The 56,109-nt window shown below is 40.5% G+C and carries 61 protein-coding genes (1 of these 61 only partly in view); 33 read left to right on the top strand and 28 right to left on the bottom strand.

Annotated elements, in window-relative coordinates:
• From G6W42_RS04620 to sstT, 7 genes are all read right to left on the bottom strand, one after another.
• Positions 1-354 carry the 5' end (the start) of a 4-(cytidine 5'-diphospho)-2-C-methyl-D-erythritol kinase gene (locus G6W42_RS04620; protein WP_194173134.1) on the bottom strand. 390 nt of this gene lie to the left of the window's left edge, so 354 of the gene's 744 nt are visible here — the first part of the coding sequence; it begins with the start codon at positions 352-354; the stop codon falls past the left edge of the window.
• Positions 351-581, bottom strand: a complete 231-nt coding sequence (gene csrA, locus G6W42_RS04615; RefSeq protein ID WP_002941828.1) for a carbon storage regulator CsrA — start codon at positions 579-581, stop codon at positions 351-353. Before csrA ends, G6W42_RS04620 begins: the two co-directional genes overlap by 4 nt.
• Positions 575-1,396 (bottom strand): tRNA pseudouridine(55) synthase TruB, encoded by an 822-nt coding sequence (gene truB / locus G6W42_RS04610; protein WP_194173133.1) that lies wholly within the window; start codon positions 1,394-1,396, stop codon positions 575-577. The genes csrA and truB overlap by 7 nt, the downstream gene beginning before the upstream one ends.
• The gene (locus tag G6W42_RS04605; RefSeq protein ID WP_194173132.1) at positions 1,393-3,462 is read right to left on the bottom strand and encodes an ATP-dependent helicase; all 2,070 of its coding nucleotides are present in this window, start codon (positions 3,460-3,462) and stop codon (positions 1,393-1,395) included. Before G6W42_RS04605 ends, truB begins: the two co-directional genes overlap by 4 nt.
• A gap of 51 nt (positions 3,463-3,513) precedes the next feature.
• On the bottom strand, positions 3,514-3,963 hold the full coding sequence (locus G6W42_RS04600) for a hypothetical protein (protein WP_194173131.1): 450 nt from the start codon (positions 3,961-3,963) through the stop codon (positions 3,514-3,516).
• Positions 3,957-5,687: a M3 family oligoendopeptidase gene (locus tag G6W42_RS04595; protein WP_194173130.1), complete on the bottom strand. Its 1,731-nt coding sequence runs from the start codon at positions 5,685-5,687 to the stop codon at positions 3,957-3,959. The genes G6W42_RS04600 and G6W42_RS04595 overlap by 7 nt, the downstream gene beginning before the upstream one ends.
• Before the next feature lie 88 nt (positions 5,688-5,775).
• A complete protein-coding gene (sstT, locus tag G6W42_RS04590) occupies positions 5,776-7,143 on the bottom strand; it encodes a serine/threonine transporter SstT (protein ID WP_430640598.1) in 1,368 nt (455 codons plus the stop codon).
• A gap of 138 nt (positions 7,144-7,281) precedes the next feature.
• Between sstT and metK the strand changes: the two genes are divergently transcribed.
• Positions 7,282-8,487: a methionine adenosyltransferase gene (gene metK / locus G6W42_RS04585; protein WP_194173129.1), complete on the top strand. Its 1,206-nt coding sequence runs from the start codon at positions 7,282-7,284 to the stop codon at positions 8,485-8,487.
• A 43-nt stretch (positions 8,488-8,530) separates the two neighbouring features.
• Here the strand turns inward: metK and G6W42_RS04580 are convergent, their stop codons facing one another.
• Positions 8,531-9,823 carry an apolipoprotein N-acyltransferase gene (locus G6W42_RS04580; RefSeq protein ID WP_194173128.1) on the bottom strand — a complete coding sequence of 431 codons (1,293 nt, stop codon included), beginning with the start codon at positions 9,821-9,823 and terminating at the stop codon, positions 8,531-8,533.
• Here G6W42_RS04580 and yajC point away from each other — a divergent pair.
• The 14 genes from yajC (at position 9,799) to G6W42_RS04510 (ending at position 25,471) form a co-directional block, all read left to right on the top strand.
• Positions 9,799-10,071: a preprotein translocase subunit YajC gene (yajC, locus tag G6W42_RS04575; RefSeq protein WP_002941849.1), complete on the top strand. Its 273-nt coding sequence runs from the start codon at positions 9,799-9,801 to the stop codon at positions 10,069-10,071. The two genes, G6W42_RS04580 and yajC, sit on opposite strands and share 25 nt — an antisense overlap.
• Entirely contained in the window at positions 10,071-11,651 is a 1,581-nt protein-coding gene (gene secD / locus G6W42_RS04570; protein WP_194173127.1) for a protein translocase subunit SecD, read from the top strand. The genes yajC and secD overlap by 1 nt, the downstream gene beginning before the upstream one ends.
• A 2-nt stretch (positions 11,652-11,653) precedes the next feature.
• A complete protein-coding gene (gene secF / locus G6W42_RS04565) occupies positions 11,654-12,625 on the top strand; it encodes a protein translocase subunit SecF (protein ID WP_194173126.1) in 972 nt (323 codons plus the stop codon).
• Positions 12,626-12,634: 9 nt separating this feature from the next.
• Positions 12,635-12,973, top strand: coding sequence for a DUF6394 family protein (locus G6W42_RS04560; protein WP_002942000.1), 339 nt, complete (start codon positions 12,635-12,637; stop codon positions 12,971-12,973).
• A gap of 8 nt (positions 12,974-12,981) precedes the next feature.
• The gene (gene leuS / locus G6W42_RS04555; protein WP_194173125.1) at positions 12,982-15,447 is read left to right on the top strand and encodes a leucine--tRNA ligase; all 2,466 of its coding nucleotides are present in this window, start codon (positions 12,982-12,984) and stop codon (positions 15,445-15,447) included.
• 3 nt (positions 15,448-15,450) lie between these two features.
• Positions 15,451-15,990, top strand: coding sequence for an LPS assembly lipoprotein LptE (gene lptE, locus G6W42_RS04550; RefSeq protein WP_194173124.1), 540 nt, complete (start codon positions 15,451-15,453; stop codon positions 15,988-15,990).
• A complete protein-coding gene (locus tag G6W42_RS04545; protein ID WP_194173123.1) occupies positions 15,971-17,545 on the top strand; it encodes a GGDEF domain-containing protein in 1,575 nt (524 codons plus the stop codon). The genes lptE and G6W42_RS04545 overlap by 20 nt, the downstream gene beginning before the upstream one ends.
• Positions 17,542-18,744, top strand: coding sequence for a Mur ligase family protein (locus G6W42_RS04540; RefSeq protein ID WP_194173122.1), 1,203 nt, complete (start codon positions 17,542-17,544; stop codon positions 18,742-18,744). The genes G6W42_RS04545 and G6W42_RS04540 overlap by 4 nt, the downstream gene beginning before the upstream one ends.
• On the top strand, positions 18,725-21,670 hold the full coding sequence (mfd, locus tag G6W42_RS04535; RefSeq protein ID WP_194173121.1) for a transcription-repair coupling factor: 2,946 nt from the start codon (positions 18,725-18,727) through the stop codon (positions 21,668-21,670). Before G6W42_RS04540 ends, mfd begins: the two co-directional genes overlap by 20 nt.
• Positions 21,667-22,431, top strand: a complete 765-nt coding sequence (locus G6W42_RS04530) for an ATP-binding protein (RefSeq protein WP_194173120.1) — start codon at positions 21,667-21,669, stop codon at positions 22,429-22,431. The genes mfd and G6W42_RS04530 overlap by 4 nt, the downstream gene beginning before the upstream one ends.
• The gene (locus tag G6W42_RS04525; RefSeq protein WP_194173119.1) at positions 22,428-23,096 is read left to right on the top strand and encodes an endonuclease III domain-containing protein; all 669 of its coding nucleotides are present in this window, start codon (positions 22,428-22,430) and stop codon (positions 23,094-23,096) included. Before G6W42_RS04530 ends, G6W42_RS04525 begins: the two co-directional genes overlap by 4 nt.
• 91 nt (positions 23,097-23,187) lie before the next feature.
• Complete coding sequence (gene cysK, locus G6W42_RS04520; protein ID WP_194173118.1) at positions 23,188-24,093, top strand: cysteine synthase A; 906 nt, start codon at positions 23,188-23,190, stop codon at positions 24,091-24,093.
• A gap of 3 nt (positions 24,094-24,096) precedes the next feature.
• A complete protein-coding gene (gene epsC, locus G6W42_RS04515) occupies positions 24,097-24,648 on the top strand; it encodes a serine O-acetyltransferase EpsC (protein WP_194173117.1) in 552 nt (183 codons plus the stop codon).
• Positions 24,649-24,679: 31 nt separating this feature from the next.
• On the top strand, positions 24,680-25,471 hold the full coding sequence (locus G6W42_RS04510; RefSeq protein ID WP_242042695.1) for a hypothetical protein: 792 nt from the start codon (positions 24,680-24,682) through the stop codon (positions 25,469-25,471).
• 22 nt (positions 25,472-25,493) lie between these two features.
• On the opposite strand, the gene G6W42_RS04505 is transcribed toward G6W42_RS04510, so the two are convergent.
• Complete coding sequence (locus G6W42_RS04505) at positions 25,494-25,796, bottom strand: c-type cytochrome (protein WP_087580869.1); 303 nt, start codon at positions 25,794-25,796, stop codon at positions 25,494-25,496.
• 35 nt (positions 25,797-25,831) lie between these two features.
• Here G6W42_RS04505 and gmhB point away from each other — a divergent pair, with 35 nt between their 5' ends.
• From gmhB to G6W42_RS04480, 5 genes are read left to right on the top strand one after another with little or no spacing between them, the layout of a single operon-like run.
• On the top strand, positions 25,832-26,404 hold the full coding sequence (gene gmhB, locus G6W42_RS04500) for a D-glycero-beta-D-manno-heptose 1,7-bisphosphate 7-phosphatase (protein WP_346010463.1): 573 nt from the start codon (positions 25,832-25,834) through the stop codon (positions 26,402-26,404).
• Positions 26,401-27,390, top strand: coding sequence for an ADP-glyceromanno-heptose 6-epimerase (gene rfaD / locus G6W42_RS04495; RefSeq protein WP_194173115.1), 990 nt, complete (start codon positions 26,401-26,403; stop codon positions 27,388-27,390). The genes gmhB and rfaD overlap by 4 nt, the downstream gene beginning before the upstream one ends.
• Positions 27,383-28,801 carry a D-glycero-beta-D-manno-heptose-7-phosphate kinase gene (rfaE1, locus tag G6W42_RS04490; RefSeq protein WP_194173114.1) on the top strand — a complete coding sequence of 473 codons (1,419 nt, stop codon included), beginning with the start codon at positions 27,383-27,385 and terminating at the stop codon, positions 28,799-28,801. Before rfaD ends, rfaE1 begins: the two co-directional genes overlap by 8 nt.
• Positions 28,776-29,345: a D-sedoheptulose 7-phosphate isomerase gene (gene gmhA / locus G6W42_RS04485; protein WP_194173113.1), complete on the top strand. Its 570-nt coding sequence runs from the start codon at positions 28,776-28,778 to the stop codon at positions 29,343-29,345. The genes rfaE1 and gmhA overlap by 26 nt, the downstream gene beginning before the upstream one ends.
• Position 29,346: 1 nt before the next feature.
• On the top strand, positions 29,347-29,742 hold the full coding sequence (locus G6W42_RS04480) for an SseB family protein (protein ID WP_194173112.1): 396 nt from the start codon (positions 29,347-29,349) through the stop codon (positions 29,740-29,742).
• Between the two features lie 80 nt (positions 29,743-29,822).
• Here G6W42_RS04480 and G6W42_RS10645 read toward each other — a convergent pair whose 3' ends face one another.
• The 4 genes from G6W42_RS10645 to panC all read right to left on the bottom strand — a co-directional run bounded on the left by G6W42_RS10645 (position 29,823) and on the right by panC (position 33,583).
• Positions 29,823-29,954, bottom strand: a complete 132-nt coding sequence (locus G6W42_RS10645) for a hypothetical protein (protein ID WP_275944651.1) — start codon at positions 29,952-29,954, stop codon at positions 29,823-29,825.
• A 505-nt stretch (positions 29,955-30,459) separates the two neighbouring features.
• Positions 30,460-31,452 carry a tRNA lysidine(34) synthetase TilS gene (tilS, locus tag G6W42_RS04475; protein ID WP_194173111.1) on the bottom strand — a complete coding sequence of 331 codons (993 nt, stop codon included), beginning with the start codon at positions 31,450-31,452 and terminating at the stop codon, positions 30,460-30,462.
• Positions 31,449-32,759 carry a 30S ribosomal protein S12 methylthiotransferase RimO gene (gene rimO, locus G6W42_RS04470; protein ID WP_194173110.1) on the bottom strand — a complete coding sequence of 437 codons (1,311 nt, stop codon included), beginning with the start codon at positions 32,757-32,759 and terminating at the stop codon, positions 31,449-31,451. Before rimO ends, tilS begins: the two co-directional genes overlap by 4 nt.
• 2 nt (positions 32,760-32,761) lie before the next feature.
• Positions 32,762-33,583 carry a pantoate--beta-alanine ligase gene (gene panC, locus G6W42_RS04465; RefSeq protein ID WP_194173109.1) on the bottom strand — a complete coding sequence of 274 codons (822 nt, stop codon included), beginning with the start codon at positions 33,581-33,583 and terminating at the stop codon, positions 32,762-32,764.
• Between the two features lie 119 nt (positions 33,584-33,702).
• On the opposite strand from panC, the gene prfB reads away from it, so the two are divergent.
• Both prfB and G6W42_RS04455 read left to right on the top strand, forming a co-directional pair.
• A complete protein-coding gene (gene prfB / locus G6W42_RS04460) occupies positions 33,703-34,803 on the top strand; it encodes a peptide chain release factor 2 (RefSeq protein ID WP_194173108.1) in 1,101 nt (366 codons plus the stop codon).
• Positions 34,804-34,875: 72 nt separating this feature from the next.
• Complete coding sequence (locus tag G6W42_RS04455; protein ID WP_103570008.1) at positions 34,876-35,112, top strand: hypothetical protein; 237 nt, start codon at positions 34,876-34,878, stop codon at positions 35,110-35,112.
• A 96-nt stretch (positions 35,113-35,208) separates the two neighbouring features.
• On the opposite strand, the gene G6W42_RS04450 is transcribed toward G6W42_RS04455, so the two are convergent.
• On the bottom strand, positions 35,209-35,760 hold the full coding sequence (locus G6W42_RS04450; protein ID WP_021087954.1) for a tetratricopeptide repeat protein: 552 nt from the start codon (positions 35,758-35,760) through the stop codon (positions 35,209-35,211).
• Between the two features lie 78 nt (positions 35,761-35,838).
• On the opposite strand from G6W42_RS04450, the gene G6W42_RS04445 reads away from it, so the two are divergent.
• Genes G6W42_RS04445 through G6W42_RS04430 form a run of 4 tightly spaced genes read left to right on the top strand, consistent with a single transcriptional unit; the run spans position 35,839 to position 38,799 of the window.
• Entirely contained in the window at positions 35,839-36,156 is a 318-nt protein-coding gene (locus tag G6W42_RS04445; RefSeq protein WP_012139947.1) for a hypothetical protein, read from the top strand.
• A complete protein-coding gene (locus tag G6W42_RS04440) occupies positions 36,153-37,493 on the top strand; it encodes a dihydrolipoyl dehydrogenase family protein (protein ID WP_194173107.1) in 1,341 nt (446 codons plus the stop codon). Before G6W42_RS04445 ends, G6W42_RS04440 begins: the two co-directional genes overlap by 4 nt.
• A 10-nt stretch (positions 37,494-37,503) precedes the next feature.
• The gene (locus G6W42_RS04435) at positions 37,504-38,163 is read left to right on the top strand and encodes a tetratricopeptide repeat protein (RefSeq protein WP_002941997.1); all 660 of its coding nucleotides are present in this window, start codon (positions 37,504-37,506) and stop codon (positions 38,161-38,163) included.
• Positions 38,164-38,175: 12 nt separating this feature from the next.
• On the top strand, positions 38,176-38,799 hold the full coding sequence (locus G6W42_RS04430) for an SEL1-like repeat protein (protein WP_194173106.1): 624 nt from the start codon (positions 38,176-38,178) through the stop codon (positions 38,797-38,799).
• A gap of 44 nt (positions 38,800-38,843) precedes the next feature.
• Here the strand turns inward: G6W42_RS04430 and G6W42_RS10500 are convergent, their stop codons facing one another.
• From G6W42_RS10500 to G6W42_RS04390, 9 genes are all read right to left on the bottom strand, one after another.
• The gene (locus G6W42_RS10500; protein ID WP_346010462.1) at positions 38,844-39,020 is read right to left on the bottom strand and encodes a helix-turn-helix domain-containing protein; all 177 of its coding nucleotides are present in this window, start codon (positions 39,018-39,020) and stop codon (positions 38,844-38,846) included.
• Positions 39,017-39,157 carry a hypothetical protein gene (locus G6W42_RS10495; RefSeq protein WP_242042693.1) on the bottom strand — a complete coding sequence of 47 codons (141 nt, stop codon included), beginning with the start codon at positions 39,155-39,157 and terminating at the stop codon, positions 39,017-39,019. Before G6W42_RS10495 ends, G6W42_RS10500 begins: the two co-directional genes overlap by 4 nt.
• 180 nt (positions 39,158-39,337) lie before the next feature.
• The gene (locus tag G6W42_RS04420; protein WP_194173105.1) at positions 39,338-39,874 is read right to left on the bottom strand and encodes a hypothetical protein; all 537 of its coding nucleotides are present in this window, start codon (positions 39,872-39,874) and stop codon (positions 39,338-39,340) included.
• Positions 39,867-40,388, bottom strand: a complete 522-nt coding sequence (locus G6W42_RS04415; RefSeq protein ID WP_002941847.1) for a membrane protein — start codon at positions 40,386-40,388, stop codon at positions 39,867-39,869. The genes G6W42_RS04420 and G6W42_RS04415 overlap by 8 nt, the downstream gene beginning before the upstream one ends.
• Positions 40,385-41,389 carry a hypothetical protein gene (locus G6W42_RS04410; protein WP_194173104.1) on the bottom strand — a complete coding sequence of 335 codons (1,005 nt, stop codon included), beginning with the start codon at positions 41,387-41,389 and terminating at the stop codon, positions 40,385-40,387. The genes G6W42_RS04415 and G6W42_RS04410 overlap by 4 nt, the downstream gene beginning before the upstream one ends.
• Positions 41,390-41,450: 61 nt before the next feature.
• Positions 41,451-41,897 (bottom strand): hypothetical protein, encoded by a 447-nt coding sequence (locus G6W42_RS04405; protein ID WP_194173103.1) that lies wholly within the window; start codon positions 41,895-41,897, stop codon positions 41,451-41,453.
• On the bottom strand, positions 41,887-42,666 hold the full coding sequence (locus tag G6W42_RS04400; RefSeq protein WP_194173102.1) for a lysophospholipid acyltransferase family protein: 780 nt from the start codon (positions 42,664-42,666) through the stop codon (positions 41,887-41,889). The genes G6W42_RS04405 and G6W42_RS04400 overlap by 11 nt, the downstream gene beginning before the upstream one ends.
• Positions 42,647-43,948, bottom strand: coding sequence for a tRNA (N6-isopentenyl adenosine(37)-C2)-methylthiotransferase MiaB (gene miaB, locus G6W42_RS04395; RefSeq protein WP_194173101.1), 1,302 nt, complete (start codon positions 43,946-43,948; stop codon positions 42,647-42,649). The genes G6W42_RS04400 and miaB overlap by 20 nt, the downstream gene beginning before the upstream one ends.
• Entirely contained in the window at positions 43,948-44,190 is a 243-nt protein-coding gene (locus tag G6W42_RS04390) for an HP0268 family nuclease (protein ID WP_103620655.1), read from the bottom strand. The genes miaB and G6W42_RS04390 overlap by 1 nt, the downstream gene beginning before the upstream one ends.
• A 172-nt stretch (positions 44,191-44,362) precedes the next feature.
• Here G6W42_RS04390 and nusA point away from each other — a divergent pair, with 172 nt between their 5' ends.
• Together nusA and G6W42_RS04380 are read left to right on the top strand one after the other, a co-directional pair.
• Positions 44,363-45,466, top strand: coding sequence for a transcription termination factor NusA (gene nusA, locus G6W42_RS04385; RefSeq protein WP_194173100.1), 1,104 nt, complete (start codon positions 44,363-44,365; stop codon positions 45,464-45,466).
• Positions 45,466-45,945 (top strand): GNAT family N-acetyltransferase, encoded by a 480-nt coding sequence (locus G6W42_RS04380; RefSeq protein ID WP_194173099.1) that lies wholly within the window; start codon positions 45,466-45,468, stop codon positions 45,943-45,945. Before nusA ends, G6W42_RS04380 begins: the two co-directional genes overlap by 1 nt.
• 48 nt (positions 45,946-45,993) lie before the next feature.
• Here the strand turns inward: G6W42_RS04380 and G6W42_RS04375 are convergent, their stop codons facing one another.
• Entirely contained in the window at positions 45,994-46,593 is a 600-nt protein-coding gene (locus G6W42_RS04375) for an outer membrane beta-barrel protein (protein ID WP_194173098.1), read from the bottom strand.
• Between the two features lie 160 nt (positions 46,594-46,753).
• Between G6W42_RS04375 and G6W42_RS04370 the strand changes: the two genes are divergently transcribed.
• Positions 46,754-46,966 (top strand): transcriptional regulator, encoded by a 213-nt coding sequence (locus G6W42_RS04370; protein WP_002941953.1) that lies wholly within the window; start codon positions 46,754-46,756, stop codon positions 46,964-46,966.
• Between the two features lie 172 nt (positions 46,967-47,138).
• Here the strand turns inward: G6W42_RS04370 and rho are convergent, their stop codons facing one another.
• The 3 genes from rho to G6W42_RS04355 all read right to left on the bottom strand — a co-directional run bounded on the left by rho (position 47,139) and on the right by G6W42_RS04355 (position 50,125).
• The gene (gene rho / locus G6W42_RS04365) at positions 47,139-48,482 is read right to left on the bottom strand and encodes a transcription termination factor Rho (protein ID WP_002941811.1); all 1,344 of its coding nucleotides are present in this window, start codon (positions 48,480-48,482) and stop codon (positions 47,139-47,141) included.
• Positions 48,483-48,644: 162 nt separating this feature from the next.
• Entirely contained in the window at positions 48,645-49,730 is a 1,086-nt protein-coding gene (locus G6W42_RS04360; RefSeq protein ID WP_194173097.1) for a pyridoxal-phosphate dependent enzyme, read from the bottom strand.
• A gap of 11 nt (positions 49,731-49,741) precedes the next feature.
• Positions 49,742-50,125 carry a RidA family protein gene (locus G6W42_RS04355; RefSeq protein ID WP_107797235.1) on the bottom strand — a complete coding sequence of 128 codons (384 nt, stop codon included), beginning with the start codon at positions 50,123-50,125 and terminating at the stop codon, positions 49,742-49,744.
• A 146-nt stretch (positions 50,126-50,271) separates the two neighbouring features.
• Between G6W42_RS04355 and G6W42_RS04350 the strand changes: the two genes are divergently transcribed.
• From G6W42_RS04350 to ccoS, 3 genes are read left to right on the top strand one after another with little or no spacing between them, the layout of a single operon-like run.
• Positions 50,272-50,892, top strand: coding sequence for a helix-turn-helix transcriptional regulator (locus tag G6W42_RS04350; protein WP_194173096.1), 621 nt, complete (start codon positions 50,272-50,274; stop codon positions 50,890-50,892).
• Entirely contained in the window at positions 50,889-53,267 is a 2,379-nt protein-coding gene (locus tag G6W42_RS04345) for a heavy metal translocating P-type ATPase metal-binding domain-containing protein (protein WP_194173095.1), read from the top strand. Before G6W42_RS04350 ends, G6W42_RS04345 begins: the two co-directional genes overlap by 4 nt.
• On the top strand, positions 53,267-53,536 hold the full coding sequence (ccoS, locus tag G6W42_RS04340) for a cbb3-type cytochrome oxidase assembly protein CcoS (RefSeq protein ID WP_346010461.1): 270 nt from the start codon (positions 53,267-53,269) through the stop codon (positions 53,534-53,536). Before G6W42_RS04345 ends, ccoS begins: the two co-directional genes overlap by 1 nt.
• Here ccoS and G6W42_RS04335 read toward each other — a convergent pair.
• Entirely contained in the window at positions 53,471-54,079 is a 609-nt protein-coding gene (locus G6W42_RS04335) for a LysE/ArgO family amino acid transporter (protein ID WP_194173094.1), read from the bottom strand. The two genes, ccoS and G6W42_RS04335, sit on opposite strands and share 66 nt — an antisense overlap.
• Before the next feature lie 117 nt (positions 54,080-54,196).
• Here G6W42_RS04335 and G6W42_RS04330 point away from each other — a divergent pair, with 117 nt between their 5' ends.
• A complete protein-coding gene (locus tag G6W42_RS04330) occupies positions 54,197-55,858 on the top strand; it encodes a DNA polymerase III subunit gamma/tau (RefSeq protein ID WP_194173093.1) in 1,662 nt (553 codons plus the stop codon).
• Positions 55,859-56,109: the final 251 nt, after the last annotated feature.

Below are 56,109 nucleotides of genomic sequence, written 5' to 3'. Positions count from 1 at the left end.
TATATTTAAATTTAGCTCGTCATTTACCATAAGTAAAAATGTGGCAGCGTTTGAACTGCCTCCTCCTAGACCAGCACCTATTGGGATTTGTTTGTTGATGATGATTTTTTGAGAGCTAAAAAACTCATCTAGCTCGTTTGAAAAGCCAGTCTTTTTTAGCTCGTCTATCGCTTTTTGTATGATGTTTTCTTTTATCTCTTTGTTGTCGCATTCGATAGCAAAAGAATTTGACCTTTCAAAATAAATTTCATCAAAAAGCTGCTCGCAAAGAACAAAACGTGACAAAATTTCGTGGTAGTTGCCTCTGGTGCCAACTACCTTCAAAAATACGTTGATCTTTGCAAAGCTTTTCATTTCTCGATTTTTTTCGCAAGCTCGTGGATATCGGCTTCGCTTGCTTTTTTTGTGGCGTGGATATTTTCGTTTTTGATATCGTTTGCCAGCTCGCTTCTTAGTATCATTGTGTTGCGCGGAGCCTCGATACCAAGCTTAACGGTGCTTTTTGAGATACTTACTACGACGACTTTTATGTCGTTACCTAGTAAAATTTCTTCGTTTTCTTTTCTTGCTAAGATTAACATTTTTCTACCTTGTTTAAAGTGTAATTTATAGTATCATCCATGATTTGGATTACGCTCATAAATTTATCATAATTTAGCAAATAAATTCCTTGTGTTTGTGTTTCAAAATCGTTAATTTTTAATTTCTTGCCGTCAAGTATGTTGTTAATATCCCCAAAATACGTATTTTGCTTAATATTTAAAAAATTGCAAATATTTAAAAATTTTTCATTTTCATAGCGAAATTTGCCCTCGCTTACCCTCTTTAATGAGCTTAAAGTTACATTATAACCAACTTTTTGCCCAAAAATTTCTGCATAAGAGCGGATGTAGCTCCCCTCACTTACACTTAAACGAAGTGTCAAAAAAGGGTGCGAATAATTTAAAATTTCACTCTCATAAATTTCCATTATCTCTGGCTTTAGCTCAAATTCTTCGCCGCTTCTTGCTAGCTTGTAAGCTCTTGTGCCATTTACATGTTTGGCGCTAAATTTTGGCGGTATGTAGTTTATCTTGCCAGTTAGCTCGCCTCTTATGACTTCAAGTTTTTCTAAATTTAGCTCTTTTACATTTAAAATTTCAGTGATATTTTCATTATCCATGCTTGGACTACTCGCCCCAAGCCAGATCGTCGCCTCATAGACCTTTGGGCTTTTGTCTAAAAATCTAAAAAATTTCGTATACGAGCCAAAAGCGACTATCAGACAGCCACTCGCAAATGGATCAAGTGTACCAGAAAATCCAGCCTTTTTAACGCCATACTTTCTCTTTAGTCGTCCTAAAAAGTGGTTTGAGCTCATGCCAGCAGGCTTGTTTGCCACGAAAATGGCGTTCATACAGCCTTTTCCACGAAGCTTGACATGATCTCTCTTACATTGCCACCAAAATTTATAGTCAGTTTAAACTCTTTTTTGATCTTGCTAACCGCGCTCACCCTGCCGATACCAAAAATTTTATGTTTAACAAGGTCGCCTTTTTTAAATTCATTGCTCTGTTCGATAACTAGCGAGCCATGCGTGATACCACTCTCGCTTAAAAATCTACTCTTATTTAGCCTCGTGCGCTGACCTTTGTAAAAGCGCGAATTTGCAAAGCTTAGGCTAAGCGTCTTTTTAGCTCTTGTTATCGCCACGTAAGCGAGCCTGCGCTCCTCCTCGATGTCGCTACCATCGCCAATGAGTGGGAAAAATCCCTCTTCAAGGCCGATCACAAAAAGGTGCTCAAACTCAAGCCCCTTGCTCGCATGCACGCTCATGATACTAATAGCCTCATCGCTAATGCCGTCTTGTTCGCTTGTTAGCGTGATCTCGTTTAAAAACTCCTCCAGATCAAAGCTTGGATTTTGCTTGATCTGATCTTTTAAAACAGCGTAAAACTCGTCGATGTTCGCCGCTCTTTCAGCGCCATCTGGCAAGCTCTCGTAGTATTTTTTCACGCCAAATTTAGCTTCAAATTTATCTATCAGGTCAAAAACCGAGCTGCTTTCTTGAAGCTCTTTAAGGTTGTTTGCAAACTCAAGAAGGGCTGATTTTACCTTTTTGCTAAAGGCTTCATCGTTATCAGAGATGTTTGAGATCGCCTCGAAAATAGAAATTTTGCCCTCAAATGCCATTTTTTCGAGCTTATCAAGGCTTACTTTGCCTAGTCCGCGCTTTGGGCGGTTTATGATGCGCCTTATTGAAAAGTCGTCATTTGGATTGTTTATCAGCCTTAGGTAGCTTATGATATCTTTGATCTCGGCTCTTTCATAAAATTTAACGCCGCCAACCATTTTATATGCGATCTGCTCTTTGTTTAGCCCATCTTCGAGCGAGCGAGAGAGTGCGTTTATGCGGTATAATATCGCGATATCTTTTGCTTGCACGCCTTTACTTAAAAGCTCTTTTATATTTTTTGCGATCTTGCCAGCCTCTAAATTTTCATCAAAGCTCTCTATCAAATTTACAGCTTCGCCTTCGCCTTTTGTGCCTACAAGCTTTTTGCCAAGGCGGTTGCGGTTGTGATCTATTAGCTCGTTTGCAGCCTTTAGTATAGCCTCGCTCGAGCGGTAGTTGTGCTCAAGTCTGATGATCTTTACGTTGCTAAACTGATCTTTGAAATTTAAGATATTGTCTATCTTTGCACCTCGCCAGCCATAAATACTCTGGTCGTCATCTCCCACTACGCAGATGTTTTCGTGGCATAGGCAGAGTTTTTTTAGCAGTTTATACTGAAGGTCGTTGGTGTCTTGATACTCATCGACCATTATGTATTTGTAGCGGTTTGAGATATCCTTTGCTAGCTCTTCGTTTTCGTCTAAAATTTTATATGTAAGTCCCAGCAAGTCATCAAAATCAACAAGGTTGTTCGCCTTTAAATAGTCCTCGTATTTTTCATAAATTTGTGCTGCTTGCTTGTAGAAGTTGTCTTTGCTCTTGTCAAAAGAGGAGAAATTTGCGTTTTTATAGACCTCTTCGACGCTTAAAAGTGAGTTTTTGTAGTTTGAAATTTCACTTGAGAGTATCGCCGTGGCGACTGGACTTTCAAAGCTTTTTATGATGCGCTTTTTATCGTCTGTGTCGATGATGACGAAGTTGTTTTTTCTGCCAAGCTTTTCTATATATAGCTTTAAAAACAAAAGTCCAAATTTGTGAAATGTGCAAAGTAGCGGTGAGTAGTTTTTGCCGCTTTGGCTTAGCATCGCCATGGCTCTGCTGCGCATCTCGTTGGCGGCTTTGTTTGTGAAAGTAAGAGTTAGTGTGTTTGCCGCGTCTATGCCAACCTCGCCGATGAGATAGGCAAGCCTAGTTGTGATAGTCTTTGTCTTGCCGCTGCCAGCGCCTGCAAGTATGAGCATCGCACCGTCTATGTGGGTGGCTGCTTCGCGCTGTGAGTCATTTAAATTTGATATTAATTTTTCCATTTTTCGCTTTTTAAATTTTCTTTTGATTTTAGCCAAAAATGCTTAAAATTACTATCTTTTCTTAAATATATCTTTATTCTTTGGGTTTTGCAAAAAGACTGAGGCTGATTTTTTAGCGTGATCGACTTGTTTTTCTTTTGGCTTGTGGATAGAAAAATTTACAAGTACAGGGCTATTTTCAACCAAAATTTGAACCACCGCTCCAAGAGGAAATGACACCACTGAGGCGAAATTTTCACTACCAAAACCAGCCTCAAAGCTAAGCTCATCTTGCGTTAGCATGGCACTCTCCAGCGTGTATCCGCCAAGTGAAAACATAATGACTGGCATGCTAAAGCTCCTACTTATCTCATCTGGCAAGCTAGGCTCAAAGCTAACTAGCGGCAAATTTGCCATAACTGAGAAATTTACCCCCTTTTCAAGCAAGAAATCAATGCACTCATAGACGTGCATCTTCATCAAAAGTGCAAATTTCTCATCGTCTAAAATTTCGTCTAACATTTTATTCCTTTTGAAATTTCTAAAAACTCATCTACTAGCTTTTTAACCTCGTTTATACCGATCTGCCAGAAATTTTTATCATCTATATCAAAGCCAAATTTACCCACAAGCTCTTTTGGGCTGAGGCTGCCACCAAGGCTCAAAAACTCGGTGTAAATTTCGACGAAATTTTTGCATTTGCCGCTTTTATAAAGTCCAAAAAGTGCAAGCACAAGAAGCTGCGCGTAAGAGTAGGCGTAGCAGTAAAATGGCGTGTGGATGAAGTGCGGGATGTAGCTCCACCAAATTTTGTAGTAGTCATTTAGCGTGACACTTTTGCCAAACATCTTTTTGCTCTCACGAAGCCAAATTTTATTTAGCTCATCTAGGCTGATCTCACCCTCATGTGCGTGCACGGCGCGCTCAAAGGTGGTGAAATTTATCTGGCGGTAAAGTGTGGCAAAGATATCCTCGATCTTGCCAGCGAGTAGTGAAATTTTCTCTTTTTTACTAAGGCCATCTTTGATGTGGTCAAAGACTAGCATCTCGCAAAAAACAGACGCCGTCTCAGCCGTGGTTAGCGGAGTGTCAGAGTTTAGGTAGCTTACACTATATGAGAGCTTTTGATGCACGGCGTGGCCAAGCTCGTGAGCTAGCGTAAAAAGGTCTCTGCGCTGGTTTGTGTGATTTAGCAAGACATAAGGGTGTGTGTCGCTTGATCCTGAGTGAGAAAATGCCCCACCTCGTTTGTTTGGCGCTGGATAAACGTCGATCCAGCCGTCATTAAATGCATTTTTGGCGATCTTGCCAAATTCGCTTGAGAAATTTGAAAATGCCTTTAAAACTATCTTTTTGCACTCATCAAATTTATACTCGCCCTCGCTGCTAAGAGGCGCATATCTATCGTAGTCATAAAGCTTTTTAAGGCCTAAAATTTCTCTTTTGCGCTCGTAAAATTTAGAGACTAGGTCAAAATTTTTCTCAGTTACAGCAATTAGCGAATCAACGCTTTTTTTGGTGATTTGATTTTCAAGGTGTCTTGGCTCTTCAGGAAGCTTGAAATTTCGCAGTTCGCAGCTCGTTTTTAGATCAGTTTTTATCATATTATATATGTAGCCAAGAAGGTGCTGGTGCTTGCTAAGCTCGCTAGAGAGGCTTTTGGCGGCCAGTTTTCGCACGCTTTGGTCGCTCTCATGAAGCTTGGCTAAAATTTCCTCTTCATTTAAAAGCTCGCCTTTAAATTTAAACCTCATCTTGCTCATGCTCTCATCAAAAAGCCTTGAAAAGCCCTCGGCTCCGGTGCTTGCCGTGCGAAGTAGCACTCTCTCTTCGGCAACGCTAAGTTGGTGCGTCTTTGCTTTGGCGAGGTTACTTAGATAGTAGCCATATTTTTTAGAGCTTTTGATGATCTCTTCTTGTTTTTTAGGGGCAAATTCATTAAATTTGATCTCAAAAAATATCAAATTTTCATTTGCTTTTGTCGCGATCTCATCGATTTTCGCGTAGAATGCACCCTTGCTTGTATCTTTGGCAAAATTTAAAAAAGCATAGGTCATTACTTTTGAAATTTTGGCTACCAAATTTTCAAATTCTTCAAATGCCTTTAAAAACTGGTCTGTTTTTAAATTTTCATATTTTGCAAGATATTTATCTTTAAATTTCTCGCACTCTTTTTGTAAATTTAGTGCGTTTTGTTCGCACTCTTTTTCGCTTGCAAAAAGTGCTTTTAGATCCCAAATTTGCATTATCGTCCTTTAAATTTTTGGGATATTTTACAAAAAAATGGATAAAAGTAAAATTTCAGCCAAATTTTAGCTGAAATTTTACTGAGGATTACTCTGAAGTCTCTGAGGCTACTGCAGTGAAAAGCACGTCAGATGCGCTATTTAGGGCAGTTTCAACTGAGTCTTGGATGACGCCTATTGTAAAGCCAACTGTTACAAACTGCATAGCAATATCGTTGCTGATACCAAAAAGTCCGCACGCTAGTGGCACTAGAAGCAGCGAGCCGCCAGCCACGCCAGATGCGCCGCACGCACCAAGAGCTGAGATAAAGCAAAGAAGTAGCGCATCACCAAATGTAACTGTGATAGATGGGATTGAATTTACCGCAGTAAGTGCTAGGATACTGATAGTAACTGCCGCTCCGCCCATATTTATGGTAGCACCAAGTGGGATCGAGATCGAGTATAGCTCTTCTTTTAAATTTAGCTTTTTACAAAGTGCCATATTTACAGGGATGTTCGCAGCTGAACTTCTTGTAAAAAATGCTGAGATCGCACTCTCTTTTAGGCAGATCATCACAAGTGGATAAGGATTTTTCTTAGTTAGTGCAAAAACCATCGCTGGATAGACGATAAACGCCACAACAAGCATCGCTCCAACAAGAACTAAGATCAGTTTTAGATATCCTGCAAGTGCCTCGAATCCAGTGTCGTGAATGCTAATAGCAACCATGCCAAAGATGCCAAACGGAGCTAGTCTAATGATAAATTTAACGATATGAGTTACGCCGTCGCTTATATCTTTAAATACCTTTTTTGTCTCAACTGTAGCATATCTCATAGCGATACCGCTACCTATCGCCCACGTGATGATGCCTATATAGTTACCATTTGCTAGGGCGGTTATAGGATTTTCTACCATTTTATAGATGAGATCTTTTAATACGTTTGTGATGCCTTGAGGTGCTGACATATCAGCACTTTGCAGACCTTTTAGCGGTATCTCGATAGGAAATAAAAAGCTTGCAATTACCGCCACAACGGCTGCTAAAAAGGTGCCCACAAGATAGAGCGTGATGATCTTTTGCATGCCTTTTGTGTGACCAAAATCTTTTATGATGATAGATGTCGCAACTAGGACAAAAACAAGTATCGGAGCGATCGCTTTTAGCGCGCCCTTAAACAAATCCCCTAAAACTGAGGCTGAATTTGCGATAGAGTCAGCCGAACTAGCCTTTTCTTTGGCTTCATCAAGCTGTTTTGCTTCATCTTGGCTAAGACGAGTTTTTATAACTTCATCTACGCTTAAGCCACTCTCTTTTTGAATGGTTTGAATTTTAGCTGAGATTTGGTTGTAAGGGGCTGCCTGATAGTGTGTGTAAAAGCCAACTAGGGCACCTAGGATGATACCAACTAAAATTTGAACGATCAAATTTCCGTCGGCGTATCTTCTTGCAATGTTTTTAAACATATTCATTTGACACCTTAATAAATTAGTTTTTTGTTGATTTTAGCTAAATGATTTTTAAATATAAAGAAATTTAAAAAGATTAATTCGCTTTTTAAATAGATTTGTTACAATTGCACGAAAATTTAACCAAGGAAAAGGACGAAAATGTATTTATTTACTTCTGAAGTTGTAAGTCCAGGTCATCCAGATAAATGCGCTGATATCATCGCTGATAGCATTGTTGATACTATCTTAACGCAAGATCCAAATGGACGCGTTGCAAGCGAAGTTTTTGTCGCTGGAAAAAACATAGTAATAGGCGGAGAGATAAACTCAAAGGTAAAACTCTCTTATAAAGACTACGAAAAGATCGTAAAAGATGCTCTTGCGCACATTGGGTATGATGGTAAGAGCAACTTTACAAAAGAGCAGTGTTTGCACCCAGACGATATCGAGGTCAAAGTTTGCTTAAATCAACAAAGTCCAGATATAAATCAAGGCGTTGATCAAAGTGACGGTGAGATCGGAGCAGGGGATCAAGGCATCATGTTTGGCTTTGCAAGTTGCGAGGCGAAAGAATTTATGCCAGCAGCTATAACTTACGCAAGAATGCTTTGTGAAAAAGTATATAAATTTGCCAAAGCAAACCCTGATAAACTTGGTGTTGATATAAAAACGCAAGTTACGATTGATTACGGTAGTAAAGACAACTTTGAAAACTGCAAACCTCAAAGCATCCACACTATCGTCGTCTCTGCACCTTGTGTGGAGAGCATGAAGATAGAAGAGCTTCGCGCACTAATACAAAATTTAATAGACGAAACTGGCCTTCCAAAAGAGCTATATAATAAAGAAAAAACGATCATCTATATAAATCCAACAGGTAGATATGTAAATCACAGCTCACTGCACGATAGTGGTTTAACAGGCAGAAAACTAATCGTTGATAGCTTTGGTGGATATAGCCCAATAGGCGGTGGCGCTCAGTCAAGCAAGGACTACACAAAGGTTGATCGCAGCGGACTTTACGCAGCGCGCTGGATAGCTAAAAACATAGTCGCAGCCGGCCTTGCAAAAAAATGCATCGTTCAGATAAGCTATGCAATTGGCGTTGCAAAGCCAACTTCAGTTAGTGTTGATACTATGGGAACTCACACAAATGGCGTAAATGACGATATGCTTTCAAATTTTGTAAGCGAGCATTTTTCTCTAACACCTCGCTGGATAACAAATAAATTTGGTCTTGATAAGCCAAGCAAAGAGACATTTTTATATGCAAAAGTAGCCGCAAAAGGTCAAGTGGGAAATGCAAAATACCCTTGGGAAAAGCTTGATGCAGTCGATACTTTCAAGGCTTTACTAAAAAAATAATCAAAAAAGTGGCTTTATCTAAAAGCCACTTTAAATCTCCCTTTTAAAACTCATCCCAAAACGCTTTTTTAGGCTTTATGATCTCACTTTTTGAGCCATTTACGCTGTGATAGACCGCTTTATTGTATTTTGTGGCAAGATGCTTTATAAGCAACCTTTGAAGCACAGGCTCGCTACTTGGCACAAACCAGCCGTTGTTTGTGATAGCCACGACCACGTCAAATTCGCCCTTATAAAGCTCCTCTCTTGTCGCTTCATAGCAGATAGCATTTCTGATTTTAACCCCGTCTATCTCGTAGTCACTAAAATTTTCAGCCTTTTTAAAGTCACTAGCTCCGCCAAAAAATAGCTTATTTACCGCATCTTGCATAAATTTTGGCAAAGGAATCTCTTCTCCAAATGGCACTAAAAATTTCTTATCCATTCGCCTTAGAGTGCCGTCCTGAAACAAAAATGCAGAGTTATAAATTTGCTTATTTTCATAGGCAAGTGCGCCAGCTACGATGGTTATCTTTTTTGAAAGCTCTTTTAGCTCATCAACAAGCAGTGGCTCATTTGTCATAAATAATGGAAACGCACTCTCAGGCAGCACGATGAGGCGTTTTTGCTCGGCTATGGCGTTACTTATCAAGTCTAAATTTTCATTTGTAAATTTCATACGCAAGCTTTTATCCCAGCGCACTCTTTGAGCGACATCGGTGTTTATTAGCTCCATGTCAAATGGTAGAGCCTTTGCCTCGCTACTTTTAAACTGCAAAGCGGCGATCAGGCAGATAAAAGCTAGGATAAATTTAAAAATTTTGCCTTTTAAACTCAAAGAAATAGCTGCTAAAAATATAAATATAAGCCCTCTAGTATTTGGCTCAAAAGCGCCTAAAACAAGTGTGGCTTCAAGGTTAAACCAGTTAAAGCCAAATGGATGCACATAGCTTATTAAAAATAGCAAAACGGCTCTTAGTGCTATAAAGCTTGGGAAAGAGGCTATCCAAAACATAAGCCCATAAACAAGAGCCACAAAGAGGATAACAAATGGGATAAGCCAAACAAGCTCGTAGTAGATGAAGCTAAAGCCGATCCAGTAAAACCACAAAATTCCAGTGAAAAAGCCAGCCGCAAAAAAGCCAGCTCTGCTTAAATTTATGATGACGTAAATTCCAGCTAGCGTAAGAAAAGGTGAGATGAAATTTAAAATTTGATTTTCTGCCATAGCTAAAAAAATGAAATTAGAAAGCAAAAAAGCACCGACAAAGGCTTTTATTATAATTTTAGTGCTAAAATGTCCGTTTAAAAATCTTACAAATAAGGAAATCCATGCAAAACGCTGATTTTTTAACATCATTACTACCTCTTGTTGTGCTTTTCGCCATATTTTACTTTTTGGTTATCAGACCTCAACAAAAACAACAAAAAGCCCACGCAGCAATGCTTGCAGCTCTTGACAAAGGCGATAAGATAGTAACTAATGGCGGACTTATATGCGAAGTGATTAAAGCCGAAAATGATTTTATCAAAGTTAAACTTAACGATGATGTAATCGTTCGTATAGCACGCGAGTTTGTAGCTAAAAAGATCGAAGATAAATAATGCGTAACGCAAGAGTTACATATAGGCTGATTATCTTAATATTAGCCTTGATTTTTGGTTTTGGCTTTTCGGTGCCATCTTTTTTTCAGACTCAAAGTGGAGCTAAAATTTCATTAGGACTCGACCTTCAAGGCGGTCTTCATATGCTTCTTGGTGTTGAAACTAACGAGGCTATCCACTCTAAGATCAAGTCAATCGCTGGAAGCATAAATTATTATGCTAAAAAAGAAGATGTGCTTATTGATAAATTTAAGATAAAAGAAGATAGTGTTGATTTTGCGCTACTTGACAGCGACGAAGCCCCAAAGGTTGATAAAGCGCTTGCCGAGATAAAAGGGCTTGATATCAAAAAAGATGGTCTAAACTATCACATCACTCTAACAGAGCAAGAGAGGCTTGATACGATCGAGTATGCGATCTCGCAAGCTGTTGAGACTATTAGAAACAGACTTGATCAGTTTGGTCTAGCTGAGCCAACAGTCGCTAGACAAGGTAAAGATAATATCCTAGTAGAACTTCCTGGCATAAAAACCGAAGAGGACGAGCAAAGAGCGAGAGACCTTATCGCAAAGGCTGCTCACTTGCAGCTTATGGCAGTTGATGATAAAAGACAAGATCAGGCAAATACCATGAGCGAGGCCGAGGCTGAAAGCTATGGTGATGTGATCTTTAAAGATGCTAAAAATGACCACGTAAAATACGTCGTTAAAAATATCCCTGTGCTTGATGGCTCGATGCTAACTGATGCAAAAGTAGCATTTTCTCAGCAAAATAACCTACCGATCATAAACTTCACACTAAATTCAGAAGGTGCTAGAATTTTTGGTGATTTTACTGGTGCAAATGTCGGCAAAAGGCTTGCTATCGTGCTTGATGGCAAGGTCTATTCAGCTCCAGTTATAAACGAAAGAATAGGTGGCGGCAGCGGTCAGATCAGCGGTGGCTTTACCCTTGATGAGGCTCACGACGTAGCGATCGCTCTTAGAAGTGGCGCACTTTTAGCACCTGTGAAGATGCTAGAAAAAAGAAGCGTTGGCCCATCTTTAGGCCAAGAGAGCATCAATCAAAGCATGGTTGCTCTTGCTGCTGGATCTATTTTAGTCGTGCTATTTATGCTAGTTTATTATGGAATTTCTGGAATTTTTGCAAATATCGCGCTAGTTGCGGATGTCGTTATATTAGTCGCTGTAATGGCACTTTTTGGAGCGACGCTTACTCTTCCAGGCATGGCTGGTATCGTGCTAACGATTGGTATGGCGGTTGATGCAAACGTCATCATAAATGAGCGTATACGTGAGCTCTTGCGTGAAGGCGTGGCGATAAGAACAGCCGTTCAAAAGGGTTACGAGCACGCTATGAGTGCGATCATCGACTCAAACTTGACTACTATCATCACAGTTGCGGTGCTTTATGCTTATGGCACTGGTCCAGTTAAGGGCTTTGCTGTGACAATGGCGATAGGTATCATGGCTTCGATGCTAACGGCCATTTTAGGCACGCATGGCATGTTTGATGCGGTCATGGATAAGATAGAAAAAAGCGGAAATACCAGACTTTGGTTTGGTTATAAAAGGAGCTAGGGATGCAAATTTTTACTAAGGCAAAAGTTTATGATTTTATGCGGTTTAGATTTGCTTCATTGGCACTTTCTATATTTTTATTTGTTGGCTCGATCTTTTTGCTTGCAACAAAGGGTCTAAACTACGGCATCGACTTCTCTGGTGGTACGCTTATACAGCTAAAATACGATACCAAAGCGCCACTTGATAAAATTCGCGATACTTTTGGCACAAATGAAGTGCTTAAAAACGCCTCTGTTACTGAGTTTGGAAGCGAAGATGAGGCTGTTATTAGATTTTCAGGATCAAGCTCAAATTTAACTGGTGACATCGGTACTGAGATAAAGCAAATTTTAAAAGATACTGGAAATTTTGAAGTAAGACGTGTTGATATCGTTGGTCCAAAGGTTGGTGACGAGCTTAGGCAAAAGGGCTTGATGGCTCTTGGAATTTCACTAATTGGCGTGCTTCTTTATATTACATTTAGATTTGAGTGGAGATTTGCGCTAGCTGCGATCGCAACTGAAATTCACGATATAGTCATAACTGTTGGCGCTATTTCGCTATTTGGTATTGATGTAAATTTAGATACTCTAGCGGCTGTATTAACAGTGCTTGGCTACTCGCTAAATGATACGATTATCATTTTTGATAGGATCAGAGAAGGCATCAAAGAGAGCAAGAGAACCGATATCGAGGGCGTTATCAACGAGTCAGTCTCAGCTACACTTTCAAGAACTATCCTAACCTCAGCCACTACGATGATGACTGTTGTTGTGCTATTTTTGTTTGGCGGAGATATGATACATGGATTTTCATTTATTCTTATCGTTGGTATAGTTATAGGAACGATCAGCTCGATCTACATCTCATCACCATTTCTTATCTGGTTTAAATTTAGCATCGAGCATTTTAGAGCTAGAGAGGCTGAAAAGCAAAGGATCAAAAAAGAGCGTGATAAAGAGCGTGCTATGTTTGAAAAAGGCGTTGTGTAAGGAGGGATAATGAACTGGGGAAAAGTTATCTACATATTTTTTGCGTTGATGAGTCTTACGACTACGGCGGAGTTTTTATATGATAAAAACGAGATCGCCCTTTTTGTGGCAGCTAGTATAAATTTAGTTTCTACGCTACTTAAGATTGGCGTTAAAAATTTACTATCAGCTGAGCTTTTTGCAAGCTCTCTGGTTGCTGATTTGCACCTTATACCAGCTTTTGTTATTTTGCAAGTATCTGAAAATGCAACGCTTAGCTATTCACTAGCTATTGGCGCAGTCATTGCAAATATATTTTCACTAGCCTTGGTACTAATAGAATCAAGCAAATCACAAGAAGAATTTTAGGAGAAAAAATGGCTGAGAAGAGAAAATATGAGCCTTTAAAGATAGAAAAAAAATGGCAAGAAATTTGGGATAAAAATGAGGAATTTGAGCCAAAAGACGACTTAAGCTTGCCAAAAAAATACATCTTAAGCATGTTTCCATATCCAAGCGGACGCATACATATGGGGCATGTGAGAAACTACTCTATCGGCGATGCGCTGGCTAGATCATATAGAAAAAGCGGCTACAACGTGCTTCATCCTATTGGATTTGATAGCTTTGGTATGCCAGCTGAAAACGCAGCCATAAAACATAAAATTCACCCTAAAATTTGGACTTATGAAAACATCGACTATATGAAAAAAGAGCTTGCTAGCCTTGGCTTTTCGTTTTCTAAAAAGAGAATTTTAGCCACATCTGACCCACTTTACACAAAGTGGGAGCAAAGCTTTTTTATAAAGATGTTTGAAAAAGGGCTTGTTTATAGAAAAAACGCCATCGTAAACTGGTGTGAATACGATCAAACCGTGCTTGCAAACGAGCAGGTTGAAGACGGCAAATGCTGGAGATGCGGTAATGATGTGGTGCAAAAAGAGCTTCCAGGATATTACTTCAACATCACAAAATACGCTAGCGAGCTGCTTGATGATCTAAAGCTTCTTGAGGGCAAATGGCCAAATCAAGTCATCACAATGCAAGAAAACTGGATCGGTAGAAGCTATGGTCTGGAGTTTAAATTTAGCCTTGATGAGGCATCAAAAGAGACTTTGGGCGGTAAATTTGATGGCTTTGAGGTATTTACAACAAGACCTGATACGATTTATGGCGTTAGCTACACAGCTCTTGCGCCAGAGCATCCTATCGTAAAAGCGCTTCTTGAAAGTGATAAATTTGATGAAAGCAAAAAAGCAAAGATAAAAACAATACTTAATCAAAGCCCAAGAGAGCGTCAAGCAAGCGAAAAAGATGGGGAATTTTTAGGAATTTACGTCGTTCATCCGCTCACAAATGAAAAGATCCCAGTTTGGGTTGCAAATTTCATCCTAGCTGACTACGGCAGTGGCGCTATCATGGCTGTTCCTGCGCACGATCAAAGGGACTTCGAGTTTGCAAGCAAATTTAATCTACCTATAAAACCTGTCGTAAAGCCACTTGAGGGCGAGAGTGACGGCTCAAAAGCATATTCGGAATACGGAGTTGCTATAAATTCTGAGCTTATAAACGGCCTTAGCTCAGAGGATGCCAAAAGCTTTATAATAGAGAAATTTGAAAAAGATGGTTTAGGCAAAAGGATCACAAACTATAAGCTAAGGGATTGGGGAATTTCTCGCCAAAGATACTGGGGTGCGCCAATACCTGTTGTGCACTGCAAATGCTGCGGCGTAGTGCCTGAAAAAGAGGAAAATTTACCTATCGCGCTACCAGAAGATGTCGAAATCACAGGCGAGGGCAATCCACTTGATAAACATCCAACTTGGAAATTTACGAAGTGTCCAAAATGCGGCAAAGACGCGATCAGAGAGACTGATACGATGGATACATTCGTAGAGAGTAGCTGGTATTTTGCTAGATTTGCAAGCGATGAGAAGACGTGGGAGCAAAAAGCGCTTGATGAAAAAAGCGTGAATTATTGGATGAATGTAGATCAGTACATCGGCGGTATCGAGCATGCGATCTTGCACCTTTTATACGCTAGATTTTTTCAAAAGGTCTTAAGAGATCTTGGCTATCTAAGAGATGATGAGCCATTTGAAAATTTACTTACTCAAGGCATGGTCTTAAAAGATGGCAAAAAGATGAGTAAAAGCAAGGGTAACGTCGTAGATCCTGATGATATCATAAATAGATATGGCGCTGATACGGCAAGGCTTTTTATCCTATTTGCAGCGCCTCCTCAAAAAGAGCTTGAGTGGAACGATAGCGCAGTTGAGGGCGCATTTAGGTTTTTAAATAGGCTTTGGGAGAAGGCGCAAACTATCAAAAAGGTAGATAAGCTGCCTGAGATAGATCATGAAAGTCTAAGCAAAGATGAGAAATTTGCAAGGCTAAAAATTTATGAAGCGCTTAAAAAATCAACCGAGGTTTTTGGCGATACATTTGCTTTTAATACTTTAATCGCTGCTTGCATGGAAGCGCTAAATGCCATAAATGCGCAGGATAATGACGATGTAAATGCTGAGGGCTTTTTTATCATCCTAAATTTACTAGAACCCATCGTGCCACACATCGCAAATGAGCTTAGCGAAGAGCTTTTTGGTAGAAAGAATTTCACAAAGATAGCTGTAAAAGAAGAGGTCTTTGTAAAAGATAGCATCGCTCTTGCAGTTACAGTTAATGGCAAGAAAAGGGCTGAGTTTGAAGTGGCAGCGAGCCAGAGTGAGGGTGAAATTTTAAAACTAGCCAAGCAAAATGTGGCTAAGTGGCTTGAGGGCAAAGAAATTTTAAAAGAGATTTATATAAAAGGCAAATTAGTAAATTTTGTCATTAAAGGATAAATTTTGAGGTATTTTTTAGCGTTTTTTATTGCGATATTTATCTGTGGATGTGGCTATAAACCAGTTTCAAAGATCTCGCAGGATTTGGTTGGAGATAGAGTTTATGTTGATGTTATCATCAGCAAAGAAGAGCCAAAAAATAGCGTTTGGATAAAAGACGCCGTAAAAGAGGGCATGGTCGCAAGGCTACATAAATCACTATCAAGCAAAGATAGTGCTGATACTTCAATAATTGTCTCAGTGCAAAATTTAACTTATGAAGCGATAATCTATGATGAATATGGCTATATCACATCTTATAAAGCTCTTTTAATTCTAAACTATAAAACCAAATTTAAAGATGGTCGTGTCGTAGATATACCTGCTACTGGCGAGTATGATTTTAGCGTGGCAAGACGTCAAAAAGATGTAAGATTTGCCGATAGTGTTCTTAGCGATACTCAAAAATATGAAGCCATAAAAGAGGCTTCAAAAGAGGCGTTTGATGAGTACATCGCAAATTTAGCTGTAAAAGGATATAAAAATGGCAGCAATAACCGTTAGTCAAATAGTCAAGGAAGCCTTAAGCGAGATAAAAGATCGCCATTTGATGCTAACGCCAGAAAATTACACCGAAGTTTATAATGAAATTTCTAAAAAATATGGCTTTACAACTGAAGAGAGCAAAAAGATAGAAAAATATATCTCAAGGCTTGGTGATGACTATAAAGCGCAAGCTATAAGTCTTCATATAAAAACGGTTGATGAATTTGTAGCTTTTATGACCGCTAGGCTCTCTCATGGCGCTAAAAATGGCGCAGCCCAAGTCGTTGATGATAAAAAGTTAAAGTCACTAAACGCCTTTGCAAGAAGAATCCTCCAAGCTATCTCTATGCTTCACAACAAAGATGCAAAAGCTCTAGCAGAGCAGGGCATGCAGCTACTTGCTAGAAGATATGATGAGAAAAATCTTGAAGAGATGTGCCTTAAATGGTTTGATTTTATAAGCTCTTATGACACTGAATTTTTGGACTTTTTGAAATATTATGGTGTGAGAGACTTTGACGATCTAAGGACTATGAGCGCTGAGCTTGAGAAATTTCTCTCTCAAAAAAATGAGAGCGGCGAAGAAAACGCTTTAGTTGAGCTTTTAAATTTTGCGCTTGAGCCTTCTATCACAAAAGAGCTTGGCGAAGAGCTTAGCATCATTAGAAACGTTTTAAAACAAAATCCACAAAGTCTAAATAGTAAAGAATTTCAAGAGAAGATAAAAACCTTTGTCGATCGCAGGATCGAAGAAGATAGAACCGAGATCATCGAAAAAGTGGGCTCGATAAATAACATCTTGCAAAACATAGGCGATAGAATTTCTGACATCGCAGCTAGCTCAAAAAGTAGCTCAGCTAAGGCGCAAAGCATCAAAAACGACCTTAAAAAGGTAAATTTAAATGCAAACAGCATAGATCATGTAAAGAGCATGCTTATCGAGATCGCGGGTGCGCTTGAGATCGAGAGTAAGGAGCTTGGCCTTGAGATGAATAGCAAGCAAGCGACCATTTCTGAGCTACAAAACAGGGTTATTAGCCTAGAAAAAGAGCTGGAGGCTGCTAAGCTTGAGAGCAAAGAGGACTTTTTAACCAAAGTGGCCACAAAAAGAGCTTTGATGAGTGAAATTCAGCGTATCGAAGAAGCCTATAAGCGCTACGGCACGGACTATTCGATCTGTTTTGTTGATATTGATTTCTTTAAAAAGATAAACGATACTTACGGCCACGAAGCTGGCGATGTGATCCTTTCAGCCGTGGCTCAGGTGCTTAAGAAAAATGCTAGAAAGGTTGATTTTGTCGGTAGATATGGCGGCGAGGAATTTGTCATTTTGCTACCAAGTACGAGCCTAAAAGATGGAGTTAGATTTGGCGAGAAGCTAAGAAGTATGATAGAAAATTTCAAATTTATCTATAAAAACGAGCGCATCAAAGTTACCATTAGCTCTGGTGTGGCTACAAGAAGCGCAAATTTAAGTGACACGATGACACTTGAGGGCGCTGATAAGATGCTCTATCTCTCAAAAGAGGGCGGCAGAAACCAAGTCATGCCAAAGATAATCGAGGAAAAATGAGCCTAGCGAAATTTCTTGACGGCAAGCCACTTTACTACAAAGAGATAGACTATGGTAGGATCATAAGGGCTTATGATACGATCAAAGGGCATCTGAAACCTTTTAAGATAATCCACATCGTCGGCACAAATGGCAAAGGTAGCACGGGCCGCTTTTTAGCACAAATTTTAAGCCAAAATGGGGCAAAAGTAGGGCATTACACGAGCCCACATATATTTAAATTTAACGAGCGATTTTGGCTAAATGGCGAGGTCGCTAGCGATGAAATTTTAGAGGTGGCTCACGAGCGCTTACAAGGGCTTTTAAGCGACGAGTACAAGATAAAAACGAGCTATTTTGAGTATATGACGCTGCTTTCTGCGGTGCTTTTTGAGGGTTGCGACTACTTTGTCTGCGAGGCTGGCATGGGCGGTGTGCTGGATGCGACAAATGTCTTTGAAAAAGAGCTAAGCATCTTTACTCCGATCGGCTTTGATCACACGGCGATATTAGGCAACAGCTTAGAAGAAATTTCACGCACGAAATTTGAAGCCATGAGCAAAAGAGCTATTTTAAATGATGAGATGAATGAGATAAGTGCGGCTATCGCAAAAGAGATCGCAAGCGAAAAAGGCGCAACTCTGAGCTTTCCAAGAGAAATTTTGACCAAAGAGAATTTAAACGAGATCGCAAACTACGCAGATAAATTTAACCTACCAGAGTTTTTGCGCTCAAATTTAACTCTAGCCTACGCCGCGGCTAAAATTTTAGATAGCAGCATAGATATCAAAAAGCTTGGCGCTTTATCGCTTCGTGGTAGATGTGAAAAGATCGCTTCAAATTTATACGTTGATGTCGGTCACAATGAGCTTGGCGCAAAGGCTGTGGCTAAGAAATTTAGCTCTGATGAATTTAACGGCAAGAAGATAACGCTAGTTTATAACTCATTTTTGGATAAAGATTTCAAGGCAGTTTTGGCAGCTCTAAAGCCAGTCATCGAGAGCGTGCTGCTTTATCACTACCACTGCGAGGGCAGGGAGCTTGGCGGAGAGCTCATAAACAAAGCGCTAAACGAGCTTGAAATTTCGCATAGAGAGTTTGAGCCAAGCGATATGAATGATATAAAAGAGGCAAAAAACGGCAAAATTTACCTAGCATTTGGCTCGTTTCACCTGGCCGAAGCCTTTTTAAAAGAGTACTATGCAAGCAAGGGTCTATGAGTATCTTTTAACGCACGCCCCACAAATTCTCATCTGCGAAGATGATAAAGAGGCGGCGCTCTGCGCTGATGCGGCCAGTTTTGCTGGCTTTAGCGCATTTAAACTACCTGATTTTAGAGCTAAAAAGGGCGATGATCTAAGAAGCTTTAACGAAGAGCTTTTTGAAATTTCATCAGTCCTTAGCAAATACTATAAATTTGATGGCAAAAAGATCATCATAAGCCCATTTAGCACGCTTTTAAACCCACTTCCAACGCAAAAAAACTTAGAAAGCTCAACGATCAAGCTAAAAGATAATCTAAATTTAAACGAATTTGCCGACTTGCTCATACGCTTTGGCTATGAGTGCGTCGATATCGTTGAGAGCGTTGGCGAGTTTAGCATACGTGGCGAAGTGATTGACATTTACGGTGTAAATATGGATGATCCTGTTAGGATTTTGCTCTTTGGCCATGAGGTGGAGAGCATTAGAAACTACAACACCGCCACGCAGATAAGCAATAAAAATGAGCTAAGCGAGGCCGAGATCGTGCCATTTATCGCAAATCTTAGCAAAGATGAGTTTGAAAAAGTGAGCCAAAAGATCGAGGATATGCAAAGCGACGCCTTGGTAAGTGATCTAAATTCGCTTGGATTTTGGGCGATAGATAGCTTTAGCGACTACTTAAAAGAATTTGACTCAAAGCTGGTTAAGAAGATCGATTTTGAAATTTATGACGCGCCTGAGGAGAAATTTAAGGGCATTGAAATTTTGCCTGAGCCAAAGGTCTATAAAGACCTAGAAGTTACTTTAAATTTTGACTTTTTTGAGCTAAATAAGAGCAAAAATATAACCGTTCTTTCAAGAAATGAGGGACTTTTTAAGGGCTATGAGCTTGATGGCTTTGCCAACGTAAAGCTTGAAATTTCGCCTCTTGTGGTAAATCTAACCTCAAGCGACAAGATCGTAGTTTCTTTAAATAAATTTGAGAAAAAAAGACGAGTAAAACGCTCAAGCCTCGTGGTAGATGAGCTAAAAGTAAATGACTATGTCGTGCATGAAGAGTATGGTATAGGCCGTTTTTTGGGGCTTGAAAAGATCAAGGTTTTGGGCGCGACGAAAGAATTTGTGGTTATCGCCTATCAAAATGACGACAAGCTTCTTTTGCCGGTTGAACATCTAAATTTAATAGATCGCTACATCGCGCAAAATGGCTCTATGGCGGTGCTTGATCGCCTTGGCAAGGCAAATTTTGCCAAGATAAAAGAAAAAGTGAGAGAAAAGCTCTTTGCGATCGCCTCAAAGATCGTGGCGATGGCCGCAAAAAGGGAGCTAATCGCAGGTAAAATTTTAAAAAACGAGGACATCTCTTATTTAAATTTCGTCCAAGACGCTGGTTTTTCATACACGAGCGATCAGCAAAAAGCGGTAAATGATATAAAAGATGAGCTAAAAAGCGGCAAGGTTATGGATAGGCTGCTTAGTGGCGATGTTGGCTTTGGCAAAACAGAAGTTGCGATGAACGCCATATTTACCTGCATAAAATCAGGCTTTAGTGCGCTTTTCTTCGTGCCAACGACACTTCTTAGCTCGCAGCACTACAAGACACTAAGCCAGAGATTTAGCAAATTTGGCATAAAGGTCTTTAGGTTAGACCGTTTCTCAAGCGCTAAAGAAAAGGCAAGCTTGCAAAAAGCGCTAAAAGAAAGTGAGCCCATAGTTTGCGTTGGAACGCATGCGCTTCTTGGCGTAAAGGCTGAAAATTTAGGGCTTATCGTCGTTGATGAAGAGCATAAATTTGGCGTTAAGCAAAAAGAGCAACTAAAAGAAATTTCTCAGCACTCACACATCCTAAGTATGAGCGCCACGCCGATACCAAGAAGCCTAAATATGGCACTTAGCAAGATAAAAACATATAGCATTTTAGCCACTCCGCCAAGCTCGAGGCTAGATGTCAGAACAAGCGTGAGAGAGTGGGACGAAAAGGTCGTCAAAGAGGCGATCATGCGTGAGCTAAGACGCGGCGGGCAGACCTTTTACATCCATAACCACATCGCAGACATCGAGCAGACTGCAAATGATCTAAGAAAAATTTTGCCAAAACTTAGAATTTTGATACTTCACTCAAAGATAAACGCAAAAGTCGCTGAAGATGAGATGATGAAATTTGAGCGGGGCGAGTATGACTTGTTACTTTGCACCAGCATCGTTGAAAGCGGCATTCATCTGCCAAATGCAAACACCATAATCGTAGAAAATGCCAATAAATTTGGCATGGCTGACCTGCACCAGCTGCGCGGTCGCGTGGGTAGAAGCGACAAGCAGGCATACTGCTACTTTTTGGTTGAGGATAAAGAAGCCATTAGCAAGGACGCTCTAAAACGCCTTGTGGCACTTGAAGGCAACTCATTTTTGGGCGCTGGCTCAGTGCTAGCCTATCACGACCTTGAGATAAGAGGTGGTGGTAACATCATCGGCGAGGCGCAAAGCGGTCACATCGAGGCTATCGGCTACTCGCTATATCTAAAAATGCTAGAAGATGAGATAAATAAGCTTCTTAATCAAGACTCCGCAAAGCTTGACAAGATCGATCTAAAGCTTAGTGTGAGCGCCTTTTTAAATCAAGAATTTATAAGAGAAGATAGGCTAAGGCTTGAAATTTACAGGCGCCTTAGCAAGTGCAAAGAGGTGAGTGAGGTCTATGAGATACAAAGTGAGCTTGAGGATAGATTTGGCAAGATAGATACGTTTACAAAGCAGTTTTTAGACGTCATCATCATCAAAATTTTAGCCCTAAAAGCTGGCATAAAAACGATCTCAAATAGCGAGCAAAACATACTAATAACAAAAAATGACGACGAGAAGATCAGGCTAAAGTCACGCAGCAAGGACGACGACGATGTTTTGGCTGAAATTTTGGTCTATCTAAGAAAGGATAAGAGATGATAGATTGGGGCGTGAAGTACGCAGCGATATATAGAAGTACAAAAGGGATGTTAAAACCGGTTGAGGATATTGATTTTGTCGATATCGACTCACTTTATGGACTGGAAAAACAAAAGGAAATTTTGCTAAAAAATACTAGAAATTTTATAGCTGGCGACGAGGCAAACCACGTGCTTCTTTGGGGTGAGAGAGGATGTGGCAAGTCAAGCCTTGTAAGGGCGGTGTTTACGCAGTTTTATAAGATGGGGCTTCGTATCATCGAGATCGGCTGCGAGGATCTAAAATACCTTGGCGATATCATCGACGAGATCAGAAAAAGCGAGTTTAAATTTATCATTTTTTGTGACGACCTAAGCTTTGAAAATGGCAGCAATGAGTACAAATTTCTAAAGCCTATCATGGACGGCTCTATCCAAAAGCCGCCTAAAAACGTCCTTTTATACGCCACTTCAAACCGCCGCCACCTAATAAGCGAGTTTAAAAGCGAAAATGAAAACTCGCAGCTAATAGACGGAGAAATCCACTACAGCGACGCTACTCAGGAGAAAATTTCGCTCTCAGACCGCTTTGGACTTTGGGTCAGCTTTTATCAAGGCAACTACGATGAGTACCTAAAAATGGTTGATTTTTACTTTAAAGACTACTCTGGCGATAGGGCGACACTGCATGATCTTGCTAAAAATTTCGCCACGCTAAGAGCTAGCAGGAGCGGTAGGACGGCAAAGCAGTTTTATCTAACATTTAAAGAAAATTTCAAATGAGATCAACTGATCTGTTTTTAGCCCTGCTAAATCACAAAAGTAGAAATTTTGATGAGTTAAAATGGCCAGGTGAGGGCACTTTTGAGGTCATTTTGGGCGCTATTTTAGTGCAAAATACCAACTGGAAAAACGTAGAAAAAGCGCTAGATAATCTAAAAAAAGCAGGCAAAGATAGCCTGCAAGCTATCTGCGCGCTTGAAAACAGCGAGCTTGCCACGCTCATAAAACCAAGTGGCTTTTACAACACAAAGGCAAAACGGCTAAAGACGCTTTGTCTAGCTATAAAAAATGAATTTGAGAGCTTTGATAACTTCAAAGAAAACGCAAGCCGCGAGTGGCTAATAAACGTAAAAGGCGTTGGCGCAGAGAGTTGTGACGCGATACTAGCTTATGCTTGTGGGAAGCCATATATGGTCGTTGATGCTTACGCGCTTAGGATAATGGCATATTTTGACTATAATTTCGAGTGTTATGACGAGGCGGCTGAGTGGTTTAGCTCGCTTGAGTATGATGAAATTTACAAATTTCTTGATAGTGATAAATTTGATGAGGTTGAGGTTCTAAAGCTCTATCATTCGCTTATTTTAGAGTTTTGCAAGGAAAATTTTAAAGGCAAAATTTTAAGCCAAAACGGACAAGAGGTGCTTGATAGCATTAGAAACTAAAATTTATTTTAAATTGGCGCAAATTAGGACTTTTTATGTTTTATTTTAAATTCTGTGCTAAATTTACGTAAAATTTATATTAGGAGAGGCAATGATATACGACAATATCGTTAAAACGATCGGTAATACACCTATTGTAAAGGTAAAAACAGGTGCCGATGAGGCTGAAATTTATGTGAAATTAGAGTTTTTTAACCCAGGCGGCTCTGTAAAAGATAGGATCGCATTTAATATGATAAGCAAAATGCTAGCTGATGGCACTCTAAAAGAGGGCGATACGATAGTCGAGCCAACAAGTGGCAATACCGGCATCGGCGCGGCTATGTGCGGTGCGGCGCTTGGCTTTAAAGTGATACTTTGCATGCCTGAGAGCATGAGTATCGAAAGGCGCAAGATCGTGGCTGCTTATGGCGCTCAGCTCGAGCTTACCCCTGCAGCTGGTGGCATGAAAGCGGCGATCGCAAGGGCTACCGAGCTAGCTGCCCAGCCAAATCACGTAATGCTAAGCCAGTTTGAAAACAAATACAACCCACAAGCTCACGAGCTAACAACAGCCGCTGAGATCATGGCTGACTTTAGCGAGCTAGACGCCTTTGTGGCGGGCGTTGGCACGGGTGGCACGATAAGTGGCGTGGCAAAGGTGCTAAAAGCAAAAGGGTATAACACAAAGATCGTTGCTGTTGAGCCTGAAGCATCACCTGTGCTAAGTGGCGGCAACGCTGGACCACATAAAATTCAAGGCATCGGAGCTGGTTTTGTGCCAAACACAATGGATCTAAGCCTAGTTAGCGAGATAGAAAAAGTGAGCAACGAGGACGCACTAAACGCAGCTAGAGCGGTCGCAAAGAGCGATGGCTTGATGCTTGGTATAAGTGGCGGCGCTTCTTACGTGGCTGCTAAAAGAGTGGCTAAAAGGCTTGGCGCTGGCAAAAAAGTGCTTTTCATAGCGCCAGATAACGGCGAAAGATACCTAAGTACAGAGCTTTACGGAGCATAAAATATGTGGGAGAGTCTAAAAGAGCTAGTTCAAACCGTCCGTGAAAAAGACCCATCGGTGCATAGTTGTTGCTTTTTGGCAATACTTATAAACACTCCTGGCATCCATGCGGTTTTGTTTCATAAAATTTCTCATTTTTTATATGAAAAAAAGTGGTTTTTTCTAGCTAGACTCATCTCGCAAATCGCAAGAATTTTAACAGGCATAGAGATACACCCAGGGGCGAAGATCGGTAGGAGATTTTTCATAGATCACGGCATGGGCGTGGTTATCGGCGAGACGGCCGAGGTTGGTGATGATGTGATGATGTATCATCAAGTGACACTTGGAGGCACTGGCAAAGAGTGTGGCAAGCGCCATCCGACCATTAAAAATGGCGTCACTATCGCCGCTGGCTCAAAGATACTTGGTGCCATAACTATCGGTGAAAATGCTAAGATCGGTGCAAACTCAGTCGTGCTAAAAAATGTCCCAGCAAACGCAACCGTAGTTGGCATACCAGCAAGGGTTGTCAGGGTAAATGGGACAAAATTTGAGCCAGAATTTATCATTTAAAATTTAAATTTACTCTCACTACACCATAAAAATGCAAATTTTTGATACGGCAAATTTACTATCCACTATGCTGCCAGCGTTTTTTAGCTTTGCGCTGCCTATTATAATATTTGTCATTTTAGTAAATTTGATAACAAAATTTATCAGGCGAAAGATGCGCCAAAAAACTTACGTAAAATTTAATCAAAGAAATATAGCTGATACATTTAGTGCAAAAGAGATAGCAAAGAAATTTGGCAAAAATGCAAAAGATGTAAATTTGGCTTTGCTAAATTTGGGCTTTATAAAAAAATGTGACAATGGCTACAATGTAACAGATATCGGCAAATACTATGGCGGCATGCAAAACTACTATATGGGCCGAGCTAGCGTTAGGTGGGATGAGAGGATAGTTTATAACGAAAATTTTATAGACGAGATCACAAAAAGTGGCGAAAAAGCTCTTGAAAAAGAGCAAAAAGAAGATTTTAGAGAGAAATTTAAGGCTGAATACCGAACAAACGACGGTTACTATGTAAGAAGTAGGGCCGAGCTAGTTATAGCAAACTGGCTTTTTGCTGAGAGCATAGCCTACGCTTATGAAAAAAGAGTGCCGATAAAAGAGGACATATATTGTGATTTTTACATACCAAAAGGCAAGGTTTATGTTGAATTTTGGGGCTTGAAAGATGACGAGGCGTATATAAAAAGAAAAGAGCAAAAGATAGAGCTTTATAAAAAATACAATCTAAATTTAATAGAAATAGACAACAATACAATCAACAACATCGATGACTATCTGCCAAAAGAGCTTTTAAAATTTAGTGTGAGTTTGGATTTATAAAAAGGGGCGAGCGCCCCTGTGATTATTTTAAAGTTTGGATGTATTCAGCTACTGCTTTGATGTCGTCATCGCTCATTGGAGTAGCGATAGGTTTCATCATAGCACCAAGACCAAATTTATTTGCTCCTGTTTTGTAGCCTTTTAGAGCTGCCTCGATAGTTGCTGCATCAAGTGATGTTAAAGCTGGAACTTTGTTATTGAAAACTTTTTCAGCTTTAGCACCATGACAGGCAACGCATTTTTTATAGATAGTAGCGCCATCTGCAGCGAAAGCAGCAGTTGAAAGTAGTGCTGCAACACTTGAAACGATTAGTAGTTTTTTCATTTGTCATCCTTTTTAAAAAACGTGCTGGCATTATAATACAAAAATGTAAATTTGCAAGGGGAGGGTTAAAATATTTTGGCTATAATCACCAAATGATAAAAGAAACAGCCAACAAAGCACTTTTTCTAGACCGCGACGGCGTCATAAATGAGGACGCTGGATATGTTTGTGAGATTGAGAACTTCAAATTTATTGATGGCATTTTTGACGCCTTAAGAGATTTTGCTGGGGCTGGCTACAAGCTCTTTGTCGTGACAAATCAATCAGGCATCGGCAGGGGCTACTACACGCAGGAGCAGTTTGACGCTCTAAACAAATTTATGCTAGAAAGCTTTAAAAAAGAGCAAATTTTTATCACAAAAGTCTATTTTTGTCCGCACGCTCCAGAGCAAAAATGCACCTGCAGAAAGCCAAATCCAAAAATGATACTCGATGCTTGCAAAGAGTTTAACATAGAGCTTGAAAACTCGCTAATGATAGGCGATAAACCAAGTGACGTCGAGGCTGGCAAAAGGGCAGGTGTTGGTAGAAATTTCTTGCTTGATGGTATAAATTTTAAAGATGTAAGAGATGTTTTAAATAAGCTAAAAAAGGAAAAATCACTATGAATTTAAACGGAAAAAAGATAGTTATAACTGGCGGCGCTGGCTTTATCGGCTCAGCCTTGGCGCACTATTTTGATGAAAACTATAAAGACGCTCACGTGCTTGTCGTGGATAAATTTAGAAACGACGAGACATTTAGCAATGGCAACCTAAAAAGCTTTGGGCATTTTAAAAATTTACTTGGTTTTAAAGGTGAAATTTACGCTGGTGACATCAACGATCGCAGCACACTTGAAAAGATAAAAGACTTTGCTCCAGACGTCATCTACCACGAGGCAGCGATCTCAGACACGACCGTAAAAGAGCAAGATGAGCTTATAAAAACAAATGTAAATGCCTTTGTAAATTTACTAGATATCTGCGAGAGCTTGGGCGCAAAGATGATTTACGCAAGCTCAGGGGCGACTTATGGCAACGCAAAGAGCCCACAAACCGTTGGCGAGTGCGAAGCACCAAATAACGTCTATGGCTTTAGCAAGCTAAGCATGGATAATATCAATAAAATTTACGCAAAGCGCGGTGTGAGCGTGGTTGGGCTGAGGTATTTTAACGTCTTTGGCAAAGGCGAGTTTTTCAAAAACAAGACCGCCTCGATGGTGCTTCAGTTTGGCCTGCAAATTTTAGCTGGAAAGACCCCAAGGCTCTTTGAGGGCAGCGACCAGATCAAACGCGACTTTGTCTATATAAAAGATATCATTGACGCAAACATAAAAGCGCTTGATGCACCAAGTGGCGTCTATAACGCAGCTACTGGCAAGGCTAGAAGCTTTCAAGATATCGCCGACATCTTGCAGCGCGAGATCGGCGTAAATTTAGGCAATGAATACATAAAAAACCCATTTGTCGGCTCATATCAGTTTCACACAGAAGCCGACGTAGCCCCAGCTAGAGAGGCATTTGGCTTTAGTGCTACGTGGAGCTTGGAAGAGGCGATAAAAGACTACTTGCCAGAGATAAAGAGAATTTATAAGGAAGAGATAAATGGCTAAGAGGGTTAAAATTTTAGTCGTCGGCGATCTCATGCTGGACCACTATATCTGGGGCAGCTGCGAGCGCATCTCGCCTGAAGCGCCAGTGCAGGTCGTAAAGATAAATAACGAAACTTACACGCTTGGTGGTGCTGGCAACGTGGTGAGAAATTTGCTCTCGCTTGGCGCAAATGTGAGCGTAGCTAGCGTCTTAGGAGATGACGAGGCTGGTAAAAAGATAAAAGAGAAGCTTGCTGAGCTAAATGTAAAAGATGAGCTGATCCTTACTGAAAAAGGGCGTGAAAGCTCGATAAAAAGCCGCATCATGGCATCTCATCAGCAAGTTGTCAGGATCGATAAAGAGAGCGTTGTCAAGATAAATTTAGAAGATGAGCTCGTCTTAAAAGTAAAAGAAAATCTTGCAAATTTTAAGGCCGTCTTGCTAAGCGACTACGGCAAAGGCGTGCTTAGCGAAAAAGTCTGCCAAGAGATCATAAACGAGTGCGTGAGACTAAAGATCCCAGTGCTCATAGACCCAAAAGGCAGCGACTACTCAAAGTATAAAAACGCAACCCTTCTAACGCCAAATAAAAAAGAGGCGAGCGAGGCTACAAATTTAAAGATAAAAGACAAAACCGAGCTTGAAAAGGCGATAAAACAGCTAAAAGACGAGCTAAATTTGACCTATTCGATCATCACGATCTCAGAAGAGGGTATCGCGCTATATGATGATAGGCTACACATATTTGCTGCTAAGGCAAAAGAGGTCTTTGACGTCACTGGCGCTGGAGATACGGTGCTGGCTACACTTGGCTACATGCTAGCAAACGGGGCTGATATAAAAGAGGCGATAAAGATAGCAAACCTCGCAGCAGCCGTCGTCGTGGCAAAGATAGGCAGCGCAACGGCTAGTTTTAGCGAGATCGAGCAGTTGCTAAATAGCTCGTTTGGGGCAAATTTCGAGCACAAGCTAAAAAGCGTCGAGGAGTTAGAAGAAATTTTGAGCCAAAAGGGCAAGAAAAAGGTCGTTTTCACAAATGGCTGCTTTGATATCTTGCACGCTGGGCACGTAAAATACCTAGCCCGAGCAAGGGAGCTTGGCGATCTTTTGGTCGTTGGGCTAAACTCAGACGCTTCAGTTAAGAGGCTAAAGGGCGATGAGCGTCCTATAAATTCACAAGATGATAGAGCCTGCGTGCTAAGTGGGCTTGGATTTGTCGACTATGTCGTTATTTTTGACGAGGATACGCCATTAAATTTGATAACAAAGATAAAGCCAGACGTGCTTGTAAAAGGGGCTGATTACAAGGGTAAAGAGGTCGTTGGCAGCGAGATCGTAAAAGAGGTCAGGCTGATTGACTTTGTCGAGGGCAAAAGCACGACAGGGATAATAAAAAGGATAAAAGATGCTAAAAACGATGATAAAAAATGAGCTCGAGGCTCACCAAAAGACCTTTAACGAGCATGTAAATTTGTTAGGCGAGCTTGAGCGTGCTTGCCAGATGGTAGCTGATACGCTAAAAAATGGCAAAAAGGTGCTGATATGTGGCAACGGCGGCTCTGCGGCGGACGCACAGCACTTTGCGGCCGAGCTAACTGGCAGATATAAAAGCGAGCGTCAAGCACTACCAGGCATCGCGCTAACTACCGATACTTCAGCGCTTACAGCCATTGGCAACGACTACGGATTTGACTACGTTTTCTCACGCCAGTTTGAGGCTTTAGCGCAGGAGGGTGACTTGCTCGTGGCGATCTCAACAAGTGGCAATAGTAAAAACGTCCTTGAAGCGATAAAAAGTGCAAAGAAAATGGGCGCATTGGTGCTTGGACTTAGCGGCAAAGGCGGTGGCGCGATGAATGAAGGATGTGATCTAAATTTAGTTGTTAGCTCAAGCGATACTGCAAGGATCCAAGAGTCGCACATCTTTTTTATACACACGATCTGCCAGGCCGTAGACGAGGCTTTTAGGGGTTAATATGCAAGAAGCGATGGATAAATTTTTAAATGAGCCTAGCCAGCAAAATGAGATAAATTTGATATCGGCTTTGAAAAAGGCCACATTTTTTGCTCCAGTGCTTTTAAACCAAGCACTTGCAAAGCCTGATGGTGGCGTTGTTTATGAAGAAGAGGGCTCAAATATCAAATTTATCCTCCTTGAAGATGAGAGCGAAAAGCTTAGCTATTTTCCGGCATTTACTAGCAAAGAGGCGATGAAGCTTTGGCGAAATGACAGTGAGCAAGAGAGCATAGAGATAGGGCTAAAAGAGTATCTAGCGATGCTAAAAGAGAGTAGTTATGCTGGCGTCGTGGTGAATGCTTTTAGCTATGACTTTGTGCTAAAAAGAGAGCTGATAGAAAAAATCCTCGCCTAGTGCGTAATAAAATTTATAAAATTTTACGCATTATTTTATGCAAATGGATTTGATGAGGTAGAATTAAACTGCTGGATTGTTTAAATTTGTTTTATGGGCTGTCTTTTGTTGTGAGCTTTGCTAAATTTTACTTTTTGCACGTTTTCTAAATTTGGCACAGCAGACGAGCTGAGGCTAAATTTAGGCTCGTGTTTGATCTTAATAATCTGCAAATTTCATTATCTCGTTCGCAAAATTTTGTTGCGTATATAAATTTATGCTCTTATTGTTTTGTTTAATGGCTTGTAGGCGATGTGATCAAATTTGCGGCTTTAGTGCCATATTTTGCTAAGGTTAGAGCTATAAATTTGACCTTAATTTTATAGCTCTTGCCACTCCAAATTTAACTTTAAAGGCAGCTACGACAAAGCAAAAAAGAGCCGGAGCAAATTTGCTGATAAAATTTCAAATTTGCACACTTGTCGCCTTAGTGTTAATATCGTAAGGGTAAAATTTAGCGCTAGAAATTTTAAATTTGCTCTTTTGTGGATTAAATTTATAGCCTTTATACTCTAAATTTAAATGCAAAAGCAGTTTATCTCAGAGATAAAAAATAGCCAAAACCAAATTCGCAGTTTTTCTCTAAATACTAATGTTTGTGGGCGCTTGCTTGAGAGTTGAAGTAAAATTTAGTTTTAGATTATCCTTTAGTAGATCAAATTTACAGACTAAAAAGCTCTATTTGCTAAAAAAATTAGAAAGATTTTCTATTTGAATGCCGTTTGTAAATAAATAGCCTCTATTTATCGCTGGGATTTTGAAAATTCTAGCTCTTTCTTTGAACTCTTTTGGCATTACGGCTTTGCAAAATGGCGTAACCAAGATGTATTCATTAGCGTAGCCAACGGCGATCTTGCCACTTAGCACCACACTTGTTTGCTTTGCTAAATTTGCACTTAGCTCATCTTTTTGAGCCTTGCTTAAAAGTACATTTAGCTCTTTTGCTGCCATATCGACGCCTCGCACCACGTTGCTATCATTTTTTACAACAAAAATTTCATCGTCTATTTTGGCTATATTTGGCAGCAAATTTTGCCTATCAGCCTCCAAAAACTCAAAGCTTTTTTTAACACCGCTAAAGTATTCGTCCAAAAACGGCTCGCTAAAATTTAACCTCACAAAGCTTCTTTTAAGCTTACCCTCCAAATTTGTCTCATCGACAAAATACTTTAAATTTCTCTCATCAAGGTAGCTTTGAAGCTCTTTTTTACGTAAATTTAAAAGCGGCCTAACGAGCCAAAAGTGCTCTCTCCTTTCAAGCTCGCTCATGCCAAAGAGCTCTTTTAGCCCAGCGCCCTTGCCAAGCTGCATCAAAAACCACTCAAATTTATCGTCAAATTGATGTGCTAAGATCAAATTTTCATAGCCAAATTTCTGACAAATTTCGCTAAAAAACTCATACCTCGCCTCGCGCGCCTTGCTTTCAAAATTTGACCCAGTTAAATTTACACTTTTTACGTAGATCTTTTTGTCAAATTTACTGGCAAGCTCCTTGGCGCTTTCAACTTCAAATTTGCTCTCTTTTCTAACGTTGTGATCGACTATGGCTAGGTCAAATTTGACCCCAGTCTCGTGTAAAATGTAAAAAAGTGCAGTGCTATCTATGCCGTGCGAGAAGGCTAGCAGGTTAGCACCTGCACTTAGCCTCTCACGCACATCTTGGCTTATCATTTTGCTTTTTTGATGATTCTTGCGACTAGCTTTTGATCGACCATCTCGCTTACTTCGCAGAGATAAAGCGAGCCGATCTCAAGCTCTTTTACGTCGCTTTCGTTGATTAAAATTTCGCCGTCTATATCTTTGTCCCAGATATCTTTTTTGGCTGCGTAAAACATCTCACCTTCGCTGCTTATGCCCTCAAGCGATGCGTAAATTTGCTTGCCAAGCTCTTTTTGCAAGCTCTCATTTATCGCTTTTTTGGTGATCTTTTCTATCTTGCTTAGCCTTTTTGAGATGATCTTAGCTGGGATTTGCTCCATTTCAAAAGAGGCTGTGTCCTCTTCTTTTGAGTAGGCAAAGGCTGAAATTCTATCAAATTTAAACTCTTCTAAAAACTCGCAAAGCTCCTCAAAATCCTCCTCGCTCTCGCCTGGATGTCCCACGATGACACCAGTTCGCAAGAATGAATTTTTGGCATTTCTCATCAAATTTAAAAGCTCTTTTATCTTTTTAGCACCACTTCCGCGCTTCATTATCTTTAGCATATTTTCGCTGATGTGCTGGATAGGCATGTCAAAGTAGTTGTGAAAGATAGGCGAAGCGATGATGCGCGAAATGAGCTCCTTGCTGGTCGTGCTTGGGTAGAGGTAAAGTATCCTGGCACTCCTTACGCCTTCTATCTTTTCTGTCTCGTCTATTAAATTTATTAGCCCGTCGCTAACGCCCTGATCGCGCATATATGAGCTTGAGTCTTGGGATAAAAAGCTAAAGTCGTAGTAGCCTTTTTTGACTAGATTTTTGACCTCATTTACGATGTTTTCAAGCGAGCGCGATTTTAGCTTGCCCTTAAATGTCGGTATCGCACAAAAGCTGCATTTTTGGTTACAGCCCTCTGAAATTTTGATGTAGGCGTGGTAGTTTGAACCAGTTATCACACGCTCTTCGTTTGCTTGCAGATAAGTCTGAGGGCTAAATAAATTTTGCTTTTTTAAGATGATCTCATCGATCTTGTCGTAGTCTGCCACGCCGGTAAAGAGATCGACCTCAGGTAGCTCTTTTATAAGCTCATCTTTGTAGCGCTGCATAAGACAGCCAGTCACCACGAGCAAAGAGCCATTTTTACGAGCTTCGTGCATCTCAAGTATAGTTTGTATGCTCTCTTCTTTGGCAGACTTGATAAATCCGCAAGTATTTACGATGATGACGTCTGCGTCGCTGATATCGTCCGTGATATCGTAGTTTTGCAAGCGTCCTAGCATGATCTCAGAATCAACTAAATTTTTATTACAACCAAGCGAGACTAGATGAAGTTTTGGCATTTTTAGATCCAGATGTTGTCTATTAGCCTAGTTTTGCCTACAAAGGCGGCTACTAAGATGATGGTGTTGCCTTTTTCTATCTTTGAAATTTCGTTTAAATTTCTATCCGTAACCGCGACGTAATCAACTTTTAGTGGCTCAAGCACCTCAAGCATGCTTGCTTTGATCTCGCTTGCCTCTTCTTCGCCATTTTGGATCAAATTTTGTGCTTTATTTAGCGACCTTGAAAGCCTTAGCGCGTTGCACTTATCTTCATCGCAGATATAGACGTTTCTGCTTGAAAGCGCTAAACCGTCTGGCTCTCTAACGATATCGCAGGCAACTAGCTCGATGTTTAGAAAGAATGTCTTTATCATATTTTGCACGATAATGAGCTGCTGGGTGTCTTTTTTGCCCATATAGACGCTATTTGCACGAGTTAGGCGAAATAGCTTGTTTAGCACTCTTAAGACGCCGTCAAAGTGTCCTGGTCTAGTTTTGCCCTCTAAAATGGTCGAAAGCTTCTTTGGAGCGACGATGAGAGGCTCATCTTCAAAGTAAAGCTCTTTTTCGTTTGGGATGAAGATAGCACTAACGCCGTTTTGCTCGCAGATTTGGATGTCGCTTTGCTCTTTTCTCGGGTATTTTTCTAGGTCTTCGCCTGGTAAAAATTGAGTTGGATTGACAAAGGTTGAGACGATGCTTATCCCATTTTCACTCACACATTTTTTGATAAGGCTAACGTGTCCGTTGTGAAGTGCGCCCATTGTCGGGACAAAACCGATCTTGCCACTTGCGTTTGAGACGAATTCCTCAAGCTCTTTTATAGTTCTTATGATCTGCATATTGACTCTTTTTATCTAAATTTTAACTTGGCATTGTAACAAAAAAGGATTAAAAGGGCGTAAATTTAAAAATGTAAGCAACTTTTGGCTAAAATCGGCAAAAATTTATGGAGAAAAACTTGGATAATTACGAATACAACGAGCTTTTAAAGAAGCTACAAACAAAAGTTGAAAACATAGGCTCTATCGTAAAGCCTGACGAGATAAAGGCTAGGCTAAAAGAGATCGAGGCCATAGAGCAAGACCCTGACTTTTGGCAAGATATCGCTAAAGCTGGAGCGCTAAATAAAGAAAAGACAAAAATTTCAAACATGCTTGCTAAATTTAGTGACGCTCATCAAGCAGTTAGTGACGCAAAGGAGCTCTTTGAGTTAGCAAATTCTGAAAATGACGAGGAGACTATAAATTCTCTATTTGAAGATGCTAAAAATTTAGATGAAAAGATAGTAAATTTAGAAATTTCTATGCTTTTAAGTGGCGAAGATGACGGCAAAAACGCGATCGTATCGATACACCCAGGAGCTGGCGGCACTGAGAGCAACGACTGGGCGAGCATGCTTTATAGGATGTATCTTAGATTTTGCGAGCGTGAGGGTTTTAAGGTCGAGACTTTGGACTTTCAAGAGGGCGAAGAGGCAGGGCTAAAGGATGTGAGCTTTATCGTAAAAGGCGAAAACGCTTATGGTTACTTCAAGGCAGAAAATGGCATCCACAGACTCGTTCGAACAAGCCCATTTGATAGCGCAGGACGCCGCCACACGAGCTTTTCTAGCGTCATGGTGAGTCCCGAAGTAGATGATGATATAGAGATCGAGATCGAAGAGAAAGATCTAAAGATAGACACTTATAGAGCTAGCGGCGCAGGCGGTCAGCACGTAAATAAGACTGAATCTGCCATCCGCATCACGCACATACCAACTGGCATCGTCGTGCAGTGTCAAAACGACCGCAGTCAGCACAAAAACAGAGCCACAGCGATGAAAATGCTAAAGTCGCGCCTTTACGAGCTTGAGCTGATGAAGCAGCAAGAGGCTAGCAACAGCGTCGAAAAGAGCGAGATCGGCTGGGGTCATCAGATAAGATCATACGTGCTTTTCCCGTATCAGCAGGTAAAAGACAACCGCAGCGGCGAGGCATTTTCGCAAACTGACGCGATACTTGATGGTGATATCAAAAAGATGATAGAGGGCGTTTTGATCGCTCAAAAGGCTGAGGCGTAGGAGCTAAAATATAGCTAGCTATTAAATTTATGCGTTAAATGCTATAATCACTCAAAAATAAGAAGGAAGAGAATGCCAAAATTGGATGAAGCTAAAGAGCGCTTAGGCATGCTAAAATTTTGGCTCGGAATTTTTGTTACAATTTTGGTCGGTCTTATAAGCTGGATTTTTACCCACTATAAGGACTATGCCGACAAGCTAGAATTTTATAGTGTTTGTATGTGCGCAGCTCTTTTGTTGATTTTGATATTGCTTGGCAACGCAAAGTCTAAAAAGATATTAAAAGAGATAAAAGAGTTAAAGAAATAAAGGATAAAAATGGGAATTTTTGTATCTGTTCTTATGATAACAAGTGTGATTTTGATCGGGTATTCGGCTCTAAATTCTGTTGAGACTAATTAAGAGCTAAAATTTCATCTCTTTTAGCTTCGTGCAGGCTTCTTCTTTGCCGTGATAGCAAGCCTCGTCAAGATAAATTCTAGCTTTTTTATAGTCATTTTTGCCAAGATATATAAGCCCTAGATCGTAGCTAGCTTCGCTTGAGCCAAGGCTTGTGGCTTTTTCGTAAAAATATATCGCTTTTTCTAAATTTTTATTGACCCCAAGGCCGTATTCGTAGATGTATCCAGCGCTTCTAAGACCATCTATGTTGCCGTATCTGCCAGCTGTCTCAAACCAAAAAAGTGCCCTTAAGATATCTTTGCTAAAGCCTTTGCCGTCACGAAAACAAACGCCAGTTTGCTGCATGGCTAGGACATTGCCATCTTTTGCGTAGTCGTAAAATCTCTTGCAAGCCTTTGGGTAGTTGCCTTCGTTATATAGATAGATGGCGTCTGCTATCTGCTCTACTTCAGGATCAAGTGGTGGCTCGCTAAGACCTAAATTTTGCGAAATTTGCTCTGCCGAACAGCCCCAAAATAGCAAAATGCTAAATAGAAAAATGATAAATTTTTTCATATTTGTCCTTGAAAATTTAGGCGATTTTATCGAATTTTATCTTATAATGATCGCAAATTTTAAGCAAAAAGGAACGATATGGATCATAACGCACTTTTGACACAGCTTGGCTACAACATAGATGAAACGACCACTGAGCATATGCGTAGAATTTTAAACAACACTGACGGCCTTTTGCCAAAGAGTGTGATCGAGCTAAACGATCATCTAAAGCCACACCTTTGCTTTGTAGCGATGAGCGGGAGTGAGGATAGGTTAAAGATAAAAAACGTTGCGACCGTCAAAGAGATAAAAGAGCGTGTTGATGAGATCATCAAAAGCTGGGCAAATAAATACAAAATGGATATCAAAAAGATAAACGAAACTACATACTACATAATAGGAAAAATTAAATGAAATATGACATTGTTATTATTGGATTTGGTAAGGCTGGCAAGACGCTAGCTGTAAAGGCTGCTGCACTTGGCAAAAAAGTCGCGCTAATCGAGAGATCGCCAAAGATGTATGGAGGCACTTGCATAAACGTAGGCTGCATACCGACAAAACGTCTTATCACAGCTGCAAAAGAGGCGATATATGCAGACAATAGCGTTGAAAACGAGTATTACACGCTTAGCATCGAAAACAAAAATAAGCTAATCTCAGCTTTAAATTCTAAAAACTATGCGATGCTAAATGATAAAGAAAATATCGATGTGATCGATGGTGTTGGCTCGTTTAAAGATAAAAATAGCGTCCTAGTTACAACCTCAAACGGCGAGCAAAAAGTCGTTGAGGGCGAGTTTATCATCATAAACACTGGCTCAAAAGAGGCGTATGCGCCATTTGAGATAACAAACTCAAACGTCTTTTCAAGCAAAACTTTGCTCGATCTAAAAACTATGCCAAAGCATCTTGTCATCGTTGGCAGCGGCTTCATCGGCATCGAGTTTGCATCGATGTTTGCAAATTTTGGCTCAAAAGTGACCATCGTCGGACGCTCACCACTTCTAAAAAACGAAGATGAAGACATAGCTAAAAGCGTAAAAGATGCGCTAAACGTGCAAGGCATCGAAATTTTAGAGGGCTGCGAGATAGAGAGCCTAAAAGACAATGCGCTAAATTTCAAACAAGATGGTGAAGATAGGATCATCAAGGCTGATGCGTTCTTAGTAGCGCTTGGCAGAGTGGCAAATTTAGATGATCTAAATTTAAAAGCAGCTGGCGCCGAGCTAAACGAAAAAGGCTTTATAAAGACAAATGAGCGCCTTCAGACAAATGTGTCAAACATCTACGCAGTGGGCGATGTGCGCGGCGGAGAGCTTTTTACTTACACTAGTTTGGATGATTTTAGGATAGTTTTCTCGCAAATTTTTGGCGACAAAAAACGTACCACACAAAACAGAAGCATCCATGCAAATGTGCTATTTACAGACACTCCGCTAGCAAGAGTTGGCGTAAATGCAAAAGAAGCTAGTAAGCTTGGGCTAAATTTCAAAGAACTTAAGCTTAGCATGGCGGCAGTGCCAGGAGCAAAGGTGCTAAATCACGATGTGGGCATGTTAAAAGCGATCGTTGAAGCTAGTAGTGGCGAAATTTTGGGGGCTAGCTTTCACTGCATCTACGCAAATGAGATCATAAATGAGATCGCGATCGCTATGAATTTAAAAGCAGATGCAAATTTCTTTAAAAACCAAATTTTCACTCATCCAAGCATCAGCGAAGCCCTAAATGACTTGTTTGGACAATACTAAAAGGACAAAAATGAAAAAATATCTACTACTTTTAACTGCTCTATTTTTCACAGGCTGCTTAAATGTGATCGGCATCGGAGAGACGCCAAAGCAAGATGACTCATGGCAGCAGCCAAAGGACGAAAAGGTGGTGCAAAACAAAGAGCAAATTTCAAAAAATGCTATCGATCTTTTAACACCAAAATGTGAGAGCGGCGATGCTGAAGCTTGCAATGACTTGGGCGTAAATTTTGAGCTTATGAAAGAGTATGACAATGCTTATGCAAACTATAAAAAGGCTTGCGATGCGAAGGTGCAGCTTGCTTGCTCAAATCTTGGCACGCTCTATGAAAACGGTCTTGGTGTGAAAAAAGATCCAAAAAAAGCGGTCGAAATTTACAAAGATAGCTGCAATAGTGGCGGCGTGCAAGCTTGCTATCATCTAGGCAACGCCTACCGCAAGGGCGAGATCGTAAAACAAGACTACTATCTTGCGATGGAGGCCTATACAAACGCTTGTAACGCTGGGGATCTGCCAAGCTGCGCAAATATCGGTGCGATGTATGAGCTAGGCCTTGGCATGAACAAGGACGAAAAGAGAGCCTATGGAATTTACAAAGTCGCTTGCTTTCGCGGTCTAAACAAGGCGTGCCCGCAGATGAAAAGACTAGGCGCAAAGCTTGGCATGTAAGCAGGAAAATAAGTGAAAAAAGTTTTAAATTTCGGGCTTATCGTAGCTGCTAGCTTTATGCTAAGTGGCTGCTGGTCGTGGCAAAAGATGGTGAGCTTTGGCTTTTGGCAAAGTGATGAGGAGGCTAGGGCGGAGCGTCTTGAGCTTGAAAAAGAGAAGATGATGCAAAACTGCGAGAGCGGAAATAGCATCGACTGCAACAACCTAGCTGTAAATTTTAGCAACGAAAAGGACTTCGTGAAAGCAAAAGGCTACTACGAAAAGGCTTGCAACGCTGGGCTTGCAACTGCTTGCTCAAATTTGGGTCAAATTTATGAGCAAGGGCTAGTTGATGAGCAAAAAGATATCGAAAAGGCTCTAAAACTTTATAAACTAGCTTGCGATAGTGGCGACGGCGTTGGTTGCTACAACGAGGCAATGGGGCTAAAATCCTACATCGAAAGCGAAAATTTAAAAACTCATAAGATAGATAGAACCAAGGCTGAGGCTAGGGTGCTAAAGCTTTTGGCAAAGAGCTGCGAGCTTGAATATGCTCAGTCGTGCTTTTTACTTTCAAAACTAAGCGGCGATGAAACAAAGGCGGACGCACTTTACAAAAGAGCCTGCCAACTTGGCAAATGTGTGGATAAAAAGTAAGAATTTGTGTAGCTTAAATTTATAAAAGCTACACAAAGTTAAATTTAGTTCGATCCGCTAAGTCTATATCCCACGCCTGAGATGTTTTTGATGAGATCGGCGTCAGTTTTTGCCCTTATCTTTTTGATAGTCATTCTAGGTGCTTCGTTATTCATCGATTTTTCGCTCCAGACATAGTTTTCGATCACTTCGTAACTTACAACTTTCTCTATATTACTCACGAGCAAAAAGAAGAGTTTTGCCTCATTTTTGGCATCTGCACCTCTTTACCATTTTTGAAAAGCTGTTTGCTTGTCATATCGTATTCGTAAATTTCTTTAAATTTGATCCTACTTTCAAAAAGATCTTTTGTCGCCATTATGATCGTGATTTGAAGCTCTCTACATAGTTTTATAACCTCGCTTTGTGTGCCAGCATCTGCGCGTGTAAGAGCTTGTTTAGTCTCTTATAGCAGAGATGGCTCTAGCTTTTTATATCCAAGTATTTGCTAAGGGTGGTGTGGTTTTAAGTTTTATGCGGAGAAATTTATTAAATTTGGTTACTTAAACCCAAAAACTTTTATGTTAAAGGTTGTGTGGATCTTGTCGTTTTCGCCTTTCATGACGATAGGAAATTCGGCTTTTATGATGCTATCATAGCTGCTAAGTGCGTCTAAAAAGTCATAAAATTTCTGAGGAGTTTTAAGTGAGCTAGTGACGTTTAGGCGGTATCTAAAAAACTTTTCAGTTGCGTTATTTTCACCTTCTTCTATCTTTCTAAGGCTCACTTCGCTAAAAAACTGCGATGCAAAATTTATAAATTTATCCTTATCAAAAGCTGTATCATAAGCCAAGATGATAGCGCCATCTTTTTGTCTTGTCGCTTCAAGTGCTTTAAATTTAGCTTCAAATTCATTTTTTACCTTCGTGTATGATGAGGTTTGCGAGTAGTTTTGTCTTGAGAGGCTTTTAAATTCTTTTATGTTTGGCACGATAAAGCCAAATATCATAATAAAACAAACTATGATAAAAGCAAATATAAAAAGTAAAAGCTTTACAGGGTCGATTTTTTCTAAGCTCGTATCTTTTTTACTCATTATATCCCTCAGAATTATCAATCTTGTTTGTACTTATAAAGCCGTACCAGCCGTTTTTGCTCTGATAAAAGCTAGTGTTTGACGTGGTAAAAATCGACCTTAGCGGAGAGGCCAAAAGCTGGTTAAAGACATCTTTTGTAGGTGTTATACCGCGAATGATGAGCGAGTTTTTATCCATAAAGACCTCTTCAAGCGTGATGCTATCAGGCACAAGGTCAAAGAGGTTGTGCAAGCTTTGCTTCAGGATAGAATTTGACGTAAAAATATCATTTGCCGAGTCTATCTGCACGGCAAGCTTGGCTGAAATTTCATCCGTGGTGACTATCTTTTGGCTAAGCTCTTTTTGCTCGTTTGCTAGAAATTCTATATTTTTCTTGGTTGAGTAGTTTTTATAAACGATAAAGAAATTTGCCACCAAAAGCACCACAAAAACAAAGCCAATGAGGCTTAGCCAGAGCTTACTAAAGATAGATAGAAGCGGTCTTGGTTCTGGGGTGATGAAGCTAAATTTCATAGTGTTATCTCTTCTTGCATGATCTCATTCATGATGTGATTTGTATTGATCGGATAGCTTGATGTCTCTACAAATAGCTCTGATTGCAGGTATTGTAAAAAGGTTGCACTTGTTTTTGTGTTTTCAAAAACGATGATCTGCTCGATAAAATCACCGCCGTAGATTGGATTTTCATAAAATTCTTTCATAGCTTTTGCGATGTAGTCAAACATCTTCATATCGCGTCCAAAGATCGCCACTGATTTCTCGACATTGGTCGAAGCTGGCATGTTTAGCTCGTAGTTTAGATCTTCAAATTCTTTTGGTTTATCGTCGCTTAAGAAGTCATCCAAACTCTTAAAATCATCAAGCGCAGTTGCGCCATCTTCTTCTTTGACGATAAGATTGTCTATGTCTGTTATATCCTCTTCTTTTAGGCTTTCGATCTCTTCGTTGCCCTCTTCAGTGTCACTCATATTTAAAAATGTAGAGAGCTTCATCTGCTTGTCTTTAAATATCGCAAGCGCAAAAGAGTGCGAGTGGATGTAGAGATATAGCGTAGTTTTAGGTGAAATTCCACGCTTTAAAAGCTCGTGAAAGAGCAGGGCGATAGGCGAGTAGATAAGATCAACGCTACCTTGCCCAAAGAGGTTTTTATATCTTCTTATAGCATTTAAATTTGCATATATGCTCCAGCTATCTTGCATCACAAGGCTGGTTAAATTTTGTGTGTTGATATTAAATTTCTTGTATTCGTCAAAGTTAGCAGTAGGCAGCGCACCTTGTGAGTCGTCGTTAAAAAAGAGCGAAACATAGACGCCAAAATAGGCCTTTTCTTGCTCTTCTATGTATTTTACGACCTTTTCATCGACATTTTCGATGCTTATGTCGGTAAATTTAGCATTTATAGTTTTTGTAAGCTTGCCGTTTCTAAAGACCTGACCGTAAAATATGCACTCGTTGCCCTCGATCACGACGCTTAAGAAAAGGTTTGAAAAAAGCTTTCTGATGCTAAAAGACATAACTCTCCTAAATTTAAGTGCATTATTTTTGATATGTTAGCTAAAAAGGGATTAAATAAGTTTAAAACAGCTCATCTTTGAGCTTGACAAAAACCTCTTTTGTGCTTAGTGCTTCGCTTTTTAGGCTATCATCAAGCAAAGCAGAATTTCTTAAGCTCTCAAAATCCTCTATCATTACATCACACATCATTTTGATGCGCTCACTATCAGCCTTGCTGACGCCACTTTGGCTCATTTTTTTGATGCGCTCCACATACTCTTTGCCGTTTTTTATGTATGAGCTAAATTTGATCGCCGCCTTGCTTTGATTAAGCGTGGTGGCGGCCATTTTATTGTAAGCATCAAGATCAAGGGCTTTTTGGCTTAAATTTATAGCCTTTTCATACTCTTTGCCCTCGTAGTAAAATTTCGCTTCAAGAGCGAGCTTGTAGGAGTTGTCGCTGTAAAAAAATAGCCCAAACAAAGCTATTATAAAAATGGCAATAAAGATAGAAATTTTATTTTTCATAAATTTCATCCAAAATTTCTCTTATCTCGTCGCTGATTTGCGGATTTTTATGCGCATATTTTTTCCACCAAATTTTTAAATTTGACCTAAAGTCCTCTTTGTTTTGCTCTGCGCTCTTGCCGCCATCATTTTGTGAGGCCTGCCAAAGCTCGTTTTGTATCTTCTCTTTTGCCTCTTTTTGCTCTAAATTTGCCACGCTAAAAGGGGCTGAGAGGCTAAAATTTATAGTTGAAAATGGCTTTGGAAGTATCATCTTATCCCAGCTTTTAAACTCCCAAAACGAGTTTGCTTCGAAATTTAGAGCATAAATTTCGCAAGATGACTTTTGCGCGATCACCGTAGCTCCGTCTGCTACGCTGTGTCTTGGTCCGCGTGGGCCATCTGGTGTGATGATGACGTCGTGGCCTTGTTTTATCTCTCTTAGAGCTTCTATAAGCGCCCTTGCACCGCCTTTTGAGCTGCTGCCTCTAATGGTGCCAATGCCAAAAAATTTGATTATTTTGGTGATGAGCTCGCCATCTTTGTGGTCGCTTATTATCACCTTGCCTTGTTTTCTGTTTTGGCTGCTCCACCAGCGTCTGTAAGCAAAGCTCATAAAGCTAAGCCTGCCGTGCCAAAAGACGACGACGCAGCCATTTTGTGGTAGGAAATTTGGAGTGTAGCTCTTTTTGCAGGTTAGAAAAATGAGCCACATCAAAATGTATATGAAAAAGACGCCAACATTTAGGGCGACCTTTTCAAAGGTGCTTTTAAATTTGCAGCTCGCCATACAAAACCATTCGTTTTGGGTTTGTGATCTTTACTTTTTGCGTAGTGCCAAGAAGCTCTTCGCTGCCATCAACTTGAACTAAAAAGTTGTTAAAACTTCGCCCAGCAACGCCGCCATTTGCCCTTAGCTCTTCAAAATATACATCAAAAATTTTATCTTTTTGCGCCGCCACGATCTCGTCTAAAATTTCACTGTGGCGATTTTGCAGGCGTGTTAGCCTTTCTGAAGCTGTTTTATCATCTATTTGATTTGTAAAAGTAGCTGCTTTTGTAAGCGGACGAGGCGAATACTTAAAGCTAAAAATTTGCTCAAATCTAACTTGCTCAAGCACGTCCATCGTATCTTCAAATTCGCTATCACTCTCGCCTGGAAATGCGACGATGATGTCAGTTGAGATGCTCACATCTGGGCACATCTTTCTAAGTCTTAGTGCGCGGTCTAAAAACCACTCTTTTGTGTATCCGCGCTTCATCTCGCGCAAAACTTTGGTGTTTCCGCTTTGAAGTGGCATGTGCATAGACTTGCAAATTTTTGAGTTAGAGGTGAAAATTTCAAGAAATTTATCATCCATGTGAAGTGGGTGTGGGCTTGTAAATCTTATCCTCTCAACGCCCTCTATCTCGCTTATTTTTACTAAAAGATCGCTAAAATCGATATTTTCTTGCACACCTGAAAATCTTTTGCCGTAGTTATTGACATTTTGTCCTAGTAAAAATATCTCTTTTGCGCCGCTTTTTGCAGCCTTTTCTACCTCTTTTAGGATGAGGCTTGAAGGGATGGAAATTTCATCGCCTCTGGTGTGTGGGACGATGCAGTAGGTGCATTTTTTATCGCAGCCGATAGAGATGTTGATGTGGCTTTTATATGGTGAGCCTCTAAATTCACCAAATGCGTATTCGCTCTCGTCGTGGTTGATGTCGGTTGAGATAAATTTAGGCGTATTTACCGCCTTTGTGATCTTGCTAACATTTCTTGCGCCAAGGACAAAATCAACATAAGGTGCGCGCTTGAAAATTTCACTACCCAAATGGCTTGCAGTGCAGCCGCAAACGCCTATCTTAGCACCTCTTTTTTTGGCTTTTTCAAATGCTCCGACCTCGCTAAAGAGCTTATGAACTGGCTTTTCACGAACCGAGCAGGTATTTATAAGGATTAAATCAGCTTCTTCGATGTTTTGTGTTAAGGAGTAGTCTTCTTTTTGTGAGAGCTCGGCTATGATATGCTCGCTGTCACGAACATTCATAGCACAACCTAAAGTTTGGATAAAGAGTTTTTTACTCATTAAAGTATATGCACTTCATACATATAATCGCTATCATCAAGGCCATATTTTACGGTTCTGTGATAGACGCTTAGCCCTTTTTCTTCAAAGTGCTCGACTAAGGCGATTAGTTGTTTGTGTGTGTTTTCTTTATCAAAATAGAAAATTTTCTGACCTTCTTTATCAACGGCAGCTTCGATCTTTTCTAGTGAAATCGTTTTTGGTTTCGCGTCTAATTCGGCTCTTGCAAGTTTAAGCTCCATTTTTAATCCTTTCAAAATCTAAAATTTTAATCGGTCAATATACCCAAATCATCATAAAAAAAGGATTAAATAAAAGTTAATAACAAGCTTAAAGTTATTAAAAGTATGGCTTATGTATAATTTCAAAACTTCACGAAAAATCCCCGAAATTTATCGTCACAATGGAGAAAAAATGGAAAGAATATCAGACATTATAGAGTCAATTGCAAATGAGAAAAATTTAGATATCGAAGATGTAAAAGAGCGCGTCATAAGAGCCTTGATAAACACTGCAAAGAGGGTTTATGGAGAGAACTATGAGTATGACGTGAGCATCGATGCGAATAAAAATTTAAAGCTTTATCAAAAAATTTCAATCGTAGCAAACGATGATGAGAGGCTTGCTGAAGACAATGAGCACTTTTTAAGTTTAAAAGAGGCTAAAAAGATAGATAGTGGCGTTGAAATCGACGATGAGCTCACTTACGAGCTAAGCCTTGATAATCTTGGCAGAACAGCCGCCCAAACACTTCACAAAGAGCTTGAGTATCACATACAGCGCCTAGTTGAAGAGAAAATTTTACAAAAATATAATGAGATGAGCGGTCACATGGTTTTTGGACCAGTTGTTAGGGTAGATAACGACGAAAACACATTTATAGAGATAGACGAGCTTCGCGCTATCTTGCCACGTAAAAACCGTATAAAAGGCGAGAAATTTAAAGTAGGCGACGTGGTAAAAGCGGTCATTAGAAAAGTTTTCACAGATAAGAATTTAGGCATAAAAGTCGAGCTTTCAAGGACTTCGCCTAAATTTCTTGAGGCGCTACTAACTTCAGAAGTACCAGAGATAAAAGACGGCGGTATCATCATCCAAGGAAGTGCGAGGATCCCTGGTGAAAGAGCCAAAGTAGCGCTCATCTCGACCACTCCAAACATCGATCCAGTAGGCGCAACCGTTGGCACAAAGGGCGTTAGGATAAATGCTGTAAGTAAAGAGCTTCATGGCGAGAGTATAGATGCGATTGAGTACACCACTGAGCCAGCGATCTTGGTAGCTCGTGCTATGGCACCTGCGATCATCACATCTGTAAAGATCGAGGAAAACAAGGCGATCGTGACACTTGCGAGCGAACAAAAGAGCAAGGCGATCGGTAAAAATGGCATAAATATCCGCCTTGCAAGCATGCTAACTGGTTATGAGATCGAGCTAAATGAGCTTGGCTCAAAAACTAGCAGTGGCAGCGAAAATGGCGAAATGGTTAAAGATCTAAAAGCACTCTTTGGTGATAACTAATGAAATTTCAAATAAGAAAAGCGACCAAGAGCGATATAGACGTGATCTGCGAGCTTGTAAGAGAGCTTGCGGCTTATGAAAAGATGAGCGAACAAGTTACTTTTACAAATGAAATTTTTGCTGACTCCATCTTTAACAAAAACCACGCAAAAGCCCTTATCTGCGAGAGTGAGGGCAGGGCGATAGGATATGCTATCTATTTTTATACGTTTTCTACGTTTTTAGGGCTTGGCGGGATCTATCTTGAGGACATCTACATCAAAAAAGAGTATAGAAATCAAGGCATCGGCAAGGCATTTTTTAAATTTCTAGCTCAAATTTGCAAGGATGAAAATTTAAAGAGGCTTGAGTGGTGTTGCATAAACTGGAATGAGCCAAGCATCAAATTTTATGAAAGCATGGGCGCTAAAAACCAATCGCTTGAGTGGAGAACCTACCGCTTGGACAGCGAAAATTTAGAAAAGCTAGTAAATTTATAGTTTCTAGTAAAAGCTCAAATTTGCTTTGAAATTTGAGCTTGCTGGTAATTAAAATTTATATGTATATCCCATATAAAGACCGACGTTTGTCTCTTTTATTTTTGCATTATCATATTTTGCTATAGAGCGATATTTTGTTCTATCAGCTTTTAAACCAAACTCAACTGCATTATTTTCATTGATAGAGTATTCAGCACCGACTTTTGCTCCAAGTATCCAGCCAGTTGCGTTGCCTTTTTCAGAGCCATCATGTGTGTCAAATACATCCATTTTAAGTTTTGAAAAACCAGTATAGCCACCAAGAACTAGTTTAAGATCTTTTGCTACGCTTTGAGTGTAGTCAGCTCCGACTATAAATTTATGAGTTTTCCATTTTATTATTGTGCCATCTTCGTCGCCAAGTGACTTTTTAGCTTGAAAGTCATATATGTAAGCTCCATAAACTCTAGCTACGTCAAAGTCATAACCAGCTTTTACGCCAAGACCTGGTTGTGTTTTTTTGGCTTTTGATGTGCCATTGTCGCTTTTTGCTGTTAAATTTGAACCAAAAGAGTAGTCTCCCTCAACTCCTACAAAGGCTCCTTGCGCTAAAGCAGCGGCACTAGCTAGGCTTAAACCTAAAGCAACTTTTAAAACTACATTTTTCATTTTTACTCCTTATTTAAAAAAATGTTACGTGGCTATTTTAAATTTTCTTATATTAAATAAAGTTTAAATATTCAATGAAATTAATAAAAAACATAAAATAATTCAATTGTTTTCTTATCAGAATAAAATTTATAAAATCACTCAAAAAAAGGAGTGTAAAGTGGCTAAGATGACAAAACGTGATATGGCTTATCATTTAGACGTTGATGTCGCAACGCTTTACAACTGGCGAAAACACAAACCAAACCTTTATCGTATAGTGATGCTTGGATTTAAATTTGATGAGCTGATCGAACAGAGCAAAAAGACTTGCAACGAGCTTTGCGAATATGAAAATTTAATCAATCAAGACATAGAAAAATTTAGTAAATAGTCTTTAAAAAACCATAATCTTTTTATATATTAAGTTATTTAAAAAATGCTAGAAATTTAAAAATTATCAAATATTTTTGGCTAGAAACGCCCAAATTGCTTTTTTAAGTAAAGTAGTTGCTGTTTAGATATTAAATTTGAGCTCAAAGCAAGTGCTTCAAGCTCAGTTAAATTTACTCGTTTAGGATAGAGAGAAGCTCTTTGTTATCTTTTGTTTTTAGCATTTTTGCGTATAAGAATTTAAGCGCTTCGACGTCGTCCATAGTGGCAATCGCAGAGCGAATAGCCCAAATTTTTTGAAGCTCATCAGGCTTTTGAAGTAGCTCTTCTTTTCTGGTGCCTGATTTTAGCACGTTGATAGCTGGGTAAATTCTGCGGTCTGAGATGTTGCGATCAAGTACGATCTCGCTGTTGCCAGTGCCTTTAAACTCTTCAAATATCACTTCATCCATACGTGAGCCAGTGTCGATTAGCGCGGTTGCGATGATGGTTAGCGAGCCGCCGTGCTCGATGTTTCTAGCTGCGCCAAAGAAGCGTTTTGGCTTGTGAAGTGCGTTTGCGTCCACGCCGCCAGTTAGCACCTTGCCGCTTGGCGGGGTGACTGTATTATAAGCACGTGCTAGGCGGGTTATGCTATCAAGCAAGATGATGACATCTTTACCCATCTCAACTAGACGTTTTGCCTTTTCGATGACTAGCTCTGCCACGCGGACGTGGTTAAGTGCTGGCAGGTCAAATGTCGAGCTAAATACCTCGCCTTTTACGCAGCGCTGCATGTCGGTAACTTCTTCTGGTCTCTCATCTACTAGAAGCACCATTAGCTGGGCTTCTGGGTGGTTTTTAGCGATGCCGTGAGCTAGCTCTTTCATAAGCTCAGTTTTACCACTTCTTGGAGGTGCGACGATGAGGCCACGCTGACCCTTGCCAATAGGCGTGAAAAGGTCAAGCACACGGCCCGTTAGCTTCATCGGATCGTACTCTAAATTTAGCTTTTCAGTTGGGAAAAGTGGGGTTAGGTTGTCAAATAACGGCCTCTCTTTTGCGTCTGCTAGAGGCATATAATTTACCGCTTCGATCTTTAAAAGTGCGTAGTATTTTTCCTGATCTTTTGGCTCTCTTACTTGGCCGGTGATGATGTCGCCCACACGAAGTGCAAATTTGCGGATCTGAGAGTTTGAAACATAAGCGTCGTTTGAGCTGTCGCTTAAATTTGCATCAACAGCCCTTAAAAAGCCGTAACCCTCGTTTGTGATCTCTAAAATTCCAGTAAATAGTATAAATCCGCCTTGTTTTGTCTGGGTTTTTAGTATCTCAAATATCAAATCCTGCCTGCGAAATTCGCGTGGATTTTCGACGCCAACGCCATTTGCGATCTGCACTAGCTCATCTAAGCTAAGCGTTCTTAGCTCTTCGATCTTGTGTCCGTCGACTGGTACGTGGGTTCTTGATGCTTGATGTTTTTTTGTAGTTTTTGTGTTTTGAGCAGCACTTTGCTCGGTTTGGTTATTGTTTTCCATTTTTCCTCTTTAAATGCGGGGATAAGATTGCAGAATTCTAGGCTTCAAAAGTTTTTGAAAGTTTTGGCATTTTATAAAAATAAAACTTTGTTGTCAAGAAATGCCACAACCAAAGTCGCTAAAATAGGCAAATTTGCAGGCAAAATGACCTGCAAATTTATCTTAATGCTCGCTTTTTAGCCCAGCGCCACACATCGAGATGATGCTTTTGCCCTCAAGCTCGTGTGATTTTGCGTAGCTTGCGTAGGCTACATAGATGGCCGCTGTGGTGTGCTCGACGTAAAAACCACGGCTTGCTAGGAAATTTCTAGCTGGCTCAATATCCTCTTCTTTTATCGTGATCACCTCGCGTTCTCCTGCGTACCTGCTAGCTAATATCTCAGCGCCACGAGCAGGTTTTGCGATCGCTATGCCCTCAGCCAAAGTTGGCTCTGGCTTGATCGTACGTGGCTCGCCTGTTGCCCATAAAAATGGTGCGCACTTTTCGCTTTGAACGATGAAAATTTTAGGTAGTTGTTTTATCACTCCAGCCTCATATAGCTCATTTAGCGCGATCTCGCAACCAAATAGCAAGGTGCCGTTGCCAACTGGCAAAAAGAGATTTTCAGGGACAAAGCGAAGCTGCTCGTAAATTTCATATATATATGTTTTAGTGCCTTGGTAAAAAAGCGGGTTAAACACGTGGTTTGCGTAAAATATGCCCTCATCTTTTGCCCTTTTTCTGCAAGCATCTGCCGTCTCGTCGCGCGTGCCGTCAAAGACAACCGCCTTTGCACCGTAGTACTCAAGCATCTTTATCTTTTTCTCGCTTGTGCCCTTTGGGACGTAAATTTCACACTCTATGCCAGCTCTTGCAGCGTATGCAGCGACCGAGTTTCCAGCGTTTCCGCTGCTATCTTGCAAGATCTTTTTGATGCTATGAGTTTTGCAAAACCAAATAAGCATCACAGCACCCCTATCTTTAAACGAAAGCGTTGGCATCGCATAGTCCATTTTAAGGTAGAGCGAGTCATCAAATTTCACGCTCTTTGTTAGCCCCTCACCAAGGCTGATATCGCGCCAAAGCTCGTTTTTAATAGGGAAAAACTCGCGGTATCTAAAGAGGCTAAACTCGCGCACGTCGATCAAATTTAGATCAAATTTGGCCGGTTTAAACTCCAGATCATAAAGCCCACCGCACTCGCACGCAAATATAGGCGTCTCAAAATCTGCGCTCTTGCCGCACTTTGAGCAGATAAATTTAGGCATTTTCGCTCCTTTTAAATTTTTCTATCAAGTATCGCTGTAGCTTCGATCTCTAGCAGGCAGCCAAAGTGAAGTTTGTTTGTCGGTACTACGACGCGAGCTGGCTTGTGATCGCCAAAAAATAGTGCATACTCGTCATCTATCTCGTCCCAAAAGTCGATATCTGGCGTATAGACGCGGCACATCAAGATGTCGTTTCTTGTCGCATTTGCCAGTTTTAGCACATTATCAAGGTTTTTTAAAGCCTGCCTTGTTTGCGCTTTTAGCCCCTCTGGGATCTGCCTAGTCTCTGGGTCCATACTAAGCTGGCCTGAGATGTAGAGGATGCCGTTGTGCTCGGTTGCTAAAGAGTAGTGAGCCTTTTTCTTTTTTGAAATTTCGGTTTCGTAAATTTTCATATTTTCTCCTTAAAAATTTAAAAAATTATAGATAAAAATTTATTATTTTCACTTAAATTTCATAAATTTTCATAAAAAATTATATTTTTCTTATCGAAAATTTAAAAATATTTTGGTTAAACTTAAGCAAAAACAAAAGGCGCCTTATGCATCCTATATTAAAGGCATTTATCCCAACGGCAAATTTGATCCAAAAAAGCTCGCCATTTGCCTGCGAAGTCGTCCTGCACGATCTCTCACACCCACAGCGCTCAGTCGTTTACGTAGCTGGCGACGTCACTGGCAGAAAGGTCGGACAAAGCTTTGATCACCTTGTAAGCGAGGTCTTAAACAGCCAAAATTTCAAAGACGACTACGTGGCAAACTACTTTTTTACCAAAGATGAAAAGCTGGTAAAGTCCTCAACTGCATTTATCAGAGACGAGCACGGAGGGATCATAGGGGCGATATGCGTAAATGTCGATGCTAGCGTGGCAAAGAGCCTTTTTGAAGTGACTGGGAATTTCTTAAAGACGAGTGAAAATGAGCCAAAGAGCGAGCAAAACGACGATGTGATGCAGATCGTCTTAAATTTGATCGACAAGATCATCGCCAAAAACGAGGGCAAAAAGCTCAAAAAGGAGCAAAAGCTAGAGCTCGTGGGCTTTATGAACGAAAAGGGCATTTTTAACATAAAGGGTGCTATCGAGGTCGTGGCAAGTAAGCTAAATGTCTCAAAGATCACGATATATGGCTATTTAGACCAGCTAAAAAAGAAGCGTCCGTGAAGTGTAGGTGCTCTCACTGCAAGCAAAGCTTTAATGAAAGCGCGATGATAGAGGCCGCAAATGGTCTTAAATTTTGTTGCGTTGGCTGCAAAGGCGTCTATGAAATTTTAAATGAAAGTGGCCTTGGTGAGTTTTACGAGAGGCTTGGCAAAAACACTCTAAATCCTGCTAGTAGCGGTGCAAATGTCAAAAATTTAGTGGCAAATTTTAGCGAGCTAGTGACAAAAGAGGGCGAGTTTTCTAAAATTTCATTTCTCATTGACGGCATAACCTGCTCGGCGTGCATCTGGCTACTTGAAAAGGCGCTTTTTAGCCTGCCTGGCATCTTGGAGGTAAATATCAACTCGCTTAGCCAAAAGGCGGTCATTGTTTACGACGAGCAAGAGCTTTTGGTGGAGCAAATAATTGAGAAAATTTACGCCGTTGGCTACACTCCAAAGGCCTACGCGGCGAGCCAAAAAGAGGATGAGCTAGTCAAAAAAAGGCGAAATTTTTACGCAAAAGCGCTTGTTGGCGTCTTTGCCACGATGAATATCATGTGGCTGGCGATCGCGCAGTATGGCGGCTACTTTAGCGGCATCAGAAGCGACGTGAAGGACCTACTAAGCTTCGCGCAGTTTGTGCTGGCAACGCCTGTGCTCTTTTACACTGGCAGCGAGTTTTTCAAAGGGGCGAAAATAGCCATAAAAAACGCCTCGCCAAATATGGACCTGCTCGTCATCACGGGAGCTAGCATAACCTATATCTACTCCATTTTTGCGATGTTTACAAGAAGCGGCGAGAGCTATTTTGACTCGGTTGCGATGATCATAACCTTTGTTTTTATCGGCAAATTTTTAGAAATTTTAGGCAAGAAAAAGGCGCTTGAGACCTCAAATTTCTTAAGCGATATGTTGCTTGCAAAAGTGTGCGTTTTAGAGGACGGCAAGGACATTTTAAAAGAGCCAAAGGATGTAAATTTAGGCGAAAAGATCGTGCTAAGAGCTGGCGAGAGAGCGCTACTTGATGGTGTGGTGCTTAGCGGTGAGGCGAGCGTAGATATCTCAAGCTTAACAGGCGAGAGTCTGCCACTTTTGCTAAGCTGTGGCGGCGAGGTCAAAAGCGGCGTCGTCTGCCTAAACGGGCAGATCGTCTATGAAGCAAGGCAAATTTTTAAAAATTCCTACCTCAATCAGCTTATAAATTTACTCCAAAACGCAGAGCTAAAAAAGCCAAATATCGAGCTAGCAGTCAATAAAATCGCCTCGAAATTCTCTCTTAGCGTGCTTGCTCTAGCATTTTTTACATTTTGGTTTTGGTACTTTAAATTTAGCTTTTCAGAAGCGATCGTCACGGCTGTGAGCGTCATCGTGATCGCTTGTCCTTGCGCGCTTGCGCTCGCCACGCCAGTTAGCAGCGTTTGTGCCCTTGGGGTTGCCTTTAAAAACAAGGTGCTTTTTAAGGAGGCTAAATTTTTTGAAAGCCTTGCAAAGTGCGACGTGGCGGTCTTTGACAAGACTGGGACGCTTACAAAGGCTAAATTTGAAGTGAGCGAGTTTTTTATAAAAGAGGGTGTGAGTGTTGATAAAATTTACTCGCTTTGTCTTATCTCAAACCACCAAATAAGCGCCTCGGTAGCCGAGTTTTTAAAGCAAAAAGGCGCAAAAAAAGTTGAGCTTGAAAATGCAAATTTAAGCGTGGCAAAGGGAGTTAGCGCTGATATCTTGGGTGAGCGTTTTGTGGCTGGAAGTAGGCGCTTTTTGGCTGAAAACGGGGTGAAATTTGAAGAGAGCGAAGAAAATGTGAGCTTTTTTGTGGGCAAGCAGGGCGAGCTGGTGGCTAAATTTTACTTAAAAGATAGCATGAAGCCCGAGGCAAAGGCGCTAATAGAGGAGCTAAAGAGTGCTGGTATGAAGGTTTGTATCCTAAGTGGCGACGTGCAAAATGTGGTAAAAAACGTGGCAGATGAGCTTGGAGTGAGCGAGTTTGGAGTAGGGATGCTGCCTGATGAAAAGGCTAAATTTATAGCTGGTCTTAAGCATCAGGGCAAAAAGGTGCTGATGGTTGGAGACGGCATAAACGACGCAGCTGCACTAAGCCTTGCTCACGTGGCTATTTGCATGGGAAGTGGCGCGGCCGTGAGCTTAGAAAAAAGCGATGTGGTGCTACTTGATGATAGCCTGCAAAGCCTAGCAAAAGCGGTGAAAATTTCAAAATTTACCTATAAAACGATAAAGCAAAATTTACTCTTTTGTCTGCTTTATAACGCCCTTAGCCTGCCATTTGCTGTCTGTGGCTACGTCATGCCGCTATTTGCTGCACTTTTCATGTCGGCAAGCTCGCTAAGTGTGATACTAAACTCGCTTTTTATAGTTAGAAAATTTAAGGATAAATAGTGGATACAACGACTCTTGCGATGCTTGTTTTGGTCTCTGTTTTGATGGGGGCGGCCTTGCTTTTTGGCGTGCTTTGGGGGATAAAAAATAGGCAGTTTGAAGACTACCGCAAATTTTTAGATGGGGCAAATTTAGATGGCGAAGATGCGCTAAATGAAGCCTATGCACTCGAGCTTCGCAAAAAAGAGGCACTAAAAAAGAGGCTAGAAGCTAGCAAAAATGAGCATGAAGGCAAGGGCGAGCATGACGAGGCCGACAAAAAACTCTAAAACTTTCCATGAGATGGGCCTTGCAAAGATGGGCGCTAAAAACCTAGCCAGATAGCCAAGTGCAAAGAAAAAGCAAAACGAGGCAAGGCTAGCTCCCACGCCAAATATCAAATTTTCATCTTTAAATTTAGTCGAAACCGAGCCTATTAGTATCATCGTATCAAGATAGACATGAGGATTTAGCCAAGTAAATGCGAGCGTCAAAAGGATGTTTTTCTTTAAATTTGATCTGACATAATCGCTGCTCGTATCCATGCTAAGGTCTTTAAAAAAGCACGTGTGAAAGCTCTTTAGCGCGTAAAAAAGTAAAAATAAAAAGCCACCATATAGGGCGATTTGCTTGATGATAGAAAAATTTTGCACGAGGCTACCAAGCCCAAAAACTCCTGCAAAGATCAAGAGGGCATCGCTAATAGCGCAAATGAGGCAGATGATAAAGATATTTTCTCTTTTGATGCCCTGTTTTAGCACAAATGCGTTTTGCGCGCCAATGGCTAAAATGAGCGACAAAGAGGTGAAAAATTCAGATATAAATGCTTGCAAATTTATCCTTCTAGCTAAAGTTTGGCTTAAATTTAGCAAAATTTAACTTTATCATAACCATAAATTTATGCCTTTTTTTATAAAATCAGCAAATTAAAATTGCAAAAAGGAAAGCAGTTGCAAGCACTAGCCCTAAAATATCGACCAAAAAATTTTGACGAGCTCATCGGACAAGAAGCCGTAAGCAAGAGCCTAACCCACGCACTTGACGAAAACAGAGTGAGCCATGCTTATTTGTTTTCAGGCCTTAGGGGAAGCGGCAAGACATCTAGCGCTAGGATATTTGCAAAGGCTTTGGTCTGCGAAAAGGGGCCAACTTCTAGGCCTTGTGAGGTCTGTGCGCAGTGCGTGATGGCAAACGAGTCGCGCCACATGGACATTATCGAGATGGACGCAGCTAGCCACAGAAAGATCGACGACATAAGAGAGCTCATAGAGCAGACAAAATACGCTCCTACGGCTGCTAGATATAAAATTTTCATTATCGACGAAGTGCATATGCTAACAAAAGAGGCGTTTAATGCCCTTCTTAAAACGCTCGAAGAGCCGCCAAGCTATGTTAAATTTATCTTAGCGACCACCGATCCGCTCAAGCTTCCAACGACGGTGCTTTCAAGGACGCAGCATTTTAGATTTAAACAAATAAGCAGATATGAGATCGTAAAACATCTTGAATTTATCCTTAGCAAAGAGGGCGTGAGCTACGAGAGGGAGGCGCTTGAGATACTAGCTAGAAGTGGTGGCGGCTCGCTAAGAGATACGCTAACACTACTTGATCAAGCTATCATTTATGGCGCTGGCAATATCACAAAATCAAGCGTGGCGGAGATGCTTGGACTTCTTGATCCAAGTAGGATCGAGCAGATCATCGAACACGTCGCAAATGCCGATAAAAACGCCATTAGAGTGCTTGTGACCGAGCTTGAAACCTACGAGCCAGAGATGATCATAGATGAAATTTTGGCAAATTTAAAGCAGAGATTTTTAGAAAACGACCCAAAATTTTCACTTCTTATATATGAGAGATTTTTTAGGATTTTGGCGCAGGCAAAGTCGATGCTAAGCGTATCAAGCGACAATGGCTTTGTGCTAATGCTAATGCTTTTTATGATGATAGAGGCGCTAAATCTGCAAGATATCGATGAAGCTATAAAGCTTGCTAAGAGCGAGCCTAGCGTGGCTGTGATCGAGCCAAAAGCTGGCGTGAGTGAGCAAATTTTAGCCGTAAAAGAGGCGCCAAAGACGCCATACGAGCAGTTTGTGGCAAAAATTTATGATAGAAGCTTTGAGCTTGGAGAAATTTTTAAAAATCACATAAGTTTTAGCTTTTTAAATGAAAATGAGCTTGGCCTGGTCGTCAATGCAACTGGCGATGAGCTGGCATTTTTCAAAAAAAGCTGGGGCGTAATGCATGAAATTTTACATACAATTTTTGGTAAAAAAATAAAGATTGTAAATGCTAAGACCCAAATTTTAGCCGCAAAGCCTGAGCCTCAAACTCCGCCGCAAGAGCCTCAGGATAAATATAGCTACCTTGACAAGGAGATCGCTAAGATAAAGGCTAGGCAGCAAGACGAGCAAAAAGATGAGCCAGCAAGCAAGCCTGCTGCGCCTGAAACTAGGGTAAATACGCTATCTCAGCCGCAAAATGACTTTGCAAAAGAGCTGATGTCGCTAAGTCAGAGCAAAAGCCCAGAGGAGCTTAAAAAGCAAAGAGAAGAGGGCGTTATAAAAGAGGCAAATAGGCTCTTTGGACAGCCTGAAGTGCAAAATAGCTAGGGATTTGGCTCTTTTGTAAATTTGCTTGATTTAGCGCTTTAAATTTAGCTTTTTGGCGTAAATTTTTAAATAAAAGTAGTCAAATTTAGCTTTTTTAATAAATTTATCTGCTGTGGCAATCCTGACTAAATAAAATCTTAAATTTATATTACAAATTTAAAAGAGTTATGGCTTGTTAAATTTGAACTTTTAATGAGGCAGATAAATTTAAAATTTTGGCAAATTTACCCCTTGTTTGCAAAATCAAATTT

Origin of the sequence: Campylobacter concisus, assembly GCF_015230015.1 — a bacterium.
Lineage (GTDB): Bacteria > Campylobacterota > Campylobacteria > Campylobacterales > Campylobacteraceae > Campylobacter_A > Campylobacter_A concisus_AF.
This window is presented reverse-complemented; position numbering and strand designations above follow the sequence as displayed.

Bases quoted from the DNA above. Each gene is read 5' to 3' on its own strand.
- G6W42_RS04350 (WP_194173096.1), top strand. From the start codon at position 50,272: ATGCATCCTATATTAAAGGCATTTATCCCAACGGCAAATTTGATCCAA.
- rho (WP_002941811.1), bottom strand. From the start codon at position 48,482: ATGGAAAACAATAACCAAACCGAGCAAAGTGCTGCTCAAAACACAAAA.
- tilS (WP_194173111.1), bottom strand. From the start codon at position 31,452: ATGATAAGCCAAGATGTGCGTGAGAGGCTAAGTGCAGGTGCTAACCTG.
- G6W42_RS04435 (WP_002941997.1), top strand. From the start codon at position 37,504: ATGAAAAAATATCTACTACTTTTAACTGCTCTATTTTTCACAGGCTGC.
- G6W42_RS04505 (WP_087580869.1), bottom strand. From the start codon at position 25,796: ATGAAAAAACTACTAATCGTTTCAAGTGTTGCAGCACTACTTTCAACT.
- G6W42_RS04560 (WP_002942000.1), top strand. From the start codon at position 12,635: ATGAACTGGGGAAAAGTTATCTACATATTTTTTGCGTTGATGAGTCTT.
- mfd (WP_194173121.1), top strand. From the start codon at position 18,725: ATGCAAGCAAGGGTCTATGAGTATCTTTTAACGCACGCCCCACAAATT.
- G6W42_RS04605 (WP_194173132.1), bottom strand. From the start codon at position 3,462: ATGGAAAAATTAATATCAAATTTAAATGACTCACAGCGCGAAGCAGCC.
- miaB (WP_194173101.1), bottom strand. From the start codon at position 43,948: ATGAGTAAAAAACTCTTTATCCAAACTTTAGGTTGTGCTATGAATGTT.
- G6W42_RS04530 (WP_194173120.1), top strand. From the start codon at position 21,667: ATGATAGATTGGGGCGTGAAGTACGCAGCGATATATAGAAGTACAAAA.
- G6W42_RS10495 (WP_242042693.1), bottom strand. From the start codon at position 39,157: ATGGCGACAAAAGATCTTTTTGAAAGTAGGATCAAATTTAAAGAAATT.
- rfaE1 (WP_194173114.1), top strand. From the start codon at position 27,383: ATGGCTAAGAGGGTTAAAATTTTAGTCGTCGGCGATCTCATGCTGGAC.
- metK (WP_194173129.1), top strand. From the start codon at position 7,282: ATGTATTTATTTACTTCTGAAGTTGTAAGTCCAGGTCATCCAGATAAA.
- secD (WP_194173127.1), top strand. From the start codon at position 10,071: ATGCGTAACGCAAGAGTTACATATAGGCTGATTATCTTAATATTAGCC.
- G6W42_RS04450 (WP_021087954.1), bottom strand. From the start codon at position 35,760: ATGAAAAAATTTATCATTTTTCTATTTAGCATTTTGCTATTTTGGGGC.
- epsC (WP_194173117.1), top strand. From the start codon at position 24,097: ATGTGGGAGAGTCTAAAAGAGCTAGTTCAAACCGTCCGTGAAAAAGAC.
- gmhA (WP_194173113.1), top strand. From the start codon at position 28,776: ATGCTAAAAACGATGATAAAAAATGAGCTCGAGGCTCACCAAAAGACC.
- G6W42_RS04480 (WP_194173112.1), top strand. From the start codon at position 29,347: ATGCAAGAAGCGATGGATAAATTTTTAAATGAGCCTAGCCAGCAAAAT.
- rfaD (WP_194173115.1), top strand. From the start codon at position 26,401: ATGAATTTAAACGGAAAAAAGATAGTTATAACTGGCGGCGCTGGCTTT.
- G6W42_RS04355 (WP_107797235.1), bottom strand. From the start codon at position 50,125: ATGAAAATTTACGAAACCGAAATTTCAAAAAAGAAAAAGGCTCACTAC.
- G6W42_RS04420 (WP_194173105.1), bottom strand. From the start codon at position 39,874: ATGAGTAAAAAAGATACGAGCTTAGAAAAAATCGACCCTGTAAAGCTT.
- sstT (WP_430640598.1), bottom strand. From the start codon at position 7,143: ATGAATATGTTTAAAAACATTGCAAGAAGATACGCCGACGGAAATTTG.
- G6W42_RS04400 (WP_194173102.1), bottom strand. From the start codon at position 42,666: ATGGCGAGCTGCAAATTTAAAAGCACCTTTGAAAAGGTCGCCCTAAAT.
- G6W42_RS04440 (WP_194173107.1), top strand. From the start codon at position 36,153: ATGAAATATGACATTGTTATTATTGGATTTGGTAAGGCTGGCAAGACG.
- cysK (WP_194173118.1), top strand. From the start codon at position 23,188: ATGATATACGACAATATCGTTAAAACGATCGGTAATACACCTATTGTA.
- yajC (WP_002941849.1), top strand. From the start codon at position 9,799: ATGCAAAACGCTGATTTTTTAACATCATTACTACCTCTTGTTGTGCTT.
- G6W42_RS04525 (WP_194173119.1), top strand. From the start codon at position 22,428: ATGAGATCAACTGATCTGTTTTTAGCCCTGCTAAATCACAAAAGTAGA.
- G6W42_RS04510 (WP_242042695.1), top strand. From the start codon at position 24,680: ATGCAAATTTTTGATACGGCAAATTTACTATCCACTATGCTGCCAGCG.
- G6W42_RS04455 (WP_103570008.1), top strand. From the start codon at position 34,876: ATGCCAAAATTGGATGAAGCTAAAGAGCGCTTAGGCATGCTAAAATTT.
- G6W42_RS04375 (WP_194173098.1), bottom strand. From the start codon at position 46,593: ATGAAAAATGTAGTTTTAAAAGTTGCTTTAGGTTTAAGCCTAGCTAGT.
- G6W42_RS04545 (WP_194173123.1), top strand. From the start codon at position 15,971: ATGGCAGCAATAACCGTTAGTCAAATAGTCAAGGAAGCCTTAAGCGAG.
- G6W42_RS04445 (WP_012139947.1), top strand. From the start codon at position 35,839: ATGGATCATAACGCACTTTTGACACAGCTTGGCTACAACATAGATGAA.
- G6W42_RS04415 (WP_002941847.1), bottom strand. From the start codon at position 40,388: ATGAAATTTAGCTTCATCACCCCAGAACCAAGACCGCTTCTATCTATC.
- secF (WP_194173126.1), top strand. From the start codon at position 11,654: ATGCAAATTTTTACTAAGGCAAAAGTTTATGATTTTATGCGGTTTAGA.
- G6W42_RS04600 (WP_194173131.1), bottom strand. From the start codon at position 3,963: ATGTTAGACGAAATTTTAGACGATGAGAAATTTGCACTTTTGATGAAG.
- G6W42_RS04580 (WP_194173128.1), bottom strand. From the start codon at position 9,823: ATGTTAAAAAATCAGCGTTTTGCATGGATTTCCTTATTTGTAAGATTT.
- nusA (WP_194173100.1), top strand. From the start codon at position 44,363: ATGGAAAGAATATCAGACATTATAGAGTCAATTGCAAATGAGAAAAAT.
- panC (WP_194173109.1), bottom strand. From the start codon at position 33,583: ATGCAGATCATAAGAACTATAAAAGAGCTTGAGGAATTCGTCTCAAAC.
- G6W42_RS04540 (WP_194173122.1), top strand. From the start codon at position 17,542: ATGAGCCTAGCGAAATTTCTTGACGGCAAGCCACTTTACTACAAAGAG.
- G6W42_RS04380 (WP_194173099.1), top strand. From the start codon at position 45,466: ATGAAATTTCAAATAAGAAAAGCGACCAAGAGCGATATAGACGTGATC.
- leuS (WP_194173125.1), top strand. From the start codon at position 12,982: ATGGCTGAGAAGAGAAAATATGAGCCTTTAAAGATAGAAAAAAAATGG.
- csrA (WP_002941828.1), bottom strand. From the start codon at position 581: ATGTTAATCTTAGCAAGAAAAGAAAACGAAGAAATTTTACTAGGTAAC.
- G6W42_RS04390 (WP_103620655.1), bottom strand. From the start codon at position 44,190: ATGGAGCTTAAACTTGCAAGAGCCGAATTAGACGCGAAACCAAAAACG.
- G6W42_RS04405 (WP_194173103.1), bottom strand. From the start codon at position 41,897: ATGAAAAATAAAATTTCTATCTTTATTGCCATTTTTATAATAGCTTTG.
- G6W42_RS04595 (WP_194173130.1), bottom strand. From the start codon at position 5,687: ATGCAAATTTGGGATCTAAAAGCACTTTTTGCAAGCGAAAAAGAGTGC.
- rimO (WP_194173110.1), bottom strand. From the start codon at position 32,759: ATGCCAAAACTTCATCTAGTCTCGCTTGGTTGTAATAAAAATTTAGTT.
- G6W42_RS04360 (WP_194173097.1), bottom strand. From the start codon at position 49,730: ATGCCTAAATTTATCTGCTCAAAGTGCGGCAAGAGCGCAGATTTTGAG.
- G6W42_RS04410 (WP_194173104.1), bottom strand. From the start codon at position 41,389: ATGTCTTTTAGCATCAGAAAGCTTTTTTCAAACCTTTTCTTAAGCGTC.
- truB (WP_194173133.1), bottom strand. From the start codon at position 1,396: ATGAACGCCATTTTCGTGGCAAACAAGCCTGCTGGCATGAGCTCAAAC.